We start from the raw sequence: 54877 nt of genomic DNA, 5'->3' as shown, positions 1-54877 counted from the left end.
GCTCGAGGAGGCGTGCTCGCTGCCCGTGCTGCTCGACGACGACGCCTCGGCCGCGGCCGTCGGCGAGTTCTGGGCCGGCACCTTCCCGGCGGCGGGCGCGCACTGCACGCTCTACCTCGCCGGCGGGATCCGCGCCGGCCTCGTCCTCGACGGCGCCCTGCACCGCGGCTCCGGAGCGGGAGCGGGCCGGCTCGACCGCTTCGGACCGCGCGGCTCCGCTCCCCTCGCCGACCGCGTCGGACTCCTCGGCATCGCCGCGGGAGCGCGCGCGGCCGGCCTCACCGGACTCTCGGGCGACGCGTTCGCCGACGCCGCCGCGGTCGCGACCGCCGCCGTCCGCGGGGACCCCGCGTCCGCGGCCGTGGTCGACGACGCCGCCCACGAGCTCGCCGACGTCGCCGTGGCGCTCGCGGATCTGCTCGACCTCGACTCCGTCGTGCTCGCCGGACCCGCCTTCGCGGTCGCCGGTTCCCGCCACCTGGCCGTCCTGCGCGCCCGCTTCGCCGACGAGCATCCGGAATCGCGCGTGCTGCTGTCGGCCCACGTCGCCGACGCGGCCGCGGTCGGCGCCGCCGCCCTGGTGCTGCAGCGCGCCCTCTCCCCCCGCGGGCCCGCCCGGGGCCCACTCGAGCGATCCGGCCCGATCGGCGCCGATCTCGGCTACGGTGGTCCACGCGAAGGGGAGTAGTTCCCACCGCCTGCTCGGCAGGCGACGAGGCGCGTCGACATGCTGGTCCGGAACGATCCGGACCCGGCGCTCCACCCGGATCCGCACGGACCCGGGCGAACGAGACCTTCGGTCAGTCGACGCACGTCCTGACCGGTCCCTCTCGCGCGGGTCGGCGGGCCCGAACCCAGGAGATCCCATGGTGAGAACCGTCCAGGACCCCGCTCCCCCCAGCCCCGCGCAGATCCGCCGCTGGCGCCGCTACCTCGCCGACGAGCTCGCCGAGGCCGCCACCTACCGCGACCTCGCCGGCCGCCGCTCCGGCGAGGAGCGCGAGATCCTGCTCGCCCTCGCCGCCGCCGAGGGCCGGCACGAGGAGCACTGGCGCGGCCTGCTCGGCTCCGCCGCGGAGCCGTCGCCGCGACCGGATCTGCGCACGCGCGTGCTGGGCTTCCTCACCCGCCGCTTCGGCTCCGTCTTCGTACTCGCGCTCGTCCAGCGCGCCGAGGCCCGCTCCCCCTACGCCGACGACGACGACGCGACCGAGGCCATGGCGGCCGACGAGCGGATCCACGGCGAGGTCGTGCGGGGACTCGCCGAGCGCGGCCGCACCCGCCTCTCCGGGACCTTCCGCGCCGCGGTCTTCGGCGCCAACGACGGCCTCGTCTCGAACCTCGCCCTCGTGCTGGGCGTCGGGGCGAGCGGAGTGGCCACCAGCGTCGTGCTGTTCACCGGCCTCGCGGGGCTACTCGCCGGCGCGCTCTCGATGGGCGCGGGCGAGTTCGTCTCGGTGCGCTCGCAGCGGGAGCTGCTGAGCGCCTCCTCCCCCGACCTCGACACCAACCGCCTCGTCCCCGACCTCGACGTCGACGCGAACGAGCTGGCCCTCGTCTACCGCGCACGCGGCATGACCGAGGCCGAGGCGAACGCCCGCGCCGAGCACGTCTTCACGGGGCTGCGCGGTGGAGTCGCGGCCACCTCGCCGATCACGATCGGCGGCCCGAAGGCGGACCCGTCGGTCGACGAGCACGAGTCGATCGGCACGGGCATGGGCGCCGCGCTCTCGAGCTTCTGCTTCTTCGCGTCCGGCGCGATCATCCCCGTGCTGCCCTACCTCCTGGGCCTGTCCGGGATCGCCGCCGTGATCCTCGCCGCGGTCCTCGTCGGCCTCGCCCTGCTGGCGACCGGCGCGGTCGTCGGGCTGCTCTCGGGCGCGCCTCCGCTCGCCCGCGCGCTGCGCCAGCTCGGCATCGGCTACGGAGCGGCGCTCGTCACCTACTTGCTCGGACTGCTGTTCGGAGCCTCGGGGGTCTGAGCGCGGGAGCGGGCGTCAGTCCTCCGCCTGCTCCGCCTCGCGCGGGGCCGGACGCCCGCGCCAGCGCAGCGCCGCGACCCCGATCGCGATCAGCAGCGAGAACGGCAGCGACCCCAGCAGCGGGATCGACGCGTAGTAGAGGATCTGCCGTTGGATCCACTCCGGCGACGGGGTGTCGGAGTCGCCGTAGTACGGTGCGGGCGGCGAGGTGTAACCGATCGAGAGGATCGCGAACCCCAGCGCGGTGCCGGCGAGGCCCGCGAGCAGCAGCACCAGGAGCCAGGGGTTCCGCAGCAGCGGGGCCTCGGGCTCGGACGCGGTCACCGGAGCGGACGGAGCCTCCGGCTCGACGTCCTGCGCGGGCTGCCGGGCCTCGGAGGGCAGGCGCACCGCCTCCTCGGGCCGCGCGGGCCCGGCGGCCTCCCGGCGCGCCCGCCGACTGTCGGCGACCTCGGCGATGCGCGGCAGCGGCGCCGAGCGCGCACCGGTCGGACGCGGCCCGGCTCCCGGTCGGGCGAACGCGCGGTCGTCGCCGCGCACCCGGTCCACTCCCCCGGCGAAGCCCCGCTGGAACGCGGGGTCGTAGCGCGGGTCCATGCGCTCGCGTCCGCCGCGCTCGCGCACCCGCCCGCCCGTCGTGCTCGTGTCCGGGTCCTGCCCGTCCCTGTCAGTCATCGTCGACCTCCGGCTCCGCGGTGAGGAGTCCGCGCAGCCAGTCCCGCGCCTCGATGAACACCTCGTCGTCGTAGCGTCGCACGTACGAGACCGGACGGCGATCCGCCCGGGGGTAGGAACCCAGGAAGATCACCCCCGGGCTGAACCGCCGGAGCCCGAGCAGCGCGTCGGCGACGCGCTCGTCGGCCACGTGCCCGTCGAGGTCCAGCACGAACCGGTAGCGGCCGAGGGCGTCTCCGATCGGCCGCGACTGGATCATGCTCAGGTTCACTCCGCGGGTCGCGAACTGCTCGAGCATCTCGAGCAGAGCGCCCGGCTCGTCGGCCGGCAGCTCCGCGATGATGCTCGTCTTGTCCGCGCCCGTCGGCTCGGGCAGGAGCGTCGTGCGCGAGACGTGCACGAAGCGGGTGACGGCGTTCGGGTTGTCGCCGATCCGCTCGGCCAGCACGTCGACCGCGTGGTGCGCGACGATCCCCGGAGGAGCGATGGCGGCGTCCGCGGGAGAGCCGGCGAGCAGGTCCACCGTCGCCTGCACGTTGCTGGACGCGGGCAGGTACTCGTGGCTGGGCAGCTCGGCGTCGAGCCACTGCCTGCACTGGCCGTAGGCGACCGGATGCGCGGCCACGGTCCGCACGTCGCCCAGCCGCGTCCCCGGCCGCGCCACCAGGATGAACGAGACGGGCACCAGGTACTCGCCCACGATGCGCAGCCCCGGGATCCGCGCCAGCGCGTCCTGCGTGGCCGTCACTCCGCCCTCGACCGAGTTCTCGATCGCGATGACCGCGCCGTGACTCCGGCCCGAGACCAGATCGCCCAGCGCCTCGCCCACGTTCGCGACGCTGCGCCAGTGCTGGCCGCGTGCCTCCGGGACCTGCGCGAGCGCCGCCTCGGTGAACGTGCCGGAGGGCCCGAGATAGCTGTAGACACGGGACTCGGAGGCGCTGTCGGGCATGGCGGACAGCCTAGCCACCGGCTGTCCAGGCGGTATCGCGGGCCCGGGCGGGCTGCCACTATGGACCCCATGACCGATCGCGCAGGGAAGCCGGCACAGGCCTCCGATCTCATCGACGTCGAAGCCCTCGTGAGGGCCTACTACGACAACAAGCCGGACGTGTCCGATCCGCTCCAGAAGGTGGTCTTCGGCACCTCCGGGCACCGCGGATCCTCGTTCGACACCGCCTTCAACGAGGACCACATCGCCGCGGTGACGCAGGCGATCGTCGAGTACCGGACAAAGCAGGGCATCACCGGTCCGCTCTTCATCGGCGCCGACACCCACGGCCTCTCGCGCCCCGCGCTGACGACCGCCCTCGAGGTGCTCGTCGCGAACCAGGTGCGCGTGCTCGTCGACGAGTTCGACGACTTCGTGCCCACTCCGGCGCTGAGCCACGCGATCCTCCGCTGGAACAACGACCCGGCGCACACCGACGAGGCCGACGGCATCGTCGTCACCCCGTCGCACAACCCGCCCCGCGACGGCGGCTTCAAGTACAACCCGCCCCACGGCGGACCGGCCGACTCCGACGCCACCACCTGGATCGCGGACCGCGCCAACGAGCTCATCGCCGACGGCAACCGCGGCGTGAAGTCGGCCGAGCCCTCGGCCGTCGAGACCTACGACTTCCGCACCCACTACGTGGCGGACCTGAAGAACATCATCGACATCGACGCGATCAGGAAGGCGGGCGTGCGCATCGGCGCCGACCCGCTGGGCGGCGCCTCCGTGCACTACTGGCAGCTGATCGCCGAGATGTACGAGCTCGACCTGACCGTCGTCAACGGCGAGGTCGACCCGGCCTGGGGCTTCATGACCCTCGACTGGGACGGCAAGATCCGGATGGACCCGTCCTCCCCGAGCGCGATGGCCTCCGTCGTCGCCCGCTCCGGCGACTACGACGTGCTCACCGGCAACGACGCCGACGCCGACCGCCACGGCATCGTCACCCCCGACGGCGGGCTGATGAACCCCAACCACTACCTCGCCGTCGCGATCCAGTACCTCTACACGCACCGCTCCGGCTGGCGCGAGGACGCGGCGATCGGCAAGACGCTGGTCTCCTCCTCGATCATCGACCGCGTCGCCGAGTCGCTCGGCCGCCGCCTCTGGGAGGTGCCGGTCGGCTTCAAGTGGTTCGTCCCGGGCCTCGTCGACGGCTCGGTCGGCTTCGGCGGCGAGGAGTCGGCGGGCGCGTCGTTCCTCCGCTTCGACGGCACCGTGTGGACCACCGACAAGGACGGCATCCTGCTGGCGCTGCTCGCCTCCGAGATCATCGCCGTGACCGGCAAGAGCCCGTCGGCGCTGTACCGCGAGCTGACCGAGCGCTTCGGCGACCCGGTCTACGAGCGCGTCGACGCCGTCGCGACCAAGGCGCAGAAGGCCGCGCTGGGCAAGCTCGACGGAGACGCCATCTCGGCTTCCACGCTGGCCGGCGAGGAGATCGTCGCGAAGCTCTCGAAGGCGCCGGGCAACGGCGCGGGCGTCGGAGGAGTGAAGGTCGTCACCGAGAACGCGTGGTTCGCCGCGCGCCCCTCCGGCACCGAGGACGTCTACAAGATCTACGCCGAGTCCTTCCGCGGCCTCGACCACCTGCACGAGGTCCAGGCCGAGGCCCGCACCATCGTCGACGCCGCCCTCGACTCCTAGCCCGTCGACTTTCCCGAACTGCCCGGAAGGGCTCGTTCTCCGTCGCGAGAACGAGCCCTTCCGGGCAGTTCAGCGTCGAATCGCGGCGTGGACCTGCGCGACGACGGAGGGGAGGTCGGCGAGGTCGTCGCCGGTGAGCTCGATGACGACGTAGCCGGCGGCGCGGAGGCGGCCGATCCGTGCGCGATCCCGGCGCCAGCGGTCGCGTTCGACCCGGTGGTAGTCGCCGTGGTACTCGACGATCACCCGCGCGGAAGGGATGCAGAGGTCCACTCGGCCCAGGAACGCACCGGCGTGGTGGATCTCGACGTTGGCCTCGATCCCGGACACGCCCGCGAGGACCAGCGCGACACGCACGAGCGACTCCGGCCGGGACTCGGCCCTCGCGTCGAGAAGACCGAGCGCCTGGCGCAGTCTGCGGAGGCCTCTCCTGGATCGGTAGCGCGAGACTGCTGCTTCGAGCGAGCCCTGCGTGCACAGCCCCCTGTGCAGGAAGAAGTCGCCCACCGCGACGAGATCTCCCAGTTCGAGGACGGGCCCGAGGTCGCACCAGGTGCGGGCCGCCGTCGTCAGCCGTCCGAGCGGGTACGTCAGGACGTCCAGGGAAGTGTCGATCGCGAGAGACCGCCCGGAGATGCCGTCTGCATGGGGCGCGCGCCGAGGTGCCGCTACAGCGATGTCGAGTTCCGTCCGGCGTTCCCAGGGCAGATCCAGCGGTGCGCCCCAGAGAAGCGCAGCCGTCGGCCCGCAGGCGAACGCCTCCTTCCCGAGCCGGTACAGGAGGGCTGAGCAGCGCTCGCCGAGAGTGGTCGCCGGTCGCACCGATCGGACGCCGCGCACCGGCGCCGCGATCCCGCGCATCGCCGCTCGCGTCGCCCCGGCCGCGTACCCCTCCGACACTCGGAACACACCCTCGGGAAGATCTCCATGCACGCGCCCATGCTGACGACTTCCCCGTCGCCGCGCTCTCAACTCTCCACAGCCCCCGCTGACTCGCCCGGAAGGGCTCGTTCTCGCGCTGGAGAACGAGCCCTTCGGGGCGACTCAGGGCCGGGCCGCTACCAGCGGGGGTGGACGGCGGGGCGGAAGTGGGTGTCGTAGAGGGCGTTCACGGCCTCCATGAACGCGGGGCCGAGCGGAGCCGCGTCGGCGGCGGTCGCGTTCGCGCGGGCCTGCTCGGGCGAGCGGGCGCCGGGGATCACCGAGGTGACGCCGTCCTGCTGGATGATCCAGGCGAGCGCGGCGGGCACGGGGGCGAGGCCGTGGTCGGCGGCGAGGCGCGAGAACTCCTGCGCGGCCTCGACTCCGGTCGCGAAGTCGACGCCCGAGAACGTCTCGCCGACGTCGAACGCGGAGCCGTCGCGGTTGTAGTTGCGGTGGTCGTCGGCCGCGAACGTCGTCTCGGTCGTGTACCGGCCGCTCAGCAGTCCCGAGGCGAGCGGCACGCGGGCGAGGATCCCCACTCCGGCCTGGCGGGCCGCCGGCAGCACCGCGTCGAGCGGCTTCAGGCGGAACGCGTTCAGGATGATCTGCACGCTCGCGACGTTCGGACGCGCGATCGCGGTGAGCGCCTCCTCCGTGCGCTCGACCGAGACGCCGTAGTGCGCGATCGCGCCCTCGGAGACGAGGGTGTCGAGCGCGTCGAAGACGACGTCGTCGGAGTAGACGGAGGTGGGCGGGCAGTGCAGCTGCACGAGGTCGAGGGTGTCGACGCCGAGGTTCTTGCGCGAGCGGTCGGTCCAGGCGCGGAAGTTGTCGAGAACGTAGTTCTCGGGCACCTGGTCGACGCGGCGGCCCATCTTGGTCGCGACGAACACCCCGGAGTCGGGGTGCGCGGCGAGGTAGGAGCCGATCGTGCGCTCGCTGCGGCCGTCGCCGTACACGTCGGCGGTGTCGAAGAGGGTCACCCCCGACTCCACGGCGGCGTCGAGGATCGCGAGGGCGTCGTTCTCGGCGACGTCACCCCAGTCGGCACCGAGCTGCCAGGTTCCGAGGCCGACGACGGAGACGGGCGCACCGGTGCGTCCGAGAATTCGAGTGTCCATGCCTCCACCGTAGGCGCGGGCCGCGTCGCGCGGAGCCCCTTGCGCGTGCCCTAACGTCGAGGGCATGCCCCTCGTCGTCCTCGGTAGCGCCAACCTCGATCACGTCCACCGCGTCGCCCGCATCCCCGCTCCCGGCGAGACCGTGCTGGCCTCCGACTACCGCACGTTCCCGGGCGGCAAGGGCCTGAACCAGGCGGTGGCCGCGGCCCGCACCGCCGCGGGCACGGCGTTCGTCACGAGCCTCGGTCGCGATGCGGCGGGCGACGAGCTCGCCGGAGTCCTCTCCCGCGAGCCGCTCGAGCTGCACGCCCGCCGCGTCGAGCAGCGGACGGGCACCGCGCAGATCACGGTCGACGACGCGGGCGAGAACGCGATCGTCGTCGACTCCGGAGCGAACGCCGCGTTCACCGGGCTGACCGGCGCGGAGGAGGAGGTCGTCGCGGGCGCCTCCGCTCTGCTCCTCCAGCTCGAGGTGCCGCAGGAGACGGTGCTCGCCGCCGCCCGCGCGGCGCGCGCCGCCGGGGTCGTCACGATCCTGAACGCCGCGCCGATCGGGCCGCTGCCGGACGAGCTGCTCGCGGCGCTCGACGTGCTGATCGTCAACGAGCACGAAGCGCGGGAGCTCGGGAGCGCGCGCGGCCTCTCGGCGGCGGACGACACCGCACTGGCCGTTGCGCTCACGGCGCTCGTGCCGCTCGTCCTCGTCACGCTCGGCTCGGACGGAGTGGTCGTCGCCGCGCGAGGCCGCGAACCGCTGCACGCCCCCGCGTTCCGCGTCCGCGCCGTCGACACGACGGGAGCCGGCGACACCTTCTGCGGCGCCTTCTCAGCGCGGCTGGCGGCGAGCACCGTCGACCTCGCCGATCCGGAGGCGCTGCTGCCCCTGGTCCGCTGGGCCGGCGCGGCGGCGGCCGTCTCGGTCACGCGCGCGGGCGCGGCCGTGTCGGCCCCGACCGCCGCCGAGACGGAGTCGTTCCTCGCCGATCAGGGCTGAGCGCGCACCGATCAGGGCTGAGCGCTCGCCGACACGAGCCGACGACGGTGATCCCCGGGTCTAGTCGACCGCCGCGATCCGCACCGCGATCCGCGCGCGGCGCTCCGGGTGCTCCTGCTCGCACCACTCCCGCGCCACGGCGCCCACGGCCCGGGCCACGCCCGGTGCGGACGCGTCGGCGGCCACTCCGATGTCGATCGAGACGACGATCCCGTCGGGCGCTATCCGCACCAGCACCGGCTCCGCGAGCGTGCCGCCCGAGGCGGTGCCCAGGGAGCCGGGTAGCAGCGGGATCGGCGAGGGAGCGAGCGCCGTCGCCGCGTGGGCGAGCACGTCGCGCGCCTCGGCCCGCGCCGGCACGACCATCGCCACTCCGGGAACGGCGCGCACGAGCGCGGTGAGCACGGACGAGGGGCTCTCCGACTGCGGGGCGACCACGCCGCCCGCCGTGCTCACGACCCCTCCGTTCCGGGGATGTAGACGTCCTCGACGCGGACGTCGATCGTCGAGATGCTCAGCTCGGTCTGGGTGAGCAGTCGCGAGTGGATCCGCTCGCGCACCTGCTGGGCCGCGTCGGCGATCGGCACGCCCCAGAACACCGAGATCGTGACCTCGATCGCGATCTCGGCCTCGGGGTCGCCGACGTCGCCGACCAGCCGGCAGCGGCCGACCAGCACGCCGGGGACGCTGTCGCCCGCCTCCCGGACGAGGCCGCGCACCGCGCCCTCGGTGATCGTCAGCTCGACGTCCGGTTCGGGGCTCGCCAGCGGGATGTCGCGACCGGCGCGCGCCTCCCGCCGCACCTGGGTGAGGATCGAGCCGAACCAGCTCTCCTCCGGAGCGGGCAGGCGCTCGGCGTCGTCGTCGATCAGCGCGCCCGACAGAGCGCGCACCCGCTCGAGCGCCTGGAGCGTCCTGCGGTGCTCGGGCGACTCCTCGATCGCGGGGTCGTAGGGGAGGCGTCCGCGGTCGAGGTAGTCGCTGAGGTCGTCGATCGTGCGCTCCTCGGCTGCGCCGTCGAGCGGCACCGCCTCGACGGGCACGACCTCGAGCGCGTCGCTGCGCTCGGGTCCGGCCGGCCGGTCCCCCGGCACCTCCGGCCTGTCGTCGGCGTTCATGGGGCCTGCTCCTTCATCGGGGACGTCCTTCATCGCCAGTCCTCCATCGCCACGACGAGCGACTCGCGGGCTCGCGCGAGCTTGCCGCGCACGGCGGTCGGAGTGAGTCCGAGGTGCTCGGCGATCTCACCGTAGGACTCGCCGCCCACCTCGCGGAGCAGCCAGCACTGGCGCTGGGACTCCGGCAGTTCGGCCAGTGCTGCGGCGAGCGCCTTCATCGCGTCGGAGCGCTCGGCGGCCTCGAAGGGCCCCGGCTCCTTCGCGGCGGGGTGCTCGACGGCGTCGACGTCGTCGGCGGGGCGGCGCTGGCGCATCAGGTCGACGCTGGATCGGCTGACGATCCGCATCATCCAGCTGCGCACGCTCGCCGGCTCCTTCAGCTGGGGCAGCTGGGCCCACACGGTGATGAGCGCGTTCTGCACGGCGTCGGAGGCATCGGCCTGCGAGCCCGTCAGCCGCCACGCGTACGCGCGGAGGATCGACTGGTGCCGCTTGACCAGGACCTCGAAGGCCCGGACGTCGCCCTCGGCCGAGCGCTCGGCGAGGAGCGCATCGCTCGCCGACTCCAGACCCGGCATGGCGCCCTCTCTCCTCCGACCGCCGGCACCGTGCCGGACGACTATCAGGCAACGGTCAGGAAATTTCCCGATCCGGACCGTGACGATCGCCCTCCGGGCTCCGTCTGACTCATGTAAGCACAGCCCGGACGAGCAAGACTGCGAAGTCGATCCGACCGGGCCCCCCGATCCCCGACCGCGCTCCCGCGGCCGACGACACGTACAGGAGACATCATGAGCGACAGCACTCGCACCCCCTCCACCCCCCGCGTCGACACGTCCGTCGATACCGTGACGAGCCTCGGAGGCGCCGTGTCCGGCACCGCCCAGGGCCGCACGGTCATCGACGACGCCGTGATCGCCAAGGTCGCCGGCATCGCGGCCCGCGAGGTCCCCGGCGTCTTCGCCCTGGGCAACAACGCGGCCCGCGCGTTCGGAGCGATCCGCTCCGCCGTCGGCGCCAACGACCACGGCCAGGGCGTGCGCGTCGAGGTCGGCGAGACCCAGGTCGCGGTCGACGTGACCCTCGTCGTCGCCTACCCGGTGCCGATGCAGACCGTCGCCGACCGCGTGCGCGACGCCGTCGCCGAGGCCATCACCGAGCTCGTGGGCATGGCGGTCGCCGAGATCAACGTCGCGATCGTCGACGTGCACATCCCCGGGGACGACGACTCCGCCGAGACCGAGAGCCGCGTCCGATGAGCGTCCCCACTCCCCCCGCCGCCTCGAACCGCAGCACCGTCCTCGGAGTAGTCGTCGGCGCGATCCTCGCGTTCGCCGCCCTGCTCTTCGGCTTCTGGGGCTTCGTCCTCACCGCCGTCTTCATGGCGCTGGGCGTCCTGATCGCGCGGATGCTCGACGGATCGCTCGACGTGCGCAGCCTCGTGGACGTGTTCCGCGGCCGCACGACCTCCCGCTAGGAGCACCGCATGACCACCGACCTGCAGTCGCGGCCCGCCACCGGTGCGCCGGTGGCGGGGACCGTCACCGTCAGCGTCCGCTCGATCGAGCGCACCGCGCTCGCCGTCGTGCACGAGGAGCTCGGCGTGGAGGTCTCGGCGATCCGCGTCCGCCTGTCGGACGACCGCGGCGGCCTCGCGCTCGCCGTCACCACTCCGGTCGTCGTCGATCCCGATCCCGTCTCGGCTCCCGGAGCCGACGGCGGGAACCTGCTCGACCGCCTCCACCGCGACCGCGCCCGCATCGCCGCACGGATGCAGGCACTCACCGGCCGCACCGTCACCCGCGTCGACGTCCGCGTCACCGGCACCCGGACCCGCAGCACGAGGAGAGTCGCATGAGCCCCGCATCGTCCCCCCGCGACGCCGCCCCCGACGCCCGGTACGGCCGCTTCCTGCGGCGCGAGACCCACCGGTCGCGCTCGGCCGCCGAGATCGTGGTCCTCACCGTGATCGCGCTGATCGCGGCGTACGTCGGCACCGAGGCGGTGCTCGCCGTCCTCGGCGCGGCTCCGCTGCTGATCGCGCCGTCCGATCTGCTCGCCGCGCTCGTCGGAGTCGGGGAGCTCGCCACCGGTGCGCTCATCGGCATCGCCGTTGGCACCGGTCTGCTCGCGCTGATCCTGCTCGTCCTGGCCCTCGCTCCCGGTGCTCGCGCCCGGCACACGATCGCCGACGACCGCCTCGCGGTCGTGGTCGACGACGGAGTGATCGCCTCGGCGCTCGCCCGCTCGGCCCGGACGATCGCGCGATCGCGCCGCGAGGACACCAGCGCTTCGATCGGCCGCCGCACCGCGGTCGTCTCGATCACGCCCGCCTCCGGCATCGGCGTCGACCGCGACGCGGTGCAGAAGGCCCTCGACGAGGAGCTGGAGCGCATCGCTCCGCAGCCCGCCACCCGCGCCTCCGTCCGCATCGCCGACTCCGGGAGGATCTGATGACCACGAGCAACCGCTTCCTCAACCGCCTCGTCCTGCTCGTGGTGGGCCTCGTGCTCGCGGCCGTCACCGCAGGGCTCGTCCTGGTCGCCGTGTCGCAGCCCGTGCGCGACACCGTCTCGGCGTTCGGATCCGACCAGGGGGCGTCGCTCGTCTCGCGGATCTCGCCCGAGGACGGCACCGCCTGGAGCGATGCCGCCGTCCTCTGGCCGCTCTACGCGATCGTCGGCGTGTGCCTGGTGGGCATCGTGCTCGCCCTGGTGCTCGCCCTCGCCCACGGCCGTGGCCGCACCGGCACGGTCCTGCGCGACGAGTCGTCGGCCGACGGCGGCCCCGCCGGTGCCGTGGAGTTCGGCACGGGCTTCGCGGAGGACGTCCTCGAGAACGCGCTCGCCGGCCGCGGCGACCTGCTGGACGCGACGGTGTCGGCGTACGAGCACGGCTCGACGACCGCGCTGAAGGTGCGCGTCCTCCCCCGCTCGGGCGTCTCGCCCCGCACCGTGGTCGACGCGGTCCACGCGGAGGTCGAGAGCCTCGACCGGCTCCTCGGCGCCCGCCTGCCCGTCGTGCTCGAGGTCGCCTCGAGCGCCCGCGCCGGCTTCTCGAAAGAGGACCGCGTCTCCTGATCCGCGCAGCGCCTCCGGCGCTCGCTGCACCACCCCTCCAGCGGCCTTCGCCGGAGGATCCGAGAACAGAACGAAGGGAGCCCCTGATGGGTGCTGACGACAAGATCCGCAACGCCGCTGAGAACCTGGTCGGAAAGGCGAAGGAGGCGGTCGGCAAGCTGACCGACAACGAGCGCCTCGAGGCCGAGGGCCAGGCCGATCAGACCAAGGCCCACACCAAGAAGGTCGGCGAGGACGTCAAGGACGTCTTCAAGAACTGACTCTCCCGAGCCCCGGAGGGCCGTCACCGCTCAGGCGGTGGCGGCCCTCCGTCGTTCCCGTCAGACGCTCCAGAACATGATCCGACCGGCCGAGGCCGAGTCGATGTCCTGGTCGAAGTTGTCCACGGTGTGCGAGGCGTAGAGGATCGTGTCGCCGTCCACGCTCGTGACAATGCCGGTGTGGTCCCAGTCGCCCGACCCGTCCCAGTCGAACTGGACGACGTCGCCGACCTCGACCTGGTCGCGCTGGTCGTTCGCCAGCGGCGTCGCGCGCTCGGGGTGCGCGGCGAGGTAGGAGTTGAACGCCGTCGAGGACGCCCAGGCCGAGCTGTACCCGCCGCCGGCCGAGAAGCTCCACTCGGAGTCCATGCTCCAGCCGCGGGCGATGAGGGACTGCGAGGCGAAGTTGACGCAGTCGTTGCCGCCGATGACTCCGTACTGCGCCGAGTTGTACTCGTTCCAGTAGGTCTCGACGTAGTCGAGCTGCGAGGCCAGGCGGCTCGCGTCCAGCGCCGCGGCGGCCTTCGCGGCCTCGATCGCGGGGTCCGGCGTGTAGGCGAAGGTGATGGCCGACGCGACGACCTTGGTCGTCGCGAGGACACCGGTGGCGGTCGCAGTGGCGGTCGGCTCGGGCGTCGGCGCTCCGAGGTCCGCGGCGGGGTCGGCGAGGAGCGGCTCGGGTGCGGTCGTCGCGATCGCCGGCTGGGCGACCGGCGTGCCGTCGGCCGTGACCGCCGCAGCGGCGTCCGTCACGGCGTCGAAGGTGATCGGCGCGCCGCTCGCGTCGAAGAACGCGACGGGCACCACTCCCTCGACCTCCCCGGAGGCGGGCGGGGCGATGACCGTGATCCGATCGGGGTTCTCGACGGCGACGCTGCCCTCGGCCTCGCCGAAGCGCACCGAGGCGACCGAGTCGAGGTTCGAGCCCTGCAGCGTGACGGCGGTGCCTCCGGCGACGGTCCCGGTGGTGGTCGAGACGCCGCTCAGCACGACGCGGGCGGAGGCGGTCGTGGCCGGGAGCACGGCGACGGTGGTGGGGAGGGCGGTCGGGGACGCGGTCCCGGAGGCGCTGGCCGAGGCGGACTCGGACGACCCCGATCCGCCGATGGTCAGGCTCGCCCCTGCGGCGACGGCCACGACGACGAGGCCGCCGGACATCGCGAGCACGAGGTGACGGCGCGTGGGCCGGAGGAACGCGGAGCCGCGACGGGCGGGCTCGACGCGCGGGCGGTGCTGGCGGTGGCCCTCGGAGGCGCGGCGGTCGCGACGCGAGACGAAGACGGTCTCGGCGACGGCGTGCGGCGGCACGGAGGCGGAGGGGCGGACCGGGCGGGGGTCCTGCGCGGGGGCCGCCGGGACGGCGGGTCGGATGCGGCCCTCCCGCTCCCTCGCCTCGCGGCGGGTCAGGGGCGCGGCGGTCGGGTCGGGAGCGACGACCTCGGGGGTGGCGGGGGACGGAGTCGGGGTGGAGCGGGTGGAGCTGGGGGGCACAGAGGTATCTCACGGTTCGGGATGCGACGGCACGGTGACGCACTGATCTACAGGGGGGGGTGGCCCTGTCAAGGGGCTGTCGCGCTCGGACGGAGGGGGCCGCCCGGAAACGCTTCGGGTAACAGTACGGTAACGAGCGGCGCGTGTCACGTCGCCGGACGTCCGAATGTGATCGCTAGAGCGCCTAGGAAACAGAACCGGGCGCGTAATCGGGCGCATCCGGAAGTCCGAACAGGCGCTCCAGCGTCTCGACTCCCGTGTCGCGCAGGTGCTGCGCGAGCTCCGTCCCGACGTACCGCAGGTGGTACGGCTCGGACTCGTACCCGGTGATCGGAGTGTTCTGCGGCTTGTACCGGACGAGGAATCCGAAGCGGTGCGCGTTCTCCCCCACCCAGAGGCCCTCCGGGGTGTCCCCCCAGCAGATCTCCAGCGCGCAGGTCCCGGACGCGCCGACCACGTCGACGGCCCAGCCCGTCTGGTGCTCGCTGTGACCGGGCCGCGCGCTCGTCGCGTCGGCCCCTGCCTGACCGCGGGTCGACACCCAGCCGGCGTAGACGCCGACCTGGGTCTCGTAGGAGCGGTACGCGCTCTGCACGGCGAGCGCGAGTCCCGCCTCCGTCGACGCGGCCGCGACCATCGCGACCAGCGCGTCGGCCGTCGCCCGCCGCATCGGCTGGCGATTCACGTAGCGCACATCCGGGTAGACGAGATCGGCGGGGACGTAGTCGACCGGGTTCAGCGTCCGCAGCTTGTTGACCACGACCCACGGGCTCGCCGCGTCGTCGACGGAGTTCGCCGACAGGTCGATGCCGGGTGTCGGGGTGGGCGTGGGCTCCTCGGTGGCGGTCGGAACCGGCTCAGGGGTCGCCGAGGCCGAGGGGGGAGGAGTCGGAGTGGGCGTCGGGGTCGTGGGACTCGTCGCGCCCGCGGTCGGCGCCGGTGCTCCTCGACCGGCTCCGATCGCCGCGCCGACGCCGAACGCGGTCGCCCCCGCGGCCACCGCGACTCCACCGATGACCAGTGCGCGCCGGCGCACCGGGCGCCCGCCGGGGGCCTCGTTCTCGCTCGACGTCATCCTCCGAGCCTAGACGCGGGTCCGTCGAGGTCTCCCGACGACCGCCCGGCGACCGGATCTTCGAGCCCGACTCCAATATCCTCGAAGGATTCACATCAGCGACTCCCCTAGCGTGAGTGACAGCACCGGCGATCGCGCGGCGCCGCCCCCTCGGCCCCGCACCGGCGATCCCGGCGACGAAAGGACCCCATGCTCCGACCCCGCCTCGCTCCCGCGGTCCCTCTCGCGGCCCTCGCGCGCACCCTCGAGATCCCGGCCGACGATCTCGTCGACGCCGAGGTCACCGGGGTCGTGCTCACCGCGTCCGACGTCGAGCCCGGCGACCTCTTCGTCGCGCTCGCCGGCGTGAACCGGCACGGCGCCGAGTTCGTCGGCGAGGCCCGCGAGCGCGGCGCCTCCGCGGTGATGACCGACGCGGCCGGAGCGGAGCTCGCCCGCGCCACGGGCCTGCCGGTGCTGGTCGTCGACGACCCGCGCTCGCGCCTGGGCGCCGTCGCCGCCGCCGTCTACGGAACGGCCGAGCGCGCGCCCGTGCTCTTCGGCGTCACCGGCACCAACGGCAAGACGTCGACCGTGCACATGATCGAGGGGATCCTCCGCCAGCTCGGCGTGGTCCCGGGCCTCAGCTCGACCGCGGAGCGCCACATCGGCGACACCTCGATCACGAGCGGCCTGACCACCCCCGAGGCGACCGAGCTGCACGCGCTGCTCGCCCGCATGCACGAGGACGGCGTGGGAGCCGCGGCGATCGAGGTCAGCGCTCAGGCGCTCACGCGTCACCGCGTCGACGGGGTCGTCTTCGACGTCGCGGGGTTCACGAACCTCAGCCACGACCACCTCGACGACTACGGCGACATGGAGACCTACTTCTCCCAGAAGGCGCAGCTCTTCCAGCCGGACCGGGCCCGACGCGCCGTCGTCTCGCTCGACTCCCCCGCCGGTGCCCGCATCCGCGACACGGCGGGCATCCCCGTGACCACCATCACCTCGCTCCCGGACGTCGACGCCGACTGGACGGTGACGATCCTCGAGCAGGAGTTCGGCCGCACCGGCTTCCGCATCCAGAACCGCGAGTCGCGGGCGATCACCACCTCGGTGCCCATCATCGGCGCCCACATGGCGGCCAACGCGGCCCTCGCCATCGTCATGCTGGTCGAGTCGGGTCGGCCGCTCGGCGAGATCCGCGCCGCTCTGCACCGCGACGGCGGAGTCGACGTCTCGCTCCCCGGCCGCACCGAGCGCGTCTCGGGCGAGCGCGGCCCGACCGTCTACGTCGACTTCGGACACAGCGCCGACGCGTTCCAGCACACGCTCGAGGCGGTCCGCGGGGTGACCCGCGGCCGCGTGATCATGGTGTTCGGCGCGGACGGCGACCGCGACACGCTGAAGCGGCCCGCGATGGCCGAGGCCGCCGTGTCCGGCAGCGACGTGCTCGTCGTCACCGATCACCACCCGCGCTTCGAGGATCCGGCCTCCATCCGCCGCACGCTCGTCGAGGCCGCCCGCGCCGCGCGTCCCAACGGGGAGATCCACGAGGTCGACGACCCCAAGCGCGCGATCCGCGTCGCCGTCTCGCTGGCCGAGGAGGGCGACTCGATCCTCTGGGCGGGCCCGGGGCACCAGAACTACCGCGACATCCGGGGCGTCCGCACGCCGTACTCCGCACGAGCCGAGGCCCGAGCGGCGCTCCGCGAGGCGGGCTGGACCGAGGAGCCCGCCGCCGCCCCGGAGTGACGCCCGCGCGCGCCTCCTGAGATCCCGCTCAGGCTCGCCGCGGGCTCTGGAGGCGCGTCGGCTCCCGGTGTAACTTTGCGCAGCACGCAACGTTCGCGGCGGTCCGCCGTGCCCTGAAGGCGCCCGCCTGACGAGGGGACACCCATGGCCGACTCCGCTTCCCGACCGACAGCACCGACGCCCTCCGAGGCGGTCATGTCGCACCGCCAGATCCTCTTCGTGATCTTCGGGCTGATGGCGGGGATGTTCCTCTCCTCGCTCGACCAGACGATCGTGGGCACCTCGATGCGCACGATCGCCGACGACCTCGACGGACTGTCGCAGCAGGCCTGGGTCACCACCGCCTACCTGATCGTCTCGACCATCGCGACCCCGATCTACGGCAAGCTCTCCGACATCTTCGGCCGGCGACCGCTCTACCTGATCGCGATCGTCCTGTTCCTGATCGGCTCCCTCCTCGCCGGATTCGCGACCTCGATGCTCGGCCTCGCGGGCTTCCGCGCGGTGCAGGGCCTGGGCGCCGGCGGCCTCATGTCGCTCGCGCTGACCGTCATGGGCGACATCCTCCCGCCGCGCGAGCGCGCCAAGTACCAGGGCTACTTCCTCGCCGTCTTCGGCGTCTCGAGTGTGGTCGGCCCGCTGATCGGCGGCCTGCTCGCCGGCACGCCCGAGATCCTGTTCATCACCGGCTGGCGCTGGGTGTTCCTGATCAACCTGCCGATCGGCGCCGTGGCGCTCGTCATCGTGCTCCGCTTCCTGCACCTGCCCAAGCCCGCGGGCACCCGCTCGATCCGCATCGACTGGTGGGGCGCGGCCCTCGTCATCGTCGCGGCCGGCCCTCTCCTGCTGATCGCGGAGCAGGGTCGCGAGTGGGGCTGGAGCTCCCCGATCGCGTGGGTCTGCTACATCGTCGGCGTCCTGGGGATCGTCGGCTTCATCGCGGCCGAGCGGATGATGGGCGACGACGCGCTGATCCCGCTGAAGCTGTTCCGCTCGCCGACCTTCTCGATGGCCACCGTGCTGGGCGTCCTCGTCGGCTTCGGCATGTTCGGCGGCATGATGACCATCCCGCTCTACCTGCAGCTGGTGAACGGAGCGACGCCCACGGAGTCGGGCTTCCTGATGCTCCCGATGATCCTCGGCCTCATGATCGCCTCGATCGTCTCGGGCCAGATCATCTCGCGCACCGGCCGCTACCGGGCGTTCCCCATCGTCGGCACCTTCCTGATGTCGGCCGCGTTCTTCTACTTCACCTTCGTCTCGATCGACAAGCCGGTCCTGTTCATGATGGGCGGGATGCTCCTGCTGGGCCTCGGACTCGGCCAGATGATGCAGACGCTCACCCTCGCCTCGCAGAACTCGGTCGACGTGGCGAACATGGGAGTCGCGACGAGCGCCTCGACGTTCTTCCGGCAGATCGGCGGCACCCTGGGCACGGCGGTGATCTTCTCGGTGCTGTTCACCCGCATCCCCGACACCATCGCGGGCGCCTTCCAGAAGCCGGCGATCGCCTCCGATCTGCAGGCCGCGCTCGCCGACCCGGCCGTCCTCGCCGATCCGGCGAACGAGAAGATCCTCGGCCTCCTGCAGTCGCAGGACACCTCGGCGATCGGCTCGGCGCTCGACGGCGACACCTCGTTCCTGAACACCGCCGACCGCGCGCTCTCGGCGCCGTTCCTGACCGGCTTCAACGACGCCACCGTGACCGTCTTCTCGGTCGCCCTCGGCGTCGTCCTGCTCGCCTTCGTGCTGTCGTGGTTCCTCAAGACGCCTCCGCTGCGCGCGAAGTCGGCGATGCAGGAGGCGCACGACCTCGCCGCCGACGACGAGCGCGCCGAGGAGCTCCGCCGGACCGACCCGCAGCTCGCCGCCCGGGCGGGCGCGGATCTCGCCGCCGGCAGCATCGAGCCCGACGTGCGGACCGACTCCGTCCGCACGGCTCCGACCGCGCCCGACGACCGTCGGAGCTGAAGCGCTCCGGCGCCGCCCCGAGATCTCGGCGCGGCGCCGGTACGGCAGCGAGAGAGCGCTCCATCGAAGGCCGTAGGATGGCGGTACCAGCCGAAGGAGTCGCCCATGAGCGTTGCCCGCACCCCCGCCACCGAGACGCCGAGCCTCGCTGAGCAGACCCTCCGGGCCGAGCGCCTCGCCGTGCGCGACTGGCCGGTCGGATTCCTGTGGGGCTCCGCGACGGCCGCCGCCCAGATCGAGGGCGCCGGCCACGAGGGCGGCAAGGAGGACAGCATCTGGGACGCGTTCTCGCGCGTCCCAGGCGCCGTCGCGAAGGGCGACACCCCCGAGGTCGCCGTCGACCACTACCACCGCATGCCCGCCGACGTGCAGCTGATGAAGGAGCTGGGACTGGGCTCGTACCGCTTCTCGGTCAGCTGGTCGCGGGTGAAGCCGGGCGACCGCTCCGTCAACGCCGAGGGACTCGACTTCTACTCGCGCCTGGTCGACGAGCTGCTGGGCGCCGGGATCCTGCCCTGGCTCACGCTCTACCACTGGGACCTCCCTCAGGCCGTGGAGGAGACCGGCGGCTGGACGAACCGCGACACCGCCGAGCGCTTCCGCGACTACGCCGAAGCCGTCTACGAGAGCCTCGGCGACCGCGTCCAGCATTGGACGACCTTCAACGAGCCGTTCTGCTCGACGCTGCTCTCCTACGGCGCCGGAGTGCACGCCCCCGGAGTGATCTCGCAGCAGGCCGCGCTCGCGGCGGTCCACCACACCCACCTCGCGCACGGCCTCGCCGTCTCGACGCTGCGTCAGCTCGGCGCGCAGAACCTCGGCATCACGCTCAACCTCTCCAACGCCGTCCCCGACGACCCCGAGGACGAGGTCGACCTCGACGCCGCCCGCCGCTTCGACGCGCTGCAGAACCGCATCTTCCTCGACCCGCTGCTGCGCGGCGAGTACCCCGAGGACCTGCTCGAGGACGTCGCCGGACTCGGACTCGACGAGCTGATCGTCGACGGCGACCTCGACCTCATCTCGCTGCCGCTCGACTTCCTCGGCGTGAACCACTACCACGACGACAACGTCTCGGGTCACCCGCTCCCCGCCGGCACCGAGGACTTCGCCGTCGCGACCGACCGCGAGACCGCCTCCCCGTTCGTAGGGTCGGAGTTCATCACCTTCCCCAGCCGGGGCCTGCCGCGCACGGCGATGGACTGGGAGGTGCACCCCGACGGACTGCGCTACCTGCTCACCCGTCTGGGCCTGGAGTACGAGAACCTCCCTCCGCTCTACGTCACCGAGAACGGAGCCGCGTACGACGACGTCGTCGAGGACGGCCGCGTGCACGACGTGGACCGCACCCAGTACGTCCTCGACCACGTCGAGAAGGTCGCCGACGCGATCGATCAGGGCGCCGACGTCCGCGGCTACTTCGTCTGGTCGCTGCTCGACAACTACGAGTGGGCGTGGGGCTACGAGAAGCGCTTCGGCATCGTCCGCGTCGACTACGAGTCCCAGGAGCGCACGATCAAGGACTCCGGCCTCGTCTACTCGCGCCTGCTCGGCGGCTCCGCCGCGTCGCTCCTGGACTGACCGGTGGCCGACGGATCGATCGGCCGCGAGGCGGGGCGCTCCCCCACCCTCGAGATGGTCGCGGCGCGCGCCGGAGTGTCGCGCGCGACCGTCTCGCGGGTCGTCAACGGCGCCCCGCAGGTGGCCGCCGACATCGTCGCCGCGGTCGAGAAGGCGATCGGCGAGCTCGACTACGTGCCCAACCGCGCCGCCCGCATGCTGGCGTCGCGGCGCACGCAGTCGATCGCGCTGATCGTCCCGGAGTCGACGGCGCGCGTCTTCGCCGATCCGTTCTTCGCCTCGATCGTGCAGGGCGCGGCGATGCGCCTGGCCGACACCGACTACACCCTGTCGATGCTGATCGCGTCCGAGACCAACGGCGAGAAGACCCGCCGCTACCTCCTCGGCGGCAACGTCGACGGCGCCCTCGTCGTCTCGCACCACTCGGGCGACCACTCCTACGCGGCTCTCGCCAACTCGCTCCCGATCGTCTTCGGCGGCCGCCCGCTGTCGCCGGAGGAGCGCGGCTCGTACTTCGTCGACGTCGACAACGCGGAGGGAGCGGCCGCCGCGACCGCGCACCTCGTCGAGCGCGGACGCCGCCGCCTCGCCACCATCGCCGGCCCCGCAGACATGCCGCCGGGCGTCGACCGGCTCGTCGGCTGGCGCCGCACCCTCGCCGACGCGGGTCTGGACGACTCGCTCGTCGAGTGGGGCGACTTCTCGCCCGACAGCGGCCGCGAGGCGATGCGCCGACTGCTCGAGCGCGACCCCTCGATCGACGGCCTCTTCGCCGCCAACGACCAGATGGCCGTCGGCGCGTACGAGGCGCTGCGGGCGGCCGGCCGGCGTGTCCCCGAGGACGTCGCCGTCGTCGGCTTCGACGACGACATGTTCGCCCGCACCGCGGCACCGGCCCTGAGCACCGTCCGCCAGATGCCCGTCGAGCTGGGCGCCCGCATGGCCGAGCTCCTGGTCGCCCGCATCGAGGGCCTCCCGGTGGAGCACCGCACCCTGATGCCCACCGAGCTGGTCGTCCGCGCCAGCTCCTGACGCCGGCCGCCGCCGGTGCCCCGCTCCCTCTCTCGCTCCCGCCGCCCGCGCTTCTCCAGAAGTTGCGGTGAACGCTCGCGCTTCCCCCAACTATCGCGGAAGCGTTGCATCTCCGGCCCACTCCCCCTCCTTCCACCCAGACCCCTCGCACTTCTCCCCACGCACTTCTCCAGAAGTTGCGGTATCCGCTCGCGCTTCCCGCAACTACTGCGGAAGCCCCGCGTCTCAGGCCCACTCGACGTCGCACCGCCCAGCCCCGCCCTTCTCCAGAAGTTGCGGTGAACGCTCGCGCTTCCCGCAACTACTGCGGAATCGAAGCGACTCCTGCGGCCCCCTCCTTCTCCCGGAGCAGCACTCGACGACCGCGATTCAGGAGTGTCGGTAGCTCCTCACGACCACCTCGACTTCTGCGCAACCACCGCCCCCAGCCTCGTCTCCTCACCCGGACCGACCCCTTACCGCCGTACTCCAGATGGTGCGGTGATTGCTCGCACTTCCTGAAACTCCTGCGGAAGCGACGAGGCCCGCGGGCGTCACCTCCCGGCAGTCGCGACCCGACACTCCTCCTCCGACGTCACGGTGAGACCGTGCGGGCTGCGCCGTGCCGACCGCATCCGGACCTCAGCCGCGCCAGCCGTGCGCGTGGAGCGCCGCGCGGATCTCGGCGATCGTCCGGGCGCTCCCCTGGCGCAGGCCCTCGGCGCGGACGGGGACGATGATCCACCCGGCCAGCTGGAGGGCGAGCAGCCGCTCGCGGTCCCGGGCGAACTGCGCGTCGCTGGTGCGATGCTGCTCCCCGTCGTACTCCACGAGCACCTTCCACCGGGCGAACACCAGATCTCCGACGGCGAGCAGCTTCGAGCCCACGCGGATGGGGGCGTTCAGCTCGGGCTCCGGAAGGCCCGCTTCGAAGATCATCAACCGCAGGCCGGTCTCTGGACGGGACGCCGCCGCGTCCGATGCCAGGGAGAGAGCGCTGCGCAGCGCTCGCGCGCCGGCGCCGTGGAAGTCCGCGAGAGCGGCCTCGAGGTCGGCACGACGCGCGAACGGACGATCGGGGTCGTCACTGCGGTAGCGGGGGACGAACAGGAGGTGATCCGTCGCGACGACGAGCTCCCGATACGCCAGGACCGTGCCGAGCAGGAGCCACGTCGACACGGCATCCGTGACGGGGAGACCTCGCCGAGTCGTCACGGTGAAGCGACCGCCGTTCAGCGCGTGGCCGACGACACCGCGGCACCGCGGGGGCCTTGCAGGCGAGAAGACGGCGACGTGCACCGGGTCGTCCTCGGCAGCGAGTGCGGGCAGCGGGACGTCGTACAGCACCGCCGCCGTCAGGTGCGAGAAGAACCGGCCGTCCCGCAGGCGAGGGACGTACGCCTGAGCACGCTGCAGATGGGTGCGGGGCGCGACCACGGTGCGGACGCCGTGGAACGGACGCGAGAGTGCACGGTGCCGGATGCGATCCTCCGTCCACCCCCTCTCGATCGCGGACGCGCGGGAGAAGGCTCCGAGAGGGTTGTCGCTCTGATGCATGGCGACAGGATCGCCCCGGTCGACTCCCGCGGACGACTCTCCACAGGTGGACACGGGATCCGACGCCTGTGGAGGACCCTCCCGCACTGCGCTTCTCCAAAAGTTGCGGTAAGCGCGCGCGATCACCGCAACTTCTGGAGAAGCGAGTAGAGCCTCCGGCGGGCCTCAGAGGAAGAGCGGCGCCGGATCCAGCGACGCGAAGCGCCGGCGCATCACGGCCACCGCGTCGGCGTGCGAGTCGATGAGCACGAAGCGGCGCCCGAGCGCGTGCGCCACCGCGCCCGTCGTCCCCGAGCCCGCGAAGAAGTCGAGCACCGCGTCGCCCTCGCGGCTCGACGCCTGCACGATGCGCCGCAGCACTCCCTCCGGCTTCTGCGTCGGGTACCCCGTCTTCTCGCGGCCCGTCGGCGACACGATCGTGTGCCACCACACGTCCGTCGGCCGCTTGCCGCGCTCGGCCTTCTCGGGCGTCACGAGGCCGGGGGCCATGTACGGCTCGCGGTCCACCGCGACGGAGTCGAAGTGGTAGCCGCGCGGATCCTTCACGTACACGAGGATCGTGTCGTGCTTCGTCGGCCAGCGGCGGGTGGCCTTCGCCCCGTAGTCGTAGGCCCAGATGATCTCGTTCAGGAAGCACTCGCGGCCGAAGAGCGCGTCGAGCAGCACCTTCGCATAGTGCGCCTCGCGGTAGTCGAGGTGGAGGTAGAGGGTGCCGTCGTCGGCCAGGAGCCGCCAGGCCTCGGCCAGTCGCGGCTCCAGGAACGACCAGTAGTCGTCGAACCGGTCGTCGTACTGCAGCAGGTCGCCGCGGATCCGCTCGTAGCTGCGGCCCTTGAACCCGGCGATCGTGCCGGTCGCCGAGCGCACCGACGTGGTCGAGGTGCGCACCTGCGCCCGCCCCGTGTTGAACGGAGGATCGAGGTAGACGACCGTGAACGACCCGTCGGCCAGCTGCGGCAGAACGTCGAGGTTGTCGGCGTGGATCACCGCGCTCCGCAGCTCGGGGACGCCGTCCGCGATCGGGAAGGGCATCCTGTGATTCTGCCAGTGCGGGGCGCCTCCGCCGACACGCCCAGGGCTCCGATCCGGGGGCTGACGGGCTCCCGACGGCCTCCGGCGTAGAGTGACGCGATGATCTCAGAAGTGCGTCACGACGCGACCGAGTCCCGGTACACGCTGTGGGTCGACGGCGAGAACGTCGGGCTCGCCGATTACGCGCTGCGCGGGTCCGACGTGGTGTTCCTCCACACCGAGATCGCCCCCGAGCACCGGCACGAGGGGCTCGGCGACCGCCTGGTCGAGGCGGCCCTGGACGACGCGCACGAGCGCTTCGGCTCGCACATCGTGCCGGTCTGCCCGTTCGTCGCGGAGTTCATCGCCGAGCACCCCGACTACCAGGAGCTGCTCGCGAGCTGAGCCCGCCGCGCGGCGCCCCGGCGGCCTCAGCGCCCCGCCGCGCTCACGGCACCCGGCGCAGCCACTCCTGCGTCGAGTACTTCGTCCGCACCAGCTCCTCGGCCTCCGCGTACTCCGCGTCGGTGAGGTCGCCCGGCGTCCCGCCGTGCAGGCGCACGAAGGTGTCCTTCATCCGCTCGATGATCTCGGCGCGGCTGAGCCCGGTCTGGCTGCGCAGCGGGTCGACGCGCTTCACGGCGGAGGCGATTCCCTTGTCGGACAGCTTCTCGCGGCCGATCCGCAGCACCTGCACCATCTTCTCGGCGTCGATGTCATAGCTCATGGTCACGTGGTGCAGCACCGCTCCGGAGCCCAGCCGCTTCTGCGCGGCTCCGCCGATCTTGCCCGAGGGCGAGCTGATGTCGTTGAGCGGCTGGTAGACCGCGTCGATGCCGAGCGACTGCAGCGCGCTGATCGTCCACTCGTCGAGGAACGCGTAGGAGTCGGCGAAGGTCAGGCCCTGCACCAGGTCGCCGGGCACGTAGATCGAGTAGGTGACGACGCTGCCCGCCTCCATGAACATCGCGCCGCCGCCCGAGATGCGCCGGACCACCTCGACGCCGTGCTTCTCGGCGTTCTCGAGGTCGACCTCGTTGCGCAGCGACTGGAAGCTGCCGATGACGACGGCGGGCTGGTCCCACTCCCAGATGCGCAGCGTCGGCTCGCGGCGGCCCTCGCCGACGGCGGCCGTCAGGACCTCGTCGAGCGCGAGGTGCATCGCAGGCGGGACGGCCTTCGCGTGCACGATCCGCCAGTCGTAGTCGCGCCAGCTCGTCGCCTTCTGCAGCGAGCGGCGGATCGCGACGGCGACCGCCTCGGGCGTGAAGCCCAGCAGCACGGCATCGCTCGGCAGCGCCGCCCGGATCGCCGCGGCGATCGTCTTGGCGTCGCTCTCCTCCGGCAGCCCCACGACCGCGCGGTCGATGTCGTCGAGCGCCGTGTCGGGCTCGAGGAAGAAGTCGCCCGCGAGGCGGAAGTCGGCGAACCTGCCGTCGACCACCTCCAGGTCGACGACCACGAGTTTTCCGCCGGGGACCTTGTACTCGCCATGCATGGGGCCAGCCTAGGCGGGAGCGGGCCGCGCGGGCCGGGAGTCGAATCTCTCGTCCAGCCAGGCGACCAGATCGGCCGTGACCTCGACGCGGTTCAGCTCCTGGAACAGCTCGTGCCGCGCCTCCGGGTACACCCGCACCGAGACGTCCGTGAAGCCCGACCGGCGACGATAGGCCCGGGCCAGCGCCCGCACCGACCGCTCGCCGCCGAGCGTGTCCTCGGCGCCGATGACGATGAGCAGCGGCAGCGGAGGAGCGATGCGGCGCGCGGGGCGGCCGACCAGTCGCAGGGTCTCCACGATCCCGATCCGCTTCGCGAGCGGATCCGTGAAGGTCAGCTGGTCGTCGTGGAACAGCTGCCACACCGCCGGGTCGCGCGACAGCCACTCGAGCCCGAGCCCGCCGGGCTGCCGGTGCCGCTTGGTGAGGTCGCCGCCGTTCATGAAGAACGGCAGCCGGTAGGCGGTGCCGCTGAGCACCAGGGCGGCGTAGTCGGAGGAGTGGTGGTCGACGATCCGCTGCGCCATCAGCGAGCCCCAGGAGTGGCCCAGCAGCACGATCGGGAGGCCCGCGTTCTCGGCGGCGAGCTCGCGCGTGAGCCGGTTGACCGCCTCCTCCGTCGCGCGGAGCCCGCCGGGGCCCAGGCGGCCGAGCTGCGACGCGTCGCCGCCGTGCTGCTGGAGACCGGTGCGCCCGTGCCCGCGGTGGTCGTCGGCCGCGACCGCGTAGCCCGCGGCGACGAGCGCCTCGGCGAGCTCGACGTAGCGGCCCGAGTGCTCGCCCACGCCGTGCGCGATCTGCACCAGGGCGCGCGGGGCGGGGTGCGACCACCAGCGGTAGTGGATGGTCACCCCGTAGGCGTCGTCGAAGGTCCTGTCGACCGCGGTGTCCGGCATGGCACCAGTGTGGCCCACCGGCCGCTGGACGCGACGGCGGGCCCGGGAACTGAGAGGATGCTCATGATCGGGTCGCACCAGCAGGCCCGGCGTCGACGGATCGCTAGCGTTCTCACCTGCCCGACCCCGTCGCCGGCCCTCGGACCCCCCGACGACCGTCCCCCACCCCTTCACGAGCGAGGCCTCCCCCACTGATGACCGTATCGCCCCTGATCTGGACCCTGACGATCGTCTTCATCGTCCTGCTCCTGCTCTTCGACTTCTTCTTCCACGTGCGCAAGGCGCACGAGCCCACGCTGAAGGAGTCGGCGGTGTGGTCGGCCCTGTACGTCGGCATCGCGGTGCTCTTCGGCCTCGGCGTGCTCGTCTTCGGCGGGCCGACTCCCGGGTCCGAGTACTTCGCGGGCTACATCACCGAGAAGGCGCTCTCGGTCGACAACCTGTTCGTCTTCCTGATCATCATGGCGAGCTTCAAGGTGCCCCGGGCCGACCAGCAGAAGGTGCTGCTCTTCGGCATCGTCTTCGCCCTGATCGCCCGCACCGGCTTCATCTTCCTCGGCGCCGCGCTGATCAACTCGTTCGCGTGGGTCTTCTACGCGTTCGGCCTCATCCTGCTGCTCACCGCGTTCAACCTGGTGAAGCCGGGCGACGAGCACTCGGGCGACAACATCATGGTCCGCCTGGCCAAGCGCGTCTTCAAGACGAGCGACACCTACGACGGCGACAAGTTCTACACGACGGTCGACGGCAAGCGCGTCCTCACGCCGATGCTCCTGGTCATGGCCGCGATCGGCGGCACGGACATCCTGTTCGCCCTCGACAGCGTCCCCGCCATCTTCGGCCTGACCAACGACGTCTTCCTGGTCTTCACCGCCACGGCGTTCTCGCTGCTGGGCCTGCGCCAGCTGTACTTCCTGATCGACGGTCTGCTCGACCGCCTGGTGTACCTCAGCTACGGCCTCGCCGCGATCCTCGCCTTCATCGGCGTGAAGCTCATCCTGCACGCGCTCCACGAGAACACGCTGCCGTTCATCAACAACGGCGAGCACGTGGAGGTCTTCGAGATCGGCACCGGCCTCTCGCTGAGCGTGATCATCGGAGTGCTGACCGTCACGGTCATCGCCTCGCTGGTCAGCCCGAAGGGCCGCCGCATGGCCAAGGAGGCCGCCGAGCGCCGCCGCGTGGAGGCCGAGGCCGACGCAGGGCACTGATCCGACCCTTGGACCGACGAAGCCCCTGGAACTCCGGTTCCGGGGGCTTCGTCGTCTCCGAGAACGAGGTCGCTTCCGCAGCCGGGGCGAAGGGCCGAGGCGAACCGACGATCCGCGTGTCAGCGGATCGGCGTAGCCGGACGCAGGACGCTCTGCGGAATCCGCCGTCTCAGGGGGCCGACCGCGGTGCGCCGCTCTGCGGCGCACTCAACGAGCGCGGTACCGGTGCTCCGGGCGCCCGGTGCTGCCGTAGCTCAGGGTCATCTCGACCAGGCCGCGGCCGGCCAGGCCCGAGAGGTAGCGCTGGGCCGTCGCCCTCGAGATCCCGGCGCGCTCGGCGACCTCGAGGGCCGAGAGCTCCACTCCGGACTCGGTGAGACGCGCGAGCACGAGCTGCTCGGTCGCCGAGCGCGAGGGCCCGGCCGCCGCCGCATCGCCCGAGTGCAGGATCCGCAGCGCCCGCTCCACCGCCTCCTGGTCGGCCGCGCGGTCCTCGCGCAGCACGTTGCGGAACCGCACGTACGCGTCGAGCCGCTCGCCCAGCAACCGTGCGTCGAACGGCTTGATCAGGTAGCCGAGCGCGCCGGCGTGCAGCGCCCGCCGCACGGTCGCCCCGTCCGAGGCGGCGCTCACGACGAACGCGTCGGTGTCGAGCTCGCGCAGCAGCGCGATGCCGCTCTGGTCCGGCAGGTGCACGTCGAGCAGCAGCAGGTCGGGGGCGGAGTCGAGCACCGCCGCCCGCGCCGCCCGCGCGGTGTGCACCGGCGGCAGCGCCCGCAGCCCCTGGCGCCCGTCGACCAGGTCGGCGTGCAGCTGCGCCACGCGGAAGTCGTCGTCCACGACGAGCACCGTGCGCTCCTGCGGGTCTGTCATCGCTCCTCCTGAGTCTCGGGCGGACGCACCGCGCCCGGCAGTCGCGCGCAGAGCACCGCTCCCGCCGAGCCGCCGCCCGCGTCGGCCAGCCACACCGCTCCTCCGCGCCGCGCCGCCACCTCGCGGCAGAGCGGCAGCCCGAAGCCGCGGCCGTGCACGCGGTCGTCGTCCCCGTCGTCCTCGGCGGGTCCGCGCTCGAACAGGGTGTCCGGATCCGCGACCCCGTCGCCGGAGTCGGCGACCGTCACGAACAGCGCGTCCCCGTCGTCCAGCAGCTCGACCTCGACGAAGCGCACCTCGCGGCCGCCGAGCGCGGCCGCCCGCACCGCGTTGTCGACCAGGTTGCCCACCACCGTCGCGACGTCCTCCGGCTCGACGACGACTCCGCGCACGAGCGTCTCCTCGCCCAGCGTCAGCAGCACCCCGCGCTCGGCGGCCTCGATCCCCTTCGCGCCCACGAGCGCCTGGAGGTAAGGCTCCTGCAGCCGGTCGGCGTGCTGCACGGGGTACTTCAGCGGCCCGCGGGTCAGCACCTCGTCGAGGTAGTCGCGCGCCGACTCCGTGCGGCCGGCGTCGAGCAGTCCCGCCACGACGTGCAGGCGGTTGGCGAACTCGTGCCGCTGCACGCGCAGCGCGTTGGTCATCGAGCCGACCGCGTCCAGGCGGCGGCTGAGCGCGGCCACGTCGGTCCGGTCGCGCAGCACGACGACGACGCCGAGGTCGCGGTCGCCGCGGGTCACCCGGCGGATGTCGACGTAGACGATGCGCGAGTGCACGACGAACCCCTCCGCTCCCGCCGACCGGGCCCGCTCGGGCGAGCGCAGCGCGGCGGTGATCGCGTCGGCCAGCGGAGTCGGGAGATCGAGGCCGTCGAGGGTCCGGCCCTGCAGGGCGCGGCCCGAGGGGTCGTCCGATCCGAGGATCGCGGCGGCGCGCGCGTTGCAGACGCCGACCCGTCCGTCGCGGTCGAAGGCGAGCACGCCCTCGTCGACCCCGTCGAGCACGGCCGCCTGGTCCTGCACGAGCGCGGTCAGCTCCTCCGGAGCCAGGCCCAGCGTCAGCCGCAGCAGCCGGCGCCGGATGAACACGGAGGCGACCGCGGCCAGCACCAGCGCCGCGACCGCCGCGGCGAGGACGCCCAGCAGCGCGGTCGGCAGGTCGTCGAAGACGCTCGAGCGCGCGAAGCCGATGCTCACCTCGCCGACGACTCCGCCGCCCGCGGGCGCGAAGACGGGCACCTTCGCCCGCGCCGACTCCCCCAGCGTGCCGGTGCCCCACGAGACGCTCTCGCGTCCGGCGAGCGCCTCGGTCGCGCTGGTCGAGACGACCTCGCCGAGCCGGTCGGGGTCGGGGTGGGCGAGCCGGATGCCCTGGTCGTCGGTGATCACGACGAAGAGCGCGCCGGTGCGCTCCTCCACTCCGGCCGCGAGGTCCTCGAGGGGGCCGGCCCGCAGGCCGACCGCGTCGGGCGTGCCGGGGTCGGCGGAGTAGTCGCCGACGGCCGCGCGCACGTCCGGATCCTCGGCGACGGTGCGGGCGATGGCGAGCGCGGTCTCCTCCGCCTCGCCGCGCAGCTGCTGCACGCTGATCGCGGTGACGAGGCCGGCGCAGACGAGGACGGCGGCCGAGACGGTCGCGAGCTGCAGCACGAGCACGTGGGTCGCGAAGCGCATGCGGCCTCCTCCCTGCGCAGAATGCGCAGAACCCACACTATGCGCAGATGGCGCGCTTATGAGCGATACCCGGGCGCCCGGGCCCGGCCTCCCTAGGGTTCTCAGGACCCGGACAGCGCCGCTCGCGACGGGCAGCAGGACGCACGACGACGAAGGAGTCAGCAGTGTTGGTAGTACTCGGATTCACGATGATCCTGGCCTTCATGGCCCTGATCATGACCAAGAAGCTCACGCCCATGGTCGCGCTGATCGTCGTCCCCACGATCTTCGGCCTCTTCGCCGGCGCGGGCCTGGGCATCGGCGACATGGTCATCGAGGCCATCGGCAGCCTCGCCCCCACGGCGGCCCTGCTGATGTTCGCGATCATGTACTTCGGCATCATGATCGACGTCGGGCTCTTCGACCCGCTGATCCGCTTCATCGTCCGCGCACTGGGCGACGACCCGGCGAAGGTCGTCCTCGGCACCGCGCTGCTGGCCGGAGCCGTCTCGCTCGACGGCGACGGGTCGACCACCTTCATCGTGACCACCGCCGCGATGCTGCCGATCTACCTCCGCCTCGGGATGAACCCGGTCGTCCTGACCTGCGTCGCCGGCCTCGCGAACGGCACGCTCAACATCGTCCCGTGGGGCGGTCCGACCGTCCGCGCCGCCGCCGCCCTGCAGGTCTCGCCGAGCGAGATCTTCGTGCCGATGCTCCCCTCCCTCGCGGTGGGCCTCGCCGTCACGCTCGTCTTCGCCTGGTTCCTCGGACTCGGCGAGCGCCGCCGCCTCGGCTCGCTCGCCCTCGCCGAGCCGATGGTCGAGCGCGAGCTCGTCGGCGCCGGCCGCGCCCCGCGCACCGGAGGCCTCGCCGCACTGACCGGAGGCATCCGCACCGTCGCCCGCGAGAAGTTCTCGTTCCTCCGCGGCCCGGAGTCGCTGCGCGGCGCCCAGGTCGCCGTCGCCGCCCGCGTCCAGGCCGACGACGCCGACACCGCCATGGCCGACACCATGCTCGACCCCGAGCGCGAGACCCTGCGGCCGAAGCTGATCTGGGTGAACCTCGCGCTCACCCTGGTCGTCATGTCGCTGCTGGTCGCCGACATCCTGCCGCTGCCCTACGTCTTCATGGTCGGCTCCGCGGTCGCGCTGCTGATCAACTTCCCCCAGATGAAGGACCAGGCGTCCGAGATCGTGAAGCACGCTCCGAGCATCGTCGGGGTCGTCTCGATGGTCCTCGCCGCGGGCGTGCTCATCGGAGTCCTGAACGGCACCGGAATGGTCGACGCGATGGCCGAGTGGGTCGTCGATGTGATCCCGCCCGCGCTCGGCCCGTTCCTCGCCGTCATCACGGGCGTGCTGAGCATCCCGATGACCTTCTTCATGTCGAACGACGCCTTCTACTACGGCATCCTCCCGGTGCTCGCCGAGAGCGCCGCGAACTACGGCATCGACCCGGTCGAGATGGCCCGCGCCTCCATCACCGGTCAGCCGGTCCACCTGCAGAGCCCGCTGGTCCCCGCGATCCTGCTGCTCGTCTCGCTCGCCGCGGTCAACCTCGGCGACCACCACCGCAAGGTGCTGTGGCGCGCCGTGATCGTCTCGCTGGTGATGCTGGCGGTCGGCGTCCTGGTCGGAGCGATCCCCTTCGGCTGATCCGCCGCAGAACCTCGGCTGAGAGGGCCCGTCGTGCATCGTCCTGCGCGACGGGCCCTCTCGTTCGAGTCCCCCGTGTCATCCGTCAGGCGTGACCCGTGCGAGCCACTCCGCCAGCAGGCGCTCGAGCACCGCGCGGTCCTCGGTCGGCATCCCCTCGATCAGGCGGTGCTCGTTCGCCACGTGATCAGAGAAGGCGGAGTCGATGACCGCCCGCCCCGCGTCCGTCAGGGCGATCAGCCGGCCCCGCCCGTCGTCGGTGCTCGCCCGGCGGCTCACCAGCCCCGCGCCCTCCAGCCGGTCGACCCGCTTCGTCAGCCCGCCCGTCGTCACCATCGTCGAAGCCGCCAGCTCGCCCGCCGGGCATTCGAACGGCGGCCCGCTGCGGCGGAGGGTCGCGAGGACGTCGAAGTCGCCCTCGCCCAGTCCGTGTCCGCGATAGACGGGCAGGAGCTCCTCGGTCAGGGCGTCCGCGAGGCGGTGCAGCCGTCCGATGAGCCCCAGGGGCGACACGTCGAGGTCGGGCCGCTCGAGCCGCCACGCGTCCTGGATCCGGCTGACCCGGTCGTCGATCCCACTCATGCGACTCAGGATAGCTTCCCCGTCAGATATATTGTCTTCCATGGAAGTCAAATGGCTGGCGGTCACTGCGATCGCGCCGATCGCCTGGGGATCGACGTACTTCGCGACCCGGGAGTACCTGCCGGACGCGCCGCTCTGGGGAGCCGTGCTGCGCGCCCTGCCGGCCGGACTCGTCCTGCTCGCGGTCAGGCCGAGGCGGCCGCGCGGGAACTGGTGGTGGCGGTCGCTCGCGCTCGGGAGCCTGACCACGAGTGCCTTCTTCGCCCTCGTCTACGTCGCCGCCCAGCGGTTGCCCACCTCGGTCGCGTCGACCGTCATGGCACTCTCGCCCCTGGTGCTCCTGCTCCTCTCCTGGCTCATCCTCCGCGCACGGCCGACGGTCGCTGCAGTGGGCGGCTCCGCCCTCGCGCTCATCGGGGTCGTCCTCCTCGTCGGCCGGACGAGCGAGCCCGTCGATCCGCTCGGCGTCCTCGCCTCCGCGGCAGCGCTGTGCCTCTCCTCGGTCGGCTTCCTCCTCGCCAAGCGCTGGAGCGCGGACGTCGACCTGCTCGCCTCCACCTCCTGGCAGCTGCTCGCCGGCGCCCTCCTCCTGCTGCCGGTCGCCGTCCTCGTCGAGGGCGGCCCGCCCCCGATCGACGCGCCGACCGCAGTCGCCTACGCCTACGTCGCCGTCATCGCGACCGCCCTCGCCTTCACGGCCTGGTTCGCCGGTCTCCGCCACCTCGACGCCGGCACCGTCGGGCTGATCGGGCTGCTCAACCCCGTCACCGGAGTCGCGCTGGGCACGGCGCTCGCGTCCGAGCAGCTCGAGGGGCGCCAGTGGCTCGGACTGGCGCTGATCCTCACAGGAGTGCTGGCGGGCCTGCCACGTCGCCGACCTCAGGCCGCGACGTCCGCCCGCTCCGCCTCGCGGACGCCCGCGTAGACCTCTCGGTCGATCTCGTCGTCGGCGTTCGCGACGAGCATCGCGACGAAGGTGTCGCCGTTGACGTTCAGGAACGTGCGGAAGATCCCGGTGAACCAGTCGACCGCGATGAGCAGGCCCACCGCCTGGATCGGCAGGCCGAGGGTCGTCGCGAGGAAGAGCGCGACGACGGGGAACCCTCCGGGGACCGTGATGGTGCCCATGTTGAGCAGGATCGCGAGCCCCATGCCGAGGAGGATCTGCCCGGGCGAGAGGGCGACGTCGCCGGCCTGCGCGAGGAACAGCACGACGATCGTGTAGTTCAGCACCGCGCCGTACGAGCCCATGGTCAGCCCGATCGAGAGCGTGAAGTCGGCCACCCGGCGGCTCACACCGACCTTCTCGACGGTGTTGCGGAGCACGGTCGGGAACGTGACGGCCGAGCTCGTGGTCGTGATCGCGATCACGGTCTGCTCGGCCAGCTTGCGGGGCAGGCGGCGGGGGTCCAAGCGGGTGCGCACGGTCACGACGACCACGAACACCACGGTGAGGATCAGCACGCCCAGCAGCGTCGTGCCGAGGTACGCCAGCGCGGTCGAGACCACCGCGAGCCCGACCTCGCCGGTGAGCGCGGCCAGCAGCGCGAACACTCCGATCGGCGCGATGCGCATCACGAGGCGGATGAGGACGAGGAGGATCTGCTGCAGCTGCTCCAGCCCCTTGAGCACGAGCGTGTTGCCGGTGGAGCTCGCGTAGCTGTTCAGCGCGATGCCGAACAGGAGCGAGAAGACGATGATCGGCACCATCGTCGCCGTCGACATCGACGCGATGATGTTGGTCGAGAAGAACCCGAGCAGGGTGTCCTGCCAGCCCGCGGCCTCGGCCGCCGACTCCTGCAGCGCCGGGTCGAGCTCGCCCGAGAACGTCGCGCCCGCGCCGGGCTGCAGCAGGAGGCTCAGGCCGACCGCGACCGACGCGGCGACGATCGAGAACCCGATCATCCAGCCGAAGGTGCGGGCGGCGAGCCTGCCGGTGCCGACCCCGCCCATCGAGCCGGTCGCCACGATCACCGATGCCATCACGAGCGGCACGATCGCCATCTGGATCAGGCGGATGAAGATCTGGCCGAGGAACTCGAGGTTCCCCGCCCACTCCCCCGCGATCAGGCCGAAGACGATCCCGGCGACGGCGGCGAGGCCGATCCGGGTCGCGGGGTTCTTGAAGACGGTGAGCGTCATGGGGACTCCGAGGACGAGGGCGGACGGCCGGGGCCGAAGTGGTAGGACCAATCAAGCGCACCGGTGTTGCGCCCGCGCTTCGCCCGTGTTTCGAGTGCGTGACGACCACCGGCCGCGTGTGATGATCGGAGCGTCCGCCCCGCGTCCCGGGGCGCAGGAAGGGCACCCCGTGGTCGACACCTCCGCCGCCGAGACGGTCCCCGCCGTCGTCGTCCGGCACCTCGAGGGACTGATCGCCCGGGGCCGGCTGCTCCCCGGTGCTCGGCTCGACTCCGAGCGCGCGATCGCCGCCGAGCTCGGAGTCTCGCGCACCGCCGTCCGCGACGCCCTCGCCCGGATGGAGGCGGCAGGCCTCGTCGAGCGCCGGCAGGGCTCGGGCACCCGCATCAGCTCGATGCCGCCCGCTGAGCGGCTGCTCGCCTCCGGACTCCAGCCCCACCGGACCGAGCTCGAGCACTCGGCCGAGCTGCGGCGCGTGCTCGAGCCCGAGATCGCGCGCCTCGCGGCCCTCCGGGCGGGTCCGGAGGAGCTGCGCGCCCTCGAGGACGTGCTCGCCCGCGCCGCCGGCTGCGACGACCCCGACCGGTCGGTGCGGCTCGACGTCGAGTTCCACGTCGCCGTCGCGCGGCTCACCGGCAATCCGCTCCTGGTCACGATGAGCGACCTGACCACGTCCTGGACCGTCGAGGCGCGTCTCTACTCCCACCTCGAGGACCGCGGACGCACGGCGTCGATCGCGGGCCACCGCAGGATCCTCGACGCCCTCGCAAGCGGCGACGGCGCGGCGGCCGCGGCGGCGATGCGCGAGCACCTCGGCGAGATCGAGACGATCATCGCCGAGGTCGTCGCACCCTGAGGCGCGCTGGTCAGCCCAGCAGCGGCGCCAGGTTCTCGGTCCACACGTCGAACCCGAGCTTCAGGATGAGCGCGCCGACCACCGCGAGGAACGCGATGCGGATGAAGCGGCTCCCCTTGGCCACCGCCATCCGCGAGCCCAGGTACGCCCCCGCCACGTTCGCGAGGCCCATGAACAGGCCCAGCACCCAGACGACGTGCCCGCCCGGGATGAAGTAGAGCAGCGCCCCGAGGTTCGTCGCCACGTTCACGATCTTCGCCTTCGCGCTCGCGAGCAGGAAGTCGTAGCCGAGCGCCGTGATCAGGGCGATGATCAGGAACGTGCCGGTGCCGGGGCCGATCAGGCCGTCGTAGAAGCCGATCACGAGTCCGAGCACCGCCGCGGTCACGAGGTGCCGCCGCCCCGCGTGCTTGAGCGCGGTGACGCTGCCCATCGTCGGGCGCGCGATCGTGACCACGGCGACGACGATCAGCGCGACGACGATGATCGGCTTGAAGACGGAGGAGGGCAGCAGCCCCGCGAGCGTCGCGCCTCCGTAGCTGCCCGCGAGGGCGACGGCCGCCATCGGCAGTGCGGTGCGGAGGTCGGGCCTCGCCCGCCGGAAGAAGGTGATGGCGCTGGTCGTGGTGCCGAAGATCGACGCGAGCTTGTTGGTCGCCAGCGCCTGCACGGGCGAGATGCCGGGCACCAGGAGCAGCGCGGGCAGTTGGAGCAGTCCGCCGCCGCCCACCACCGCGTCGATCCAGCCTGCGGCGAAGGCGGCGAGCACCATGAGCAGGATGATCGGGAGGCCCAGGTCGAGGGTGTCGGTCAGCATCGCTGGGAAGCGTACTGGAGCCCCCGCACCCCCTCGACCTCTCGCCCGGGCCGGTCTAGCGTCGGCGGCATGCGATTCGGACTCTTCATCCCCCAGGGCTGGCGCCACGACCTCGTCGGCATCGACCCCGCCGACCAGTGGCGCACCATGAACGACCTCGCCCGGCACGCCGATGCCGGCGCCTGGGAGTCGATCTGGGTGTACGACCACTTCCACACCGTCCCCGTGCCGACCGAGGAGGCGACCCACGAGGCGTGGACGCTCATGGCGGCCTTCGCGGCGACGACCTCCCGCGTGCGCCTCGGCCAGATGTGCACGTGCATGTCGTACCGGAACCCGATGCACCTCGCCAAGATCGCGACGACCGTCGACGTGGTCTCGGGCGGCCGGGTCGAGATGGGCATCGGCGGCGGCTGGTACGAGCACGAGTGGCGCGCGTACGGCTACGGCTTCCCGCGCATCGCCGAGCGGCTCGGCCGTCTCGACGAGGGCGTGCAGATCATGCGCCAGGCCTGGACCACGGGCTCCGCGACGCTCGACGGGCGGTACTACACGGTGGACGGCGCGATCAACCGCCCGCTGCCGCTGCAGGAGGGCGGGATCCCGCTCTGGGTCGCCGGCGGCGGCGAGAAGGTCACGCTGCGGATCGCGGCGCAGTACGCGCAGTACACGAACTTCGCGGGCGCCGCCGAGGCGTTCGACCACAAGAGCGAGGTGCTCCGAGCGCACTGCGAGCGGCTCGGCACCGACTTCTCGGCGATCACCCGCAGCGCCAACTACAACGTGATGATCGGCGAGACCGAGGCCGACGTCGAGAAGGGCCTGCAGCGGCTGGAGGAGCGCGTGACGCCGTTCCTCGGTGCCGACGGTGCCGCGTCCTTCGTGGCGGAGTACCGCTCCCCCGACGCGCTCGCCGTCGGCACCCCCGCGCAGATCGTCGACCGCCTGGCCGACATGGCCGCGCGCGGCATGGACTACGGCATCTTCTACTTCCCGGACGCGGCCTACGACCGCTCGGGGATCGAGCTGTTCGAGCGCGAGGTCCTGCCCGCCCTGGCGTGAGCGGCGCGGATCGGGAGGCGGTGCGGATCGGAGGCGGCGCCTACGCCTCCGATCCGCGCTGTGCGGTCCGCACGACGAACGCTCTAGCCGAGCGGATCGGACGACGATTTCGCCCAAAGCGCGAGGTCGTCGCCGGATCGAGCACCCGTGTCCTCGAAACCGGCCCCGGCGAAGAGGCGTTGACTCCGTGCGTTGCGAACGTCGGTCCGGGCGACGAGATCAGGTCTCCCGGGACCGACGGAGCCGATGACCTGACTGAGTAGGTTCGTCGCGAGACCGGCGCCCTGATGGTCGGGGCGGACTCCGATCGCGAACACCAGGAGAACGTCACCGTCGCTGTCGAAGCCGGAGTGGCAAGCCGCGATCACCTCCCCCTGCTCGTCCAGGTCCACGAGGAGGGATTCCGAGGGAGGAAGAGGGAGCCGCAACGATCTGAGGTGCGACTGGACGTCCAACGCCCACGGAGTCGGATGGTACGAGCGCCGACCACCTCGGAACTCGGCTCGTTCCGGGCTCGCGCAGATGAATCGCTGGAGGGCGGGCAGGTGAATCCGCTCAGCCGGAACGGCCACTCCGCGCTCTAGCGGCGTCGGCGCCAGGCGGCGAGAGCACGCCGCTCGGCCGACGTGAGGACCGGCGAGCCCGCGCCCGCTCGGTACCGAGCAGCCGACGCGTCCCGCTCGCGGTCCGTCAGGCCATCGTTCCCCTCATCCGCGGAGTCGCGCGGAAGCGGAGAGGCGAGAGGAGACGAAACCATGCCTTCAATGGTAGGCGGAGCCGAGCCCCCTGGCGAGGTGTGGCGGGCGACGTCGGTCCGGACGGGACCTGATCCGCACGGCCCGCCGGAGGCGGCGCCTACGCCTCCGATCCGCGCTCCGCAAGTCCCTGCGTCGTCGCCGCACCCCCGCCTACGGTCGGAGCATGGACGCACAGGACATCCGCTGGAACGACGAAGCCCGCAGCAAGATCCTCGAGGACTCGGACCGTGTCCTCCGCGAGGCGGTGCTCGACCTCGCGCAGAGCAAGACGGGCGAGCCCTGGGAGGACGTCTTCGCCGAGCTCAACGCCCGGCTGAAGGACCGCTTCATCGACTTCGAGCCCGGGCCGGACCTCCGCAAGTACGCCGAGGCCGTCTCGGCCGGAGAGATCGAGTCGGGCTCGTGAGCGGCTCCCCGGACGACGCCGCGCTGACCGACGACATCGAGTCGATCCGCGCGCTCGGCGAGGGCCGGATCGGCGAGACCGCCGGCCCCGAGGACGTGGAGCAGGAGCTCTCCCCCGAGGAGGACGCCGCGATCGAGGACGAGCTGAAGCACCGGGGCTGATCCCGGACACGACGAAGGCCCGCCCCCTGCAGGGGGAGCGGGACTTCGTCGTCGGTGCGACTACGCCGAGAGGCGCTCGTAGTCGGTGTAGCCCTCGGCGCCGTGCGCGTAGACGGTGGCCTGGTCGAGCTCGTTCTCGGGGTGGTCGCCCTTCCAGCGCTCGACGAGGTCGGGGTTGGCCATCACCGGACGGCCCACCGCCACGGCGTCGGCGTGGCCGTCGGCGATCAGCGAGCGGACCTCGTCGCGCGTGGTCGGCGATCCGAAGCCGCTGTTCGCGATCAGGACGCCGCCGAAGCGCGAGCGGAGGTCCTGCACCAGGTCGCCCGCGGGCTCGGCGTGCAGGACGCTGAGGTAGGAGAGTCCGAGCGGAGCGAGTCCGTCGACGAGGGCCTCGTAGGTGGCGCGCACGTCGTCGGCGTCGGTCTCGAGGACGTCCTGGATGTTGTGGCTCGGCGAGATGCGGATGCCGACGCGGCCGGCGCCGATCTCGTCGGCGATCGCGCGGGTGACCTCGATCGGGAACGCGGCGCGCGCGGCGGGGCTCCCGCCGTAGGCGTCGGTGCGCACGTTCGAGACCGGCGAGAGGAACTCGTGCAGCAGGTAGCCGTTGGCCGAGTGGACCTCGACGCCGTCGAAGCCGGCGTCGACCGCGCGGCGGGCGGCGGCGACGAACTCGTCGCGCACGACGGCGAGCTCCTCGGTGCTCAGCGCGTGCGGCACGGGGAAGCGGGCCTTGTCGTCGCCGGGGACGCGGACCTCTCCGTCGATCGCGATGGCGCTGGGAGCGACGATGCGGTCGGTCCCGGTGATCGCGGTGTGCGAGACGCGGCCCGCGTTCATGATCTGCATGACGATGCGGCCGCCGGCGGCGTGCACGGCGTCGGCGACGACGCGCCAGCCCTCGGCCTGCTCGGCGGTCTCGATGCCCGGCTGTCCGGCGTAGCCCTTGGACTCGGCGCTGGGGAACACGCCCTCGCTGATGATCAGGCCCAGGCTCGCGCGCTGGGCGTAGTGCTCGGCGATCAGGGCGCCGGGAACGCCGTTCTCGTCGGCGCGCAGGCGCGTCATCGGCGCCATGACGACGCGGTTGGGGAGTTCGAGGTCACCGGCGGTGAGGGGAGTGAAGGGATCCACGGAGGGCCTTTCGTCAGGGGTCGGGCGGGCGCGACCAGCAGTCGCACCGCGGAGGGGAACCGCGGCGGTGACGAGCGCATTCCGTCTCCCGGCGTTCTCCCATCCGCCACGGACGGCGGACGCGCTCCGCGGCGATCACGCCCTGCTCCTCGTCGACCGCCCTGTCTACACTCGGGAGGCGAACGACGAAGGAGTGTGCGCGATGACCGCGACAGCGAACCACCGGTCCGACGTCCGTGAGCGCTCCGCCGCCGGGCGTCCGCTCCTCCGCACGGTCGTGGCCCTGCTCGTGGCCGCCGCCGCCGTGCTCGCCGGGGCGCCCGCCGCCGTCGCCGAGGACCCGGCGACCCTCGGCTCCTCCCCCGTCCTCGACTCCGCCGGCGCCCTCGCGCCGGGTGAGGCCGCCGAGATCGAGCAGGCCGCCTCGCGCCTGTACGAGCAGCACCGCGTCCAGTTGTTCGTCGCGTACGTCGACAGCTTCACCGGCGTCTCGGGCGACGAGCGCTGGGCCGATGCCACGGCCGAGCTGAACGGGCTCGGCGACGACGACGTCCTCCTCGCGGTCGCGGTCGGCGACCGCCAGTACCAGGTCTCGGTCGCCGACGGCTTCGCGCTCGACGACGCGCAGCTCTCGTCGCTCGAGAGCGACGACATCGAGCCGCAGCTCGTCGAGGGCGACTGGGCCGGAGCCGCAGTGGCCGCGGCGGGCGGCATCGGCGAGCGCCTCGACGCGCCGACCGCCGGGGAGTCGTTCGGCCGGGGCGCGACGGTCGTGCTCGCGGTCCTCGCCGTCCTCGTCGTCCTGGGCGTCGTGATCCTCCTCCTCGTGCGCCGCTCGCGCCGCCGGAAGGCCGCGGAGGCCGTCGAGGCCTCGATCGACGAGCTCGCCACCCGCGCCGGATCCGCCCTCGTGCACGCCGACGACGCCGTGCGCACCAGCGAGCAGGAGGTCGGCTTCGCGGAGGCGCAGTTCGGCTCCGACGCGACCGGGCCCTTCCGCGAGGCGCTCGTGACCGCCAAGCGGCTCCTCGGCGAGGCCTTCGGGCTGCAGCAGCGCCTCGACGACGCCGAGCCCGACACCGACCAGGAGCGTCGCGACGGCTACTCCCGGATCCTGCAGCTCTGCGCCGACGCCGAGCAGGCGCTGGACGAGAAGGCCGAGGCGTTCGAGCAGCTGCGCGACCTCGAGAAGAACGCTCCGGAGGTGGCGGCGCAACTCTCCGCGCGCGTCGAGACGGTCTCGGCCCGCCTCGCGCCGACCCGCGCGATCCTCGGCGAGCTCGCCGTCTCCTACTCCCCCTCCGCGATCGACGACGTCGAGGACGACGCCGATCAGGCCGAGGACCGCCTCCGCTTCGCCCGCGACGGCGTCGACGGCGCTCGCGAGGCCCTCACCGCCGGTGACACCGGCCGCGCGGCCGTCCTGCTGCGCTCGGGGCAGCAGGCGGCGGAGCAGGCGTCCGGCCTGCTCGACGCGGTCGCGACCCGCGCCGCCGATCTGCGCGAGGCCGAGGCGACCCTCGCCGCGCGCCTCGCCGAGATCCGCGCCGACGTCGCGCAGGGCCGCACGCTCGCCGCCTCGGCCGACGCCTCGGATCCCACCACCGCTGTCCTCGCGCAGAACGTGGGCGCCGCGATCGCGCAGACGGAGGCGTCCCTCGACCAGGTCGAGCGCGCCGCGTCCGTCCGCCCGAACGATCCGCTGGGACTGCTCGCCACCCTGGCGGCGGCCGACAGCACGATCGACGCGGCCGTCGGCGGCTACCGCGACGCACAGGCTCAGCGGGAGCGTGAGCGCGCCGCCCTCGCCGCCGAGCTCACGACCGCGCGGAGCCGCGTCTCGGCCGCCGAGGACTTCATCGCCGCCCGGCGCGGGGCCGTCGGCTCGCTCGCGCGCACCCGTCTGACGGAGGCGGTCCGCGCCTCCGAGTACGCGGCGCAGATCGCACCGACCGACCCGCGCGAGGCGCTGGCCTCGGCGCAGCGCGCCTCCGCCCTGGCCCAGGACGCTCTGCAGCAGGCCCGCTCGGACACGAGCCGGTACGCGTCGCCGAGCGCCGTGGGAAGCCCCTACGGCGGGAACACCACCGGCGCGTTCCTCGGCGGGATCCTCGTCGAGTCGCTGCTGGGCGGCGGCGGTCGGCGCTCCGGCTACCGCTCCGGCGGGTTCGGCGGCGGCTTCGGCGGCTCGTCGGGCAGCGGCTTCGGTGGCTCCTCCCGCCGCTCGTCCGGCGGCGGCTTCGGCGGCGGCTCCCGTGGCGGCTCCCGTGGCGGCGGCGGACGCCGCGGCGGCGGCGGCCGCTTCTGAGAGTTCTCACACCTCTGACCGACACGACATCCCACGACGCAAGGAGAGACAGCATGGCCCAGAGACAGTCCATCTTCGGACGCATCGCGCAGCTCGCGAAGGCGAACATCAACGCGCTCCTCGACCAGGCCGAGGACCCGCAGAAGATGCTCGACCAGATGGTGCGCGACTACACCGAGAGCATCCGCGACGCCGAGGCCGCCATCGCGCAGACCATCGGCAACCTGCGCCTGCTCGAGGACGACTACCGCGAGGACGTCGACAACGCGCAGGAGTGGGGCGCCAAGGCGCTCGCGGCGAGCCGCAAGGCCGACGACCTGCGCGCCTCCGGGACTTCGGCGGACGCCGACAAGTTCGACGCCCTGGCCAAGGTCGCGCTGCAGCGCCAGATCCAGTCCGAGAAGGAGGCGAAGGACGCCGAGCCGACCATCGCCTCGCAGACCGAGGTCGTCGACAAGCTCAAGTCGGGCCTCAACCAGATGCGCGAGAAGCTCAACCAGCTCTCGTCCAAGCGCGACGAGCTCATCGCCCGCTCGAAGACCGTCGAGGCGCAGACGCAGGTCCAGGACGCGATAAAGAGCATCGACATCATGGACCCGACCAGCGAGGTGAGCCGCTTCGAGCAGAAGATCCGCCGCGAGGAGGCGCGTGTTCGTGGAGCGGAGGAGCTCGCCTCCTCGAGCCTGGACGCCCAGTTCGAGTCGCTCGAGGACCTCGGCGAGATGACCGAGGTCGAGGCGCGCCTCGCGGCGCTCAAGTCCGGACGCCCGCAGGACTCGATCGGTTCCTGAGCTCCCTGACCGGCGCGGCGGCCGCGATCGCGGCCGCCGCGCCGTCGTACCGTTCGCGAAGGCTGGCAATCCTCATGGTGCGGTGGGCACCCCCTGCCCGTAGTCTTCGAAGAGGTAGCCCAAGAAACCGGTCGCCGCACGCCACGACCGGCCCCTACCGGCGTGGTGAACCAGGAGCGGACCGGGCCGTGCCTCACGAGGCCGAGTCGGGGGTCGCTCTCCACGAGGCCGTCGACGCCGATGGCCGCCCCGAAAGAACGAGGCACCCCGTGAGCGTTCCCACCACCCTGTCCGACGGCGGCTCGACCGCCCAGAGCGGCAGCGAGGCCGAGCCGGTCTCCCGCGTCGTCCGGACGCGTCCGCGCGCCGACGGCCGCATCAACCCCACCACCGAGTACTCCGGCCTGCTCAGCACCGTCCGCGACGCGGGCCTGCTCCGTCGCCGCACCGGCTTCTACTACACGATGTTCGCCGTGCTGGTCCTGGCCCTCGGCGGAATCGTCACCGGCTTCGTCCTGCTGGGCGACTCCTGGTTCCAGCTCCTGCTGGCCGCGGCCCTCGGCATCGTCCTCACCCAGTTCGCGTTCCTCGCGCACGAGGCCTCGCACCGTCAGGTGTTCGAGTCGGGCAAGGCCAACGACGTCGCGGGGCGCACCCTCGCGAACCTCTTCGTCGGCATCAGCTACTCGTGGTGGATGCACAAGCACAGCCGGCACCACGCGAACCCGAACGTGCTCGGCAAGGACCCCGACATCGAGCGCGACGTCATCTCGTTCACCAGCGAGGACGCGGCCCGCTCGCGCGGCCTGTACGCCTGGCTGACGCGCCGTCAGGGCTACGCCTTCTTCCCCCTCCTCCTGCTCGAGGGCCTCAACCTGCACATCCACGGCTTCCGCACGGTCTTCGGCCGCGGCAAGGTCGACAAGCGCTGGGTCGAGATCTCGATGCTCGTCGCCCGCGTGGGCCTCTACCTCGCGGTCATCTTCTGGGCCCTGCCGCTGGGCATGGCGTTCGCCTTCCTCGGCGTGCAGATGGGCGTCTTCGGCCTCTACATGGGTGCCTCGTTCGCCCCGAACCACAAGGGCATGCCGCTGCTGCCGAAGGAGGCGCGCGTCGACTTCCTGCGCCGCCAGGTCCTCACCTCGCGCAGCATCAAGAGCACCTGGCTCACCGACCTCTACATGGGCGGTCTGAACTACCAGGTCGAGCACCACCTCTTCCCGAACATGCCCCGCCCGGCCCTGCGCCGCGCCCAGGTCATCGCGAAGGAGTACTGCGCCACCCACCAGATCCCCTACACCGAGACCTCGCTGCTCGAGTCGTACGGCATCGTCGTCCGCTACCTCAACCGCGTGGGCCTCTCGGCCGGCGGCGACCCGTTCGACTGCCCGGCCGCCTCGGCCTACGGCCGCTGAGCCGCACCGCCCGAACGACGATGCACGCACCCCGCCGCGCGCGCGTCGGGAGACGCACTGAGGCCCGCCCCGCCGGTGAGGGCGGGACGGGCCTCGGGGAGTGCGCCGGGTCAGGAGGCGTTGCAGAGCACCAGCGTGCCGCTGGTCGTCGCAGCAGCCTTGGCGCCGGTGGCCGTGTAGCCGGTCGGCACGGTCACGCTCGCACTCAGCGACCAGCCGAGGCTGACGTTGATCGTCGTGCGGAGGGCGAGCGTCGCGCCCGCAGCCAGAGGTGCCGTCAGCACGATCGAGCGGGTCGTCGGGTTCACGACGTTCACAGCGGCGAGGGATCCCGACGTCGTGAGCACGCCGATGTTGGCCAGGCCACCGCCCACGACGACGATCGTCGTTCCGGTCGGGAGTGCGGTGGGACCCGCGGTCAGGTCGAATCCTGTCGACAGCAGGCCGAGGCCGAGCGTGCCGCAGGTGCCGTTCAGCTGGAACGCGCCCACGTCGATGGTCGACGCGGCGGCGGAGGGGGTCGCGACCGCGACCGCGACGACCGGGACGGTCCAGGCGGCGGCGGCGGTGACCGAACGGCGCGAGACGATGCGCTCGGCGTCCAGGGGGGCGGGAGTGGAATCGTGGGACACGGTGGTGCCTTTCTGTCGAGGGGCCGAGGCCTCCGGCGTGCACGCGGTCCCGCTCTCGAGCGGACGGTCGCGGAGGTGTACGGGAGCGATGCTTCCCAGCGGGCACCCCTCGATCAAGGCGCACGAGCTTGCCCCCCAAACGCGGGTCATCTGCGAAATCAAGGGGGTGCGCGGCGACCGGACGGCGGCCTAGCGTGACGCTATGAGCAGCTCCGACAACGACATCGAACCGACCCTCGTCGACCCCGAGCAGACCCCTTCGCCGACCGAGACCGAGACCGCCGACGGCACCACCGCGGGCCTCGACGAGGTCGGCCGCCCGTCCCCCGACGGGCTCACCCAGGACGGCGACGCGGAGAACCCGCCGCTGCCCGACTGGGGCCCCACCGACGGCGTCCACGGCACCGACGCCGACCCCGACGGGACCGCCGGCGCCACCCGCTGACCACTCCCCCCGAGGGACCTCGCCGGGCTCCTGCCGCCGTCGCGATCAGGACCCGACGAGGTCCCTCCGTGTTCGCCCGGACGTCGCCGCGACGCCCGACGGGCCGCCCTACACTGGCGGAATGCAGCCGAAAGAACGCGCCCTCCGGGTGATCTCCTACAACCTCCGGGAGCACCGAGCGCACGTCGAGATCGCTCCGCTCGCCGCCCGCCACGACGTCGACGTCCTGTGCCTGCAGGAGTGCGACACCACGAAGCTCCCGCAGGAGCTGGGCGACCTGCGCCTCGCGACCGTCACCGCCCGCAACCGGCTCGGGCTCGCGATCTACTACTCGCACGCCCGCTTCGACCTGGCCGGCAGCGCCGCCTTCGAGCTCAGCAAGTCGATGCACGACCGCGTCATGTCCCCCGCTCACGAGCGCCTCCTCGCCGTCCGGCTGACCGACGAGGAGGGCGGATCGATCGCCGTCTCGTCCTTCCACGCCGCCCCCCTCTCGGCCGGCAACGCCCTGCGCCGGAAGCAGATCGACGAGGCGCTGAACCGGCTGCGCGAGTACGCCCCGGACACCCCCTCGCTCATGGTCGGCGACTACAACTACCCCTGGTTCTTCCGCGGACTCGACCGCAAGATGACGCGGAACGGCTACCTGGTGTCGCGGAGCGACTCCCCCACCTACGCCCGCTACCGGTACTTCAGCGGGCACTTCGACTTCGCGATCAGCGACTCCGTCCGCATCGAGCGGGTGTCGACCCTTCCGCAGGGGCTCTCGGACCACCTCCCCGTGCTGGTCGACGCGCACTACTCCGCGGCCGACGCCTAGGGGCCGGCGAGCGGGATCCCGCGCGTCGCGTCCACACCCACCTCCCGCTCGGGTGACGCTCGGTAGGCTCAGGGGGTGACGACCCTGATCCTCGCCCGGCACGGAGAGACCGTCTGGCACTCCGAGAACCGCTTCGCGGGCTCCTCCGACATCGCCCTCACTCCTCGCGGACAGGACCAAGCGGCGACGCTCGCCTCCTGGGCCGTCGACGCCGACCTCGAGGCGGTGTACTCGTCCACGCTCGTGCGCGCGGTCCGCACCGCGGTCCCGGCCGCCCGGGCCGCGCATCTCGAGGTGCATCCGGACCCCGCTCTCGTCGAGGTCGACTTCGGCCAGGGCGAGGGACTGACGACAGCCGAGATGGAGAAGCGCTTCCCCGACGCCTACCGCGCGTGGGTCGCCGCTCCAGCGATCCAGCCGATGCCCGGCGGGGAGTCGGGGCTCGACGCGGTCGCCCGCGCCAACGCCTCGCTCGCCCGGATCCACCGCGACCACCCCGAGGGCCGCGTGCTCGTCGTCGCGCACGGCACGCTCATCCGCCTGCTCCTGTGCGCCTACCTCGGCATCAACCCCGAGACCTACCGCCACACGTTCCCCGTCGTCGACAACGTCTCGCTGACGACGCTCCGCTGGGACGCGACGGGCATCGGACTGCTCGGCTACAACGTCCCTCCCGTGCAGAAGCAGCGGCGCTCGAGCTGAACGACGTGCGCGAGGCGCCGCGCCGCTCGGGCGGTGCCGGCTCGATCGGCCTCGTGCTGGGCGCGGTGGCGAGCGTGCAGCTCGGCGCGTCCTTCGCGGTCCTGCTCTTCCCGGCCGCGGGCCCGATCGGCACGGTCACGCTCCGCCTCGTCTTCTCGGCGCTCGTGCTGCTCGTCGTCTGCCGCCCGAGGCTGCGCGGCTACTCGCGAGCCGACTGGGGCACCGTCGTCGTCTACGGACTCGCCCTCGGCGGGATGAACGCCTGCTACTACGAGGCCATCGCCCGCATCCCGCAGGGCGCCGCCGTCACCCTCGAGGTCCTCGGCCCGCTGACCCTCTCGGTGATCGCCGGCCGGAGCCTGCTCAGCCTGCTCTGGGCGGGCCTCGCTCTGGCCGGGGTCGTGACGCTCTCGCAGGGCGGCTTCGGCTCGCTCGACCCGGTCGGCGTCGCGTTCGCCCTGGGAGCCGCGGCTCTCTGGGCCACCTACATCGTGTTCGCCGAGCGGACGGGTGGGCGCTTCCCCCGCCTCGACGGGCTGGCGCTGGCCCTGGCCGCCGGCGCCGTCGTCTCGCTGCCGTTCGGCATCGCGACGGCCGGGCCCGCGCTGATCCTGCCGCCCGTGCTGCTGCTGGGCTTCGCGGTCGCGGTGCTCTCCTCCGCGGTGCCGTACGCCCTGGAGCTGCTCGCGCTGCGGCGCCTGCGCTCGTCGACCTTCTCGATCCTGATGTCGCTCGCTCCGGGCGCGGCCGCCCTGTCGGGCTTCCTCGTGCTCGGCCAGCGGCTCACGGTGGTCGAGGCGATCGGCATCGGCCTGGTCGTCGCCGCGAGCGTCGGCGCCGTCCGCTCCGCCTCCCGCTGACGGGCGGATCGGAGCGACCGCCTCCGCTCGGCCTGGTATTTCGTTAGGCTAACTATGTGCCTCATGATCCCGCCACCACCGCCCTCGCCGGGGAGCTCCGCATCGCGGTCGCGCGCCTGGGCCGCCGACTCCGCCAGGAGAAGGGCCGGCACGAGCTCAGCGACGCGCAGCTGAGCGTCCTCGCTCTGCTCGAGCGCGAGGGCCCCCGCACCCTCGGCGAGCTGGCCGAGGTGGAGCGCGTGCGCCCGCCCTCGATGTCGCGCACGGTCGCCTGCCTCGTGGACGACGGACTCGCCGAGCGCCTGGGCGACCCGGCCGACGGGCGCGTCGTCCGACTCCGCCCCACCGAGGCGGGATCCGCGCTCGTGCACGAGGTGCGCCGCAGCCGCGACGCGTGGCTCGTGGCCGGGCTCCGCGAGCTCTCCCCCGCTCAGCAGTCCCTGCTGCGCGACGCCGTGGCCCTCCTCCGCGAGGTGGCGGAGCGATGAGCGCGATGTTCCGCTCGATGGCGGTGCCGAACTACCGCATCTGGTTCGCCGGGGCGACGGTCTCGAACATCGGCACCTGGATGCAGCGCACCGCCCAGGACTGGATCGTCATCAACGACCTGACCGACCACGACGCGACCGCGCTGGGCGTCACCATGGCGCTGCAGTTCGGACCGCAGCTGCTGATGGTGCCCTTCTCTGGCTTCATCGCCGACCGCTTCGACCGGCGGCGTCTGCTCATGGCGACCCAGGGCGCGATGGGGGTGCTCGGGCTCGGCCTGGGCCTGCTCGTCGTCACCGGCGTCGTGCAGCTCTGGATGGTCTACGTCTTCGCGCTGCTGCTCGGCTTCGCCGCGGCGATCGACGCACCCGTGCGGCAGACCTTCGTGTCGGCGCTCGTCGAGGAGAAGGACCTCTCGAACGCGGTCTCGCTCAACTCCGCCTCGTTCAACTCCGCCCGGATGATCGGGCCGGCCCTCGCGGGCGTCCTCATCTCGGCCGTCGGGTCGGGCTGGGTGTTCCTGCTCAACGCGGCGAGCTTCCTCGCCGTGCTGCTCTCGCTGCGCTTCCTGCACCGCGACCAGCTCCGCTCCGCTCCCCGCGCTACCCGGGGCCCGGGCGCGCTGCTCGAGGGGTTCCGCTACGTGTCGCGGCGGCCGGACATCATCGTGGTGCTGATCATCGTGTTCCTGATCGGCACCTTCGGCCTGAACTTCCCGATCTTCGCCTCGACGATGGCCACGGTGGAGTTCGACATGGGCGCGAGCGAGTTCGGCCTGCTGTCCTCGGCGATCGCGGTCGGCTCGGTGATCGGCGCCCTGCTCTCGGCCCGCCGCGACCGGCCCCGGCTGCGGCTGATCGTCGGAGCCGCCTTCGCGTTCGGAGTCGCCCTCGCGCTCTCGGGTCTCATGCCGACCGCGTGGTCCTTCGCGATCGTCCTGCCGCTGGTCGGCGTCGCCGCGCAGACGCTGATGACCTCGGCCAACGGCTTCGTGCAGCTCTCGACCGCCCCCGAGATGCGCGGCCGCGTGATGGCGCTCTACATGGCGATCTTCGTCGGAGGCACGCCGATCGGGGCTCCGCTCATCGGCGCCGTCGCGAACGGCCTCGGCCCGCGCTGGGCGATCGCGGTCGGCGCCGCCTCCGGGCTCGCCGCGGCGGCCGTCGGCCTGGGCTTCCACGTGCGGATGCGCCGCAGCGCAGCATCTCCGACTCGCCAGAACGCCTCCGGCTCGCAGGAACCGGCTGGTCCTGCGAGCCGAACGGGATCCGACGAGCCCGGGATCCGCTCCGCCGTCAGGCCTCGCGCGTGATCTCGACCCGGACGAACAGCTTCGACGAGTGCGGGCCCGCGTACACGCCCCGCAACGGGGCGATGTCGTTGTAGTCGCGACCGCGGCCGACGATCACGTGGCGGTCGCCGATGTCGATCAGGTTCGTCGGGTCGTAGCCGCGCCACGCTCCTCCGCAGAACCACTCGACCCAGGCGTGCGACTCCCCCGTCACCGTCTCGCCGATCTCGGCGTGCGGCTTGGGGTGGAGGTAGCCCGAGACGTACCGGGCCGGGATGCCGACCGAGCGCAGCGCCCCGAGGACGATGTGCGTGATGTCCTGGCAGACGCCCTTCCGCGCCGTCCACGACTCCGTCGCCGTCGAGTGCACGCCGGTGACGCCCTGCTTGTAGGTCATCTCCCGGCCGATGCGCTCGGCGATCGCCAGCGCCGCCTCGCAGGGCCCCGCCGACTCGTCCGCGAGCGAGCGAGCGAGCTCGACGAGGTCCTCCGGAGGCGCGGTGCGGACGGTCTGCTTCGACTGCTCCACGTACTCGGTGAGCGTCTCGACCTGCTCGGCGAGCTGCTCCCAGCCGTACGGGTGCTCGGGATGCGCCTTCGGGCGCACCTCGACCAGCGACGTCGCCGTGAGCGAGAGCTCCTGGTGCGCGTCGAGCACGTCGAACGAGGACACCCGGGTGCCCCAGTAGTCGGTGTACGTGTGCGCCGACGTGACCGGCCGGATGTCGAGGTTCGAGAACAGCACGAGCTGCCCGTCCGAGGACGCCGGCAGCATCCTCGCCTCGTTGTAGGACGCCACCACGTCGCCCCGGTAGGTGAAGCCCGTGGTGTGCTTGATGCGCAGCCTGCTCACAGCGCCTCCCCGATCCAGCTCGGCATGACGTTGGTGGGGAAGTAGCGCTGCCGGATCGCCTCGGACGCGGCCGAGGTCGCGTCCTGCACCCCGTCCATGTGCCGCGGGAGATCCTCGAGGATCTCGGTGATCGGCCGGTACTCGAGCTCGCTCCGGATCTGGCCCAGCACGCGCTGGGCGTCGCCGGTGTGCCCGACGCGGCCGGTGCGCGGCTCGATGTCGCGCATGCACATCTCGGCGCGCGAGATCGAGAAGAGGATCGACCGCGGGAAGAGCCGGTCGAGGAGGAGGAACTCCGCCGCGTTGCGCGCGCTCGGCACGCCGCGGTAGGTGCGGAGGTACGCCTCGTACGCCCCGCAGGAGCGGAGGATCGTGGTCCACGACGGGCCGCTCGCCTCGGTCAGCGACCGGGTCGCGAGCAGTCGCGCCGTCATGTCGGCCCGCTCGATCGAGCGGCCCAGCGTGAAGAACTGCCAGGCCTCGTCGCGCGAGGTGGCCGACTCGATGATGCCGACGGCCAGCGCCGAGCGCTCGCGCACCCAGCTGAAGAACTCCGACACCCGCTCGCCCGACACGCGGCGCGGCATCCGGGTGCGGGTCGTGTTCAGGCACTCCCACAGCTCCGTCGACACGATCTCGCGGGCGCGGCGGGCGTTCTCACGGGCGGCGCCGAGCGAGTAGGCGATGGAGGCGGGGTTCGTGCGGTCGATCGCGAGGATCGTCAGCACGTCCGCCCGGGTGATCTCGCGCATGTCGTCGGGCGGGGTCGACCCCATCACCGACAGCAGCGAGCGGCACGCGGTGTCCTCGTCGATCCACGGATCCTCCAGCAGGAGCTGGAGGTGGACGTCGAGGATGCGCGCGGTGCCGTCCGAGCGCTCGATGTAGCGGCCGATCCAGAAGAGGGACTCGGCGATCCGGGAGAGCATCAGTCCTCCTCCCCCGCGTCGCGACCCTGCTGCTGCTGCTGCTCCTGGTCGGAGTTCGGGGCGTCGTGCGGCGAGTGGTCGGGGGTGTGGTTCAGCGGGTAGACGATCGGGATCGAGCTGGTGACGGCCGCCTGCTCGGCGACGAGGCCCTGGATGTCGTGCGCATCGGGCTCCCGCCCGCGCTGGGACTCCAGCCCGACGACCCAGGTGTCCTTCGACCCTCCGCCCTGCGACGAGTTCACGACGAGCTGACCCTCGGGGAGCGCCACGCGAGTGAGCCCGCCCGGCAGGACCCAGACGTCCTTGCCGTCGTTGACCGCGAAGGGGCGGAGGTCGGCGTGCCGGGGCCGCATCCCGTCGTCGACGAGGGTCGGGATGGTCGACAGCTGCACGACCGGCTGCGCGATCCAGCCGCGCGGGTCGGCCTGGAGGCGCGAGCGCAGCTCGGCCAGCTCCTTGGCGGAGGCGTCGGGGCCGACGACCAGTCCCTTGCCGCCGGAGCCGTCGACCGGCTTCACGACGAGCTCGTCGAGGCGGTCGAGGACCTCCTCGAGCGCGCCCGGATCCTCCAGGCGCCAGGTGTCGACGTTCTTGATCACCGCGTCCTCGCCGAGGTAGTAGCGGATGAGGTCGGGCATGTAGGTGTAGACGAGCTTGTCGTCCGCGACTCCGTTGCCCACCGCGTTCGCGATCGTGACGGTGCCCAGGCGCGCGGCGAGCATGAGTCCGGGCGACCCGAGCATCGAGTCGGCGCGGAACTGCAGCGGATCGAGGAACTCGTCGTCGACGCGGCGGTAGATCACGTCGACGCGGGTCGGGCCCGAGGTCGTCCGCATGAACACCTTGCCACCGGTGCAGAACAGGTCGCGGCCCTCGACGAGCTCGACGCCCATGAGCCGCGCGAGCAGGGTGTGCTCGAAGTAGGCGGAGTTGTAGACGCCGGGGGTCAGGACGACCACGGTCGGGTCGTCGACGCCCTCGGGAGCCGACGCGCGGAGCGCCTGCAGCAGCTTGTTGGGGTAGTCGCCGACGGGGCGGACGCGCATCGAGACGAACAGCTCGGGCAGGGTCTGCGCCATGACGCGCCGGTTCGAGATGACGTACGAGACACCGGAGGGGACGCGGACATTGTCCTCGAGGACGCGCCAGGCGCCGACCTCGTCGCGGATGAGGTCGATGCCCGAGACCTGGATCCGCACGCCGTTGGCCGAGACGATGCCGGCCGCCTGGCGGTGGAAGTGGCTGGAGCTCGAGATGAGCCCGGCGGGGATCACTCCGTCCTTCACGGCGTTCTGCGGACCGTAGACGTCGGCGAGGAACGCCTCGAGAGCGCGCACGCGCTGCTTGATGCCGCTCTGCACCTCGTTCCACTCGGCGCGCTCGATCACGCGCGGCACGGCGTCGAGCGGGAACGGCCGCTCCTCGCCGGCGAAGTCGAAGGTGACGCCCTGCGCGAGGTAGGAGGAGGCGAGCGCGTCGGTGCGGCCGCGCAGCTCCTCCTGCGTCATCCGCGCGAGCGAGGAGTAGATGTCGCGGTACGCCGAGCGGACCCCGTCGGGGCCCTTCGTCGCGGCGACATCAGCGAACATCTCGTCCCAGGGAGGGGCGCCGGCACGGCGGCGCTCGACCTTCTGGGACCCGTAGCCGTCGAAGAGGTCACCCATGGCACGACTCTAGTCCGGGGCGTATTGCGGGGATGTTTCGCGGGCTCCGGGAGCTGCTCCGGAGACCCGTGAGCGGTCGGCACGGCCCGCAGCGGAAGCTCCGTCGCTGGTCCAGGACTCCCTCGATCCGGGACTCCCGCGATGTCAGCGAGAGGCGCGCAGGGCCTCGTTCATCGCCCGGACGGTCCGGAAGCCCGCGCGGCGGGCGATCTCAGCGCGCGTGAGCGAGTTCCGGGAGAGCGCGAGGTGGTGCGAGGCGAGGGCCGCCCGGGCCGAACGGATCTCGGCCAGTGGCGTCGACCCGCGTTCCGCGAACAGGCGATGGAGATGGCGGACCGAGACGAGCAGCCGGTCGGCGAGTACGGCGACCGTGAGGTCGGGATCCGACGCCTCCCTCGCGATCGCGTCCTTCGCCTCCCGCCACAGCGCCTCCTCCGGAGCGGTCGGCGTCGCGTGGCCCAGCATCTCCGGCAGGGCGGCGACCAGGGTCTCGACGGCGAGCCGGAAGGACTGGAAGCCGGGATCGTCGGCCTGGAGCTCCGAGGACAGCGCGCTGATCGCGGCCGCCACGAGCACCTGCCGATAGGCCTCGCTGATCGCCCGCACCGCCTCGAGACCACCCTCCGCACCTTCCGCCGGCCACAGCGCGCGACGCAGACCGATCTCGACCCGGGCGCTGGCGACTGCGCTGTCGAGCGTCCACGGAGCCGAGACCGGAAGGAGGACGACCCCGCCGGGCTCGAGCGAGACCGTCGAGCCCGCGGAGGAGATCGACAGCGAGCCGTCGATCTGGACGACAGCGTGTCGGACGGCCCTGGTCCGGTTCGTGCTGTCCCCGAGACGGGCGGGGGTGTGCCACACCCGCACCAGCTCGAACGGACCGTCGACGATGCGGTCGGCGAAGAGGTGGAACGGGCTGCGCGGCTCGCACCAGAGCCCGCGCGAGTGCAGCCACGCCACAGCGGCGGCGTCGCGCAGGGCGAGCGATCGCTCTGCCCCGCTCTCCCGCGACCGCCTGTGCACCGCCACGACAGGCGCGGGCACACCGATCGGGTGGGTCGGCGGAGGCATCGCTCGCGAGGCAGTCGTGTTCACACGACTATCAGAGCGCACGGGGGCCCGGGGTCGGTCGGACTGCGCGAATCTGCCAGGCGATCGGCCCCGTTTCTGCCCAGAACCCGGCGGAGACGCCTCCTCGGGCGCTCCTGCGCAGAGCATCGTCGAGCACCACCTCTCGTGTGCACCACTCGACCCGAAGGAATCCCATGACCGAGAACCCCACCGGAGGCGTCCAGCGCCGCACGATCGTGTCCGGAGCCGCGTGGACCATCCCCGTCGTCGCCGTCGCCGTCGCCACCCCCGCAGCCGCCGCGTCGCTGCAGCCGACCCTCGAGTTCATCAACGGGCCGTACACCGTCGACGCGTGCGGCACCCTCGGCGCGATCGTCCTCGAGGCGACCACCAACGGATCGACCGCCGTCACCGACGGTACCCTCATCACCGTCACGCTCCCGGCGGGTCTGACGTGGGCCGACGGCTCCACCGCACCTCGCGCTCTGCCGACTTCCGGCGGACAGCTCACCCTGACCGGGCTGAAGGCCACTGGCGCGAGCGGGCCAGTCCTCATCAGCGCCACGGGCAACGGACTCAGTACGACGGAGACGGTCAGCATCCGCCCCAGCGGGACGGCGTACACGGCGATCGCGAACCTGGGGCCGACCGCCCTCTCGAACGTCCCTTCC

Annotated in this window: 56 protein-coding genes and 1 pseudogene (1 of these 57 only partly in view); 32 read left to right on the top strand and 25 right to left on the bottom strand. The window is 72.4% G+C overall.

All coding sequences use genetic code 11. The annotated features are described in order from the left end of the window. Both ASF46_RS03670 and ASF46_RS03665 read left to right on the top strand, forming a co-directional pair. Window positions 1-688: the 3' portion of an ROK family transcriptional regulator gene (locus ASF46_RS03670; protein ID WP_056866465.1), read on the top strand. 536 nt of this gene lie to the left of the window's left edge; the window shows 688 of its 1224 coding nt (coding positions 537-1224); its start codon lies off the left edge, out of view; its stop codon occupies window positions 686-688. A gap of 178 nt (window positions 689-866) precedes the next feature. Further along, a complete protein-coding gene (locus tag ASF46_RS03665) occupies window positions 867-1982 on the top strand; it encodes a VIT1/CCC1 transporter family protein (protein WP_056866464.1) in 1116 nt (371 codons plus the stop codon). 15 nt (window positions 1983-1997) lie between these two features. On the opposite strand, the gene ASF46_RS03660 is transcribed toward ASF46_RS03665, so the two are convergent. Further along, window positions 1998-2657: a hypothetical protein gene (locus ASF46_RS03660; RefSeq protein WP_157602190.1), complete on the bottom strand. Its 660-nt coding sequence runs from the start codon at window positions 2655-2657 to the stop codon at window positions 1998-2000. Next, window positions 2650-3609, bottom strand: a complete 960-nt coding sequence (pheA, locus tag ASF46_RS03655; RefSeq protein ID WP_107574577.1) for a prephenate dehydratase — start codon at window positions 3607-3609, stop codon at window positions 2650-2652. The genes ASF46_RS03660 and pheA overlap by 8 nt, the downstream gene beginning before the upstream one ends. A 69-nt stretch (window positions 3610-3678) precedes the next feature. Between pheA and pgm the strand changes: the two genes are divergently transcribed. Continuing rightward, window positions 3679-5301 carry a phosphoglucomutase (alpha-D-glucose-1,6-bisphosphate-dependent) gene (pgm, locus tag ASF46_RS03650; protein ID WP_056866462.1) on the top strand — a complete coding sequence of 541 codons (1623 nt, stop codon included), beginning with the start codon at window positions 3679-3681 and terminating at the stop codon, window positions 5299-5301. A 69-nt stretch (window positions 5302-5370) separates the two neighbouring features. Here pgm and ASF46_RS19365 read toward each other — a convergent pair whose 3' ends face one another. Both ASF46_RS19365 and ASF46_RS03640 read right to left on the bottom strand, forming a co-directional pair. After that, complete coding sequence (locus ASF46_RS19365) at window positions 5371-5658, bottom strand: DUF559 domain-containing protein (RefSeq protein WP_162240157.1); 288 nt, start codon at window positions 5656-5658, stop codon at window positions 5371-5373. A gap of 701 nt (window positions 5659-6359) precedes the next feature. Further along, window positions 6360-7346: an aldo/keto reductase gene (locus tag ASF46_RS03640; RefSeq protein ID WP_056866460.1), complete on the bottom strand. Its 987-nt coding sequence runs from the start codon at window positions 7344-7346 to the stop codon at window positions 6360-6362. A 64-nt stretch (window positions 7347-7410) separates the two neighbouring features. Between ASF46_RS03640 and ASF46_RS03635 the strand changes: the two genes are divergently transcribed. Beyond that, window positions 7411-8340 (top strand): ribokinase, encoded by a 930-nt coding sequence (locus ASF46_RS03635; protein WP_056866459.1) that lies wholly within the window; start codon window positions 7411-7413, stop codon window positions 8338-8340. 60 nt (window positions 8341-8400) lie between these two features. Here ASF46_RS03635 and ASF46_RS03630 read toward each other — a convergent pair whose 3' ends face one another. Genes ASF46_RS03630 through ASF46_RS03620 form a run of 3 tightly spaced genes read right to left on the bottom strand, consistent with a single transcriptional unit; the run spans window position 8401 to window position 10036 of the window. Beyond that, window positions 8401-8796 (bottom strand): hypothetical protein, encoded by a 396-nt coding sequence (locus tag ASF46_RS03630; RefSeq protein WP_056866458.1) that lies wholly within the window; start codon window positions 8794-8796, stop codon window positions 8401-8403. Then, window positions 8793-9458: an Asp23/Gls24 family envelope stress response protein gene (locus ASF46_RS03625; RefSeq protein WP_055786877.1), complete on the bottom strand. Its 666-nt coding sequence runs from the start codon at window positions 9456-9458 to the stop codon at window positions 8793-8795. The genes ASF46_RS03630 and ASF46_RS03625 overlap by 4 nt, the downstream gene beginning before the upstream one ends. Window positions 9459-9487: 29 nt before the next feature. Next, entirely contained in the window at window positions 9488-10036 is a 549-nt protein-coding gene (locus ASF46_RS03620) for an RNA polymerase sigma factor (protein ID WP_055786875.1), read from the bottom strand. A gap of 213 nt (window positions 10037-10249) precedes the next feature. Here ASF46_RS03620 and ASF46_RS03615 point away from each other — a divergent pair, with 213 nt between their 5' ends. The 6 genes from ASF46_RS03615 to ASF46_RS18720 all read left to right on the top strand — a co-directional run bounded on the left by ASF46_RS03615 (window position 10250) and on the right by ASF46_RS18720 (window position 12798). Beyond that, window positions 10250-10717, top strand: coding sequence for an Asp23/Gls24 family envelope stress response protein (locus ASF46_RS03615; protein WP_055786873.1), 468 nt, complete (start codon window positions 10250-10252; stop codon window positions 10715-10717). Continuing rightward, on the top strand, window positions 10714-10935 hold the full coding sequence (locus ASF46_RS03610) for a DUF2273 domain-containing protein (protein WP_055786870.1): 222 nt from the start codon (window positions 10714-10716) through the stop codon (window positions 10933-10935). Before ASF46_RS03615 ends, ASF46_RS03610 begins: the two co-directional genes overlap by 4 nt. Before the next feature lie 9 nt (window positions 10936-10944). After that, window positions 10945-11316: a hypothetical protein gene (locus ASF46_RS03605; RefSeq protein WP_056866457.1), complete on the top strand. Its 372-nt coding sequence runs from the start codon at window positions 10945-10947 to the stop codon at window positions 11314-11316. Beyond that, window positions 11313-11912 carry a DUF6286 domain-containing protein gene (locus ASF46_RS03600; RefSeq protein ID WP_056866456.1) on the top strand — a complete coding sequence of 200 codons (600 nt, stop codon included), beginning with the start codon at window positions 11313-11315 and terminating at the stop codon, window positions 11910-11912. The genes ASF46_RS03605 and ASF46_RS03600 overlap by 4 nt, the downstream gene beginning before the upstream one ends. Beyond that, window positions 11912-12538 carry a hypothetical protein gene (locus ASF46_RS03595; protein ID WP_056866455.1) on the top strand — a complete coding sequence of 209 codons (627 nt, stop codon included), beginning with the start codon at window positions 11912-11914 and terminating at the stop codon, window positions 12536-12538. Before ASF46_RS03600 ends, ASF46_RS03595 begins: the two co-directional genes overlap by 1 nt. A gap of 86 nt (window positions 12539-12624) precedes the next feature. Further along, on the top strand, window positions 12625-12798 hold the full coding sequence (locus ASF46_RS18720) for a CsbD family protein (protein WP_082480972.1): 174 nt from the start codon (window positions 12625-12627) through the stop codon (window positions 12796-12798). A gap of 60 nt (window positions 12799-12858) precedes the next feature. On the opposite strand, the gene ASF46_RS03590 is transcribed toward ASF46_RS18720, so the two are convergent. Together ASF46_RS03590 and ASF46_RS03585 are read right to left on the bottom strand one after the other, a co-directional pair. Beyond that, entirely contained in the window at window positions 12859-14289 is a 1431-nt protein-coding gene (locus ASF46_RS03590; RefSeq protein ID WP_056866454.1) for an amidase domain-containing protein, read from the bottom strand. Window positions 14290-14473: 184 nt separating this feature from the next. After that, window positions 14474-15364, bottom strand: coding sequence for a M15 family metallopeptidase (locus ASF46_RS03585; protein WP_056866453.1), 891 nt, complete (start codon window positions 15362-15364; stop codon window positions 14474-14476). A gap of 189 nt (window positions 15365-15553) precedes the next feature. Here ASF46_RS03585 and ASF46_RS03580 point away from each other — a divergent pair, with 189 nt between their 5' ends. The 4 genes from ASF46_RS03580 (at window position 15554) to ASF46_RS03565 (ending at window position 21682) form a co-directional block, all read left to right on the top strand. After that, entirely contained in the window at window positions 15554-17098 is a 1545-nt protein-coding gene (locus tag ASF46_RS03580) for a Mur ligase family protein (RefSeq protein WP_056866452.1), read from the top strand. Between the two features lie 144 nt (window positions 17099-17242). Continuing rightward, window positions 17243-19069, top strand: a complete 1827-nt coding sequence (locus tag ASF46_RS03575) for an MDR family MFS transporter (RefSeq protein WP_235576842.1) — start codon at window positions 17243-17245, stop codon at window positions 19067-19069. Window positions 19070-19174: 105 nt separating this feature from the next. Then, the gene (locus ASF46_RS03570; RefSeq protein ID WP_082485216.1) at window positions 19175-20650 is read left to right on the top strand and encodes a GH1 family beta-glucosidase; all 1476 of its coding nucleotides are present in this window, start codon (window positions 19175-19177) and stop codon (window positions 20648-20650) included. A gap of 54 nt (window positions 20651-20704) precedes the next feature. Then, window positions 20705-21682, top strand: coding sequence for a LacI family DNA-binding transcriptional regulator (locus tag ASF46_RS03565; RefSeq protein ID WP_056867422.1), 978 nt, complete (start codon window positions 20705-20707; stop codon window positions 21680-21682). A gap of 621 nt (window positions 21683-22303) precedes the next feature. On the opposite strand, the gene ASF46_RS03560 is transcribed toward ASF46_RS03565, so the two are convergent. Both ASF46_RS03560 and ASF46_RS03555 read right to left on the bottom strand, forming a co-directional pair. Continuing rightward, window positions 22304-23218, bottom strand: coding sequence for a DUF559 domain-containing protein (locus tag ASF46_RS03560; protein ID WP_056866451.1), 915 nt, complete (start codon window positions 23216-23218; stop codon window positions 22304-22306). A gap of 165 nt (window positions 23219-23383) precedes the next feature. Continuing rightward, window positions 23384-24250 carry a DNA-methyltransferase gene (locus ASF46_RS03555; protein ID WP_056866450.1) on the bottom strand — a complete coding sequence of 289 codons (867 nt, stop codon included), beginning with the start codon at window positions 24248-24250 and terminating at the stop codon, window positions 23384-23386. Between the two features lie 99 nt (window positions 24251-24349). Here ASF46_RS03555 and ASF46_RS03550 point away from each other — a divergent pair, with 99 nt between their 5' ends. Beyond that, the gene (locus tag ASF46_RS03550) at window positions 24350-24634 is read left to right on the top strand and encodes a GNAT family N-acetyltransferase (protein ID WP_056866449.1); all 285 of its coding nucleotides are present in this window, start codon (window positions 24350-24352) and stop codon (window positions 24632-24634) included. A gap of 43 nt (window positions 24635-24677) precedes the next feature. Here ASF46_RS03550 and ASF46_RS03545 read toward each other — a convergent pair whose 3' ends face one another. After that, window positions 24678-25727 (bottom strand): lipoate--protein ligase family protein, encoded by a 1050-nt coding sequence (locus ASF46_RS03545; protein ID WP_056866448.1) that lies wholly within the window; start codon window positions 25725-25727, stop codon window positions 24678-24680. Between the two features lie 9 nt (window positions 25728-25736). Beyond that, complete coding sequence (locus ASF46_RS03540; protein WP_056866447.1) at window positions 25737-26621, bottom strand: alpha/beta fold hydrolase; 885 nt, start codon at window positions 26619-26621, stop codon at window positions 25737-25739. A 194-nt stretch (window positions 26622-26815) separates the two neighbouring features. Here ASF46_RS03540 and ASF46_RS03535 point away from each other — a divergent pair, with 194 nt between their 5' ends. Next, window positions 26816-27832, top strand: a complete 1017-nt coding sequence (locus ASF46_RS03535) for a TerC family protein (protein WP_082485214.1) — start codon at window positions 26816-26818, stop codon at window positions 27830-27832. 207 nt (window positions 27833-28039) lie between these two features. Here the strand turns inward: ASF46_RS03535 and ASF46_RS03530 are convergent, their stop codons facing one another. After that, a complete protein-coding gene (locus ASF46_RS03530) occupies window positions 28040-28705 on the bottom strand; it encodes a response regulator (RefSeq protein ID WP_056866446.1) in 666 nt (221 codons plus the stop codon). After that, window positions 28702-30378: a sensor histidine kinase gene (locus ASF46_RS03525; RefSeq protein ID WP_200919659.1), complete on the bottom strand. Its 1677-nt coding sequence runs from the start codon at window positions 30376-30378 to the stop codon at window positions 28702-28704. Before ASF46_RS03525 ends, ASF46_RS03530 begins: the two co-directional genes overlap by 4 nt. Window positions 30379-30566: 188 nt before the next feature. Between ASF46_RS03525 and ASF46_RS03520 the strand changes: the two genes are divergently transcribed. Continuing rightward, window positions 30567-32015 carry a CitMHS family transporter gene (locus tag ASF46_RS03520; RefSeq protein ID WP_082485212.1) on the top strand — a complete coding sequence of 483 codons (1449 nt, stop codon included), beginning with the start codon at window positions 30567-30569 and terminating at the stop codon, window positions 32013-32015. Window positions 32016-32093: 78 nt separating this feature from the next. Here the strand turns inward: ASF46_RS03520 and ASF46_RS03515 are convergent, their stop codons facing one another. After that, on the bottom strand, window positions 32094-32597 hold the full coding sequence (locus ASF46_RS03515) for a MarR family winged helix-turn-helix transcriptional regulator (protein WP_157602186.1): 504 nt from the start codon (window positions 32595-32597) through the stop codon (window positions 32094-32096). Window positions 32598-32637: 40 nt separating this feature from the next. Between ASF46_RS03515 and ASF46_RS03510 the strand changes: the two genes are divergently transcribed. Continuing rightward, on the top strand, window positions 32638-33522 hold the full coding sequence (locus ASF46_RS03510) for a DMT family transporter (protein WP_082485210.1): 885 nt from the start codon (window positions 32638-32640) through the stop codon (window positions 33520-33522). On the opposite strand, the gene ASF46_RS03505 is transcribed toward ASF46_RS03510, so the two are convergent. After that, on the bottom strand, window positions 33477-34739 hold the full coding sequence (locus ASF46_RS03505; RefSeq protein WP_056866443.1) for a dicarboxylate/amino acid:cation symporter: 1263 nt from the start codon (window positions 34737-34739) through the stop codon (window positions 33477-33479). The genes ASF46_RS03510 and ASF46_RS03505 overlap by 46 nt on opposite strands. A 169-nt stretch (window positions 34740-34908) precedes the next feature. On the opposite strand from ASF46_RS03505, the gene ASF46_RS03500 reads away from it, so the two are divergent. Continuing rightward, on the top strand, window positions 34909-35595 hold the full coding sequence (locus ASF46_RS03500) for a FadR/GntR family transcriptional regulator (protein ID WP_056866442.1): 687 nt from the start codon (window positions 34909-34911) through the stop codon (window positions 35593-35595). A 10-nt stretch (window positions 35596-35605) separates the two neighbouring features. Here the strand turns inward: ASF46_RS03500 and ASF46_RS03495 are convergent, their stop codons facing one another. Further along, window positions 35606-36412: a sulfite exporter TauE/SafE family protein gene (locus ASF46_RS03495; protein ID WP_055786827.1), complete on the bottom strand. Its 807-nt coding sequence runs from the start codon at window positions 36410-36412 to the stop codon at window positions 35606-35608. Between the two features lie 69 nt (window positions 36413-36481). Between ASF46_RS03495 and ASF46_RS03490 the strand changes: the two genes are divergently transcribed. Beyond that, window positions 36482-37474 carry an LLM class F420-dependent oxidoreductase gene (locus tag ASF46_RS03490; RefSeq protein ID WP_056866441.1) on the top strand — a complete coding sequence of 331 codons (993 nt, stop codon included), beginning with the start codon at window positions 36482-36484 and terminating at the stop codon, window positions 37472-37474. 83 nt (window positions 37475-37557) lie between these two features. On the opposite strand, the gene ASF46_RS18715 is transcribed toward ASF46_RS03490, so the two are convergent. Further along, window positions 37558-38046: a GNAT family N-acetyltransferase gene (locus tag ASF46_RS18715; RefSeq protein WP_162240156.1), complete on the bottom strand. Its 489-nt coding sequence runs from the start codon at window positions 38044-38046 to the stop codon at window positions 37558-37560. A 349-nt stretch (window positions 38047-38395) separates the two neighbouring features. Here ASF46_RS18715 and ASF46_RS03480 point away from each other — a divergent pair, with 349 nt between their 5' ends. Together ASF46_RS03480 and ASF46_RS19075 are read left to right on the top strand one after the other, a co-directional pair. Further along, a complete protein-coding gene (locus ASF46_RS03480; protein WP_056866439.1) occupies window positions 38396-38638 on the top strand; it encodes a hypothetical protein in 243 nt (80 codons plus the stop codon). Further along, window positions 38635-38799 (top strand): hypothetical protein, encoded by a 165-nt coding sequence (locus ASF46_RS19075; protein ID WP_157602183.1) that lies wholly within the window; start codon window positions 38635-38637, stop codon window positions 38797-38799. The genes ASF46_RS03480 and ASF46_RS19075 overlap by 4 nt, the downstream gene beginning before the upstream one ends. Window positions 38800-38859: 60 nt before the next feature. Here the strand turns inward: ASF46_RS19075 and ASF46_RS03475 are convergent, their stop codons facing one another. After that, window positions 38860-39936, bottom strand: a complete 1077-nt coding sequence (locus ASF46_RS03475; RefSeq protein WP_056866438.1) for an alkene reductase — start codon at window positions 39934-39936, stop codon at window positions 38860-38862. Window positions 39937-40138: 202 nt separating this feature from the next. On the opposite strand from ASF46_RS03475, the gene ASF46_RS03470 reads away from it, so the two are divergent. The 3 genes from ASF46_RS03470 (at window position 40139) to ASF46_RS03460 (ending at window position 44450) form a co-directional block, all read left to right on the top strand. Continuing rightward, complete coding sequence (locus tag ASF46_RS03470; protein WP_162240155.1) at window positions 40139-42244, top strand: TPM domain-containing protein; 2106 nt, start codon at window positions 40139-40141, stop codon at window positions 42242-42244. A gap of 53 nt (window positions 42245-42297) precedes the next feature. Further along, window positions 42298-43035 (top strand): PspA/IM30 family protein, encoded by a 738-nt coding sequence (locus ASF46_RS03465; RefSeq protein ID WP_056866436.1) that lies wholly within the window; start codon window positions 42298-42300, stop codon window positions 43033-43035. Between the two features lie 377 nt (window positions 43036-43412). After that, the gene (locus ASF46_RS03460) at window positions 43413-44450 is read left to right on the top strand and encodes a fatty acid desaturase family protein (RefSeq protein WP_055788897.1); all 1038 of its coding nucleotides are present in this window, start codon (window positions 43413-43415) and stop codon (window positions 44448-44450) included. Between the two features lie 110 nt (window positions 44451-44560). Here the strand turns inward: ASF46_RS03460 and ASF46_RS03455 are convergent, their stop codons facing one another. After that, a complete protein-coding gene (locus ASF46_RS03455) occupies window positions 44561-45082 on the bottom strand; it encodes a hypothetical protein (protein WP_056866435.1) in 522 nt (173 codons plus the stop codon). A gap of 202 nt (window positions 45083-45284) precedes the next feature. On the opposite strand from ASF46_RS03455, the gene ASF46_RS03450 reads away from it, so the two are divergent. From ASF46_RS03450 to ASF46_RS03425, 6 genes are all read left to right on the top strand, one after another. After that, window positions 45285-45527, top strand: a complete 243-nt coding sequence (locus tag ASF46_RS03450; RefSeq protein WP_056866434.1) for a hypothetical protein — start codon at window positions 45285-45287, stop codon at window positions 45525-45527. A 121-nt stretch (window positions 45528-45648) separates the two neighbouring features. Then, entirely contained in the window at window positions 45649-46347 is a 699-nt protein-coding gene (locus ASF46_RS03445) for an endonuclease/exonuclease/phosphatase family protein (protein WP_056866433.1), read from the top strand. A gap of 75 nt (window positions 46348-46422) precedes the next feature. Continuing rightward, window positions 46423-47049, top strand: coding sequence for a histidine phosphatase family protein (locus tag ASF46_RS03440; RefSeq protein ID WP_055786801.1), 627 nt, complete (start codon window positions 46423-46425; stop codon window positions 47047-47049). Window positions 47050-47054: 5 nt separating this feature from the next. Continuing rightward, window positions 47055-47909 (top strand): EamA family transporter, encoded by an 855-nt coding sequence (locus tag ASF46_RS03435; protein WP_200919657.1) that lies wholly within the window; start codon window positions 47055-47057, stop codon window positions 47907-47909. Between the two features lie 56 nt (window positions 47910-47965). Next, window positions 47966-48397 (top strand): MarR family winged helix-turn-helix transcriptional regulator, encoded by a 432-nt coding sequence (locus tag ASF46_RS03430; protein ID WP_056866432.1) that lies wholly within the window; start codon window positions 47966-47968, stop codon window positions 48395-48397. Continuing rightward, entirely contained in the window at window positions 48394-49710 is a 1317-nt protein-coding gene (locus ASF46_RS03425; protein ID WP_082485202.1) for an MFS transporter, read from the top strand. The genes ASF46_RS03430 and ASF46_RS03425 overlap by 4 nt, the downstream gene beginning before the upstream one ends. Here ASF46_RS03425 and ASF46_RS03420 read toward each other — a convergent pair. The 4 genes from ASF46_RS03420 to ASF46_RS03405 all read right to left on the bottom strand — a co-directional run bounded on the left by ASF46_RS03420 (window position 49694) and on the right by ASF46_RS03405 (window position 54095). After that, window positions 49694-50542 (bottom strand): transglutaminase family protein, encoded by an 849-nt coding sequence (locus tag ASF46_RS03420; RefSeq protein ID WP_056866431.1) that lies wholly within the window; start codon window positions 50540-50542, stop codon window positions 49694-49696. The genes ASF46_RS03425 and ASF46_RS03420 overlap by 17 nt on opposite strands. Then, window positions 50539-51471: an alpha-E domain-containing protein gene (locus ASF46_RS03415; protein WP_056866430.1), complete on the bottom strand. Its 933-nt coding sequence runs from the start codon at window positions 51469-51471 to the stop codon at window positions 50539-50541. Before ASF46_RS03415 ends, ASF46_RS03420 begins: the two co-directional genes overlap by 4 nt. Further along, window positions 51471-53135, bottom strand: a complete 1665-nt coding sequence (locus ASF46_RS03410; RefSeq protein WP_056866429.1) for a circularly permuted type 2 ATP-grasp protein — start codon at window positions 53133-53135, stop codon at window positions 51471-51473. The genes ASF46_RS03415 and ASF46_RS03410 overlap by 1 nt, the downstream gene beginning before the upstream one ends. Before the next feature lie 144 nt (window positions 53136-53279). Beyond that, window positions 53280-54095, bottom strand: a complete 816-nt coding sequence (locus tag ASF46_RS03405; RefSeq protein WP_157602181.1) for a hypothetical protein — start codon at window positions 54093-54095, stop codon at window positions 53280-53282. Window positions 54096-54400: 305 nt separating this feature from the next. Between ASF46_RS03405 and ASF46_RS19360 the strand changes: the two are divergent. After that, window positions 54401-54877, top strand: a pseudogene (locus ASF46_RS19360) (hypothetical protein); the annotation flags it as partial.

Origin of the sequence: Rathayibacter sp. Leaf296, from assembly GCF_001423045.1 — a bacterium.
In the GTDB taxonomy this organism is placed as follows: domain Bacteria; phylum Actinomycetota; class Actinomycetes; order Actinomycetales; family Microbacteriaceae; genus Rathayibacter; species Rathayibacter caricis.
This window is presented reverse-complemented; position numbering and strand designations above follow the sequence as displayed.

Bases quoted from the DNA above. Each gene is read 5' to 3' on its own strand.
- ASF46_RS03665 (WP_056866464.1), top strand. From the start codon at position 867: ATGGTGAGAACCGTCCAGGACCCCGCTCCCCCCAGCCCCGCGCAGATC.
- ASF46_RS03660 (WP_157602190.1), bottom strand. From the start codon at position 2,657: ATGACTGACAGGGACGGGCAGGACCCGGACACGAGCACGACGGGCGGG.
- pheA (WP_107574577.1), bottom strand. From the start codon at position 3,609: ATGCCCGACAGCGCCTCCGAGTCCCGTGTCTACAGCTATCTCGGGCCC.
- pgm (WP_056866462.1), top strand. From the start codon at position 3,679: ATGACCGATCGCGCAGGGAAGCCGGCACAGGCCTCCGATCTCATCGAC.
- ASF46_RS03640 (WP_056866460.1), bottom strand. From the start codon at position 7,346: ATGGACACTCGAATTCTCGGACGCACCGGTGCGCCCGTCTCCGTCGTC.
- ASF46_RS03635 (WP_056866459.1), top strand. From the start codon at position 7,411: ATGCCCCTCGTCGTCCTCGGTAGCGCCAACCTCGATCACGTCCACCGC.
- ASF46_RS03625 (WP_055786877.1), bottom strand. From the start codon at position 9,458: ATGAACGCCGACGACAGGCCGGAGGTGCCGGGGGACCGGCCGGCCGGA.
- ASF46_RS03620 (WP_055786875.1), bottom strand. From the start codon at position 10,036: ATGCCGGGTCTGGAGTCGGCGAGCGATGCGCTCCTCGCCGAGCGCTCG.
- ASF46_RS03615 (WP_055786873.1), top strand. From the start codon at position 10,250: ATGAGCGACAGCACTCGCACCCCCTCCACCCCCCGCGTCGACACGTCC.
- ASF46_RS03610 (WP_055786870.1), top strand. From the start codon at position 10,714: ATGAGCGTCCCCACTCCCCCCGCCGCCTCGAACCGCAGCACCGTCCTC.
- ASF46_RS03605 (WP_056866457.1), top strand. From the start codon at position 10,945: ATGACCACCGACCTGCAGTCGCGGCCCGCCACCGGTGCGCCGGTGGCG.
- ASF46_RS03600 (WP_056866456.1), top strand. From the start codon at position 11,313: ATGAGCCCCGCATCGTCCCCCCGCGACGCCGCCCCCGACGCCCGGTAC.
- ASF46_RS03595 (WP_056866455.1), top strand. From the start codon at position 11,912: ATGACCACGAGCAACCGCTTCCTCAACCGCCTCGTCCTGCTCGTGGTG.
- ASF46_RS18720 (WP_082480972.1), top strand. From the start codon at position 12,625: ATGGGTGCTGACGACAAGATCCGCAACGCCGCTGAGAACCTGGTCGGA.
- ASF46_RS03585 (WP_056866453.1), bottom strand. From the start codon at position 15,364: ATGACGTCGAGCGAGAACGAGGCCCCCGGCGGGCGCCCGGTGCGCCGG.
- ASF46_RS03580 (WP_056866452.1), top strand. From the start codon at position 15,554: ATGCTCCGACCCCGCCTCGCTCCCGCGGTCCCTCTCGCGGCCCTCGCG.
- ASF46_RS03575 (WP_235576842.1), top strand. From the start codon at position 17,243: ATGGCCGACTCCGCTTCCCGACCGACAGCACCGACGCCCTCCGAGGCG.
- ASF46_RS03570 (WP_082485216.1), top strand. From the start codon at position 19,175: ATGAGCGTTGCCCGCACCCCCGCCACCGAGACGCCGAGCCTCGCTGAG.
- ASF46_RS03565 (WP_056867422.1), top strand. From the start codon at position 20,705: ATGGTCGCGGCGCGCGCCGGAGTGTCGCGCGCGACCGTCTCGCGGGTC.
- ASF46_RS03560 (WP_056866451.1), bottom strand. From the start codon at position 23,218: ATGCATCAGAGCGACAACCCTCTCGGAGCCTTCTCCCGCGCGTCCGCG.
- ASF46_RS03555 (WP_056866450.1), bottom strand. From the start codon at position 24,250: ATGCCCTTCCCGATCGCGGACGGCGTCCCCGAGCTGCGGAGCGCGGTG.
- ASF46_RS03550 (WP_056866449.1), top strand. From the start codon at position 24,350: ATGATCTCAGAAGTGCGTCACGACGCGACCGAGTCCCGGTACACGCTG.
- ASF46_RS03545 (WP_056866448.1), bottom strand. From the start codon at position 25,727: ATGCATGGCGAGTACAAGGTCCCCGGCGGAAAACTCGTGGTCGTCGAC.
- ASF46_RS03540 (WP_056866447.1), bottom strand. From the start codon at position 26,621: ATGCCGGACACCGCGGTCGACAGGACCTTCGACGACGCCTACGGGGTG.
- ASF46_RS03535 (WP_082485214.1), top strand. From the start codon at position 26,816: ATGACCGTATCGCCCCTGATCTGGACCCTGACGATCGTCTTCATCGTC.
- ASF46_RS03530 (WP_056866446.1), bottom strand. From the start codon at position 28,705: ATGACAGACCCGCAGGAGCGCACGGTGCTCGTCGTGGACGACGACTTC.
- ASF46_RS03525 (WP_200919659.1), bottom strand. From the start codon at position 30,378: ATGCGCTTCGCGACCCACGTGCTCGTGCTGCAGCTCGCGACCGTCTCG.
- ASF46_RS03520 (WP_082485212.1), top strand. From the start codon at position 30,567: ATGATCCTGGCCTTCATGGCCCTGATCATGACCAAGAAGCTCACGCCC.
- ASF46_RS03515 (WP_157602186.1), bottom strand. From the start codon at position 32,597: ATGAGTGGGATCGACGACCGGGTCAGCCGGATCCAGGACGCGTGGCGG.
- ASF46_RS03510 (WP_082485210.1), top strand. From the start codon at position 32,638: ATGGAAGTCAAATGGCTGGCGGTCACTGCGATCGCGCCGATCGCCTGG.
- ASF46_RS03505 (WP_056866443.1), bottom strand. From the start codon at position 34,739: ATGACGCTCACCGTCTTCAAGAACCCCGCGACCCGGATCGGCCTCGCC.
- ASF46_RS03495 (WP_055786827.1), bottom strand. From the start codon at position 36,412: ATGCTGACCGACACCCTCGACCTGGGCCTCCCGATCATCCTGCTCATG.
- ASF46_RS03490 (WP_056866441.1), top strand. From the start codon at position 36,482: ATGCGATTCGGACTCTTCATCCCCCAGGGCTGGCGCCACGACCTCGTC.
- ASF46_RS03480 (WP_056866439.1), top strand. From the start codon at position 38,396: ATGGACGCACAGGACATCCGCTGGAACGACGAAGCCCGCAGCAAGATC.
- ASF46_RS03470 (WP_162240155.1), top strand. From the start codon at position 40,139: ATGACCGCGACAGCGAACCACCGGTCCGACGTCCGTGAGCGCTCCGCC.
- ASF46_RS03465 (WP_056866436.1), top strand. From the start codon at position 42,298: ATGGCCCAGAGACAGTCCATCTTCGGACGCATCGCGCAGCTCGCGAAG.
- ASF46_RS03450 (WP_056866434.1), top strand. From the start codon at position 45,285: ATGAGCAGCTCCGACAACGACATCGAACCGACCCTCGTCGACCCCGAG.
- ASF46_RS03445 (WP_056866433.1), top strand. From the start codon at position 45,649: ATGCAGCCGAAAGAACGCGCCCTCCGGGTGATCTCCTACAACCTCCGG.
- ASF46_RS03425 (WP_082485202.1), top strand. From the start codon at position 48,394: ATGAGCGCGATGTTCCGCTCGATGGCGGTGCCGAACTACCGCATCTGG.
- ASF46_RS03415 (WP_056866430.1), bottom strand. From the start codon at position 51,471: ATGCTCTCCCGGATCGCCGAGTCCCTCTTCTGGATCGGCCGCTACATC.
- ASF46_RS03410 (WP_056866429.1), bottom strand. From the start codon at position 53,135: ATGGGTGACCTCTTCGACGGCTACGGGTCCCAGAAGGTCGAGCGCCGC.